The sequence below is a fragment of the Paenibacillus sp. J22FR21 genome (genome assembly GCF_056269135.1).
Genome location: NZ_JBWDNJ010000014.1, coordinates 1 through 57,671 on the forward strand (window position 1 = coordinate 1; position 57,671 = coordinate 57,671).

At 51.6% G+C, this 57,671-nt stretch carries 57 protein-coding genes, 1 rRNA gene and 1 riboswitch (1 of these 59 running past the window's edge); of the genes, 1 reads left to right on the forward strand and 57 read right to left on the reverse strand.

Annotated elements, in window-relative coordinates; translation table 11 throughout:
- The 51 genes from AC0YNS_RS29935 to pth form a co-directional block, all read right to left on the reverse strand.
- Positions 1–105, reverse strand: a 16S ribosomal RNA gene (locus tag AC0YNS_RS29935); the annotation flags it as partial.
- Between the two features lie 324 nt (positions 106–429).
- On the reverse strand, positions 430–1,938 hold the full coding sequence (gene lysS / locus AC0YNS_RS29940) for a lysine--tRNA ligase (protein WP_177186844.1): 1,509 nt from the start codon (positions 1,936–1,938) through the stop codon (positions 430–432).
- Between the two features lie 139 nt (positions 1,939–2,077).
- The gene (gene greA / locus AC0YNS_RS29945) at positions 2,078–2,554 is read right to left on the reverse strand and encodes a transcription elongation factor GreA (RefSeq protein ID WP_091225471.1); all 477 of its coding nucleotides are present in this window, start codon (positions 2,552–2,554) and stop codon (positions 2,078–2,080) included.
- A 253-nt stretch (positions 2,555–2,807) separates the two neighbouring features.
- Positions 2,808–3,845 (reverse strand): tRNA dihydrouridine synthase DusB, encoded by a 1,038-nt coding sequence (gene dusB / locus AC0YNS_RS29950; RefSeq protein ID WP_475784585.1) that lies wholly within the window; start codon positions 3,843–3,845, stop codon positions 2,808–2,810.
- Between the two features lie 64 nt (positions 3,846–3,909).
- Positions 3,910–4,119 (reverse strand): helix-turn-helix domain-containing protein, encoded by a 210-nt coding sequence (locus AC0YNS_RS29955; RefSeq protein WP_475784586.1) that lies wholly within the window; start codon positions 4,117–4,119, stop codon positions 3,910–3,912.
- Positions 4,071–4,652: a 2-amino-4-hydroxy-6-hydroxymethyldihydropteridine diphosphokinase gene (folK, locus tag AC0YNS_RS29960; protein WP_475784642.1), complete on the reverse strand. Its 582-nt coding sequence runs from the start codon at positions 4,650–4,652 to the stop codon at positions 4,071–4,073. The genes AC0YNS_RS29955 and folK overlap by 49 nt, the downstream gene beginning before the upstream one ends.
- Positions 4,624–5,016, reverse strand: a complete 393-nt coding sequence (folB, locus tag AC0YNS_RS29965) for a dihydroneopterin aldolase (RefSeq protein WP_475784587.1) — start codon at positions 5,014–5,016, stop codon at positions 4,624–4,626. Before folB ends, folK begins: the two co-directional genes overlap by 29 nt.
- A gap of 32 nt (positions 5,017–5,048) precedes the next feature.
- On the reverse strand, positions 5,049–5,930 hold the full coding sequence (gene folP / locus AC0YNS_RS29970) for a dihydropteroate synthase (protein ID WP_475784588.1): 882 nt from the start codon (positions 5,928–5,930) through the stop codon (positions 5,049–5,051).
- Complete coding sequence (locus AC0YNS_RS29975; protein ID WP_475784589.1) at positions 5,927–6,802, reverse strand: aminotransferase class IV; 876 nt, start codon at positions 6,800–6,802, stop codon at positions 5,927–5,929. Before AC0YNS_RS29975 ends, folP begins: the two co-directional genes overlap by 4 nt.
- Entirely contained in the window at positions 6,799–7,380 is a 582-nt protein-coding gene (pabA, locus tag AC0YNS_RS29980) for an aminodeoxychorismate/anthranilate synthase component II (protein ID WP_475784590.1), read from the reverse strand. The genes AC0YNS_RS29975 and pabA overlap by 4 nt, the downstream gene beginning before the upstream one ends.
- A gap of 19 nt (positions 7,381–7,399) precedes the next feature.
- Entirely contained in the window at positions 7,400–8,965 is a 1,566-nt protein-coding gene (locus AC0YNS_RS29985; protein WP_475784591.1) for an anthranilate synthase component I family protein, read from the reverse strand.
- Positions 8,966–9,071: 106 nt separating this feature from the next.
- The gene (locus tag AC0YNS_RS29990; protein ID WP_475784592.1) at positions 9,072–10,154 is read right to left on the reverse strand and encodes a Ger(x)C family spore germination protein; all 1,083 of its coding nucleotides are present in this window, start codon (positions 10,152–10,154) and stop codon (positions 9,072–9,074) included.
- 5 nt (positions 10,155–10,159) lie between these two features.
- Complete coding sequence (locus AC0YNS_RS29995) at positions 10,160–11,275, reverse strand: GerAB/ArcD/ProY family transporter (RefSeq protein WP_475784593.1); 1,116 nt, start codon at positions 11,273–11,275, stop codon at positions 10,160–10,162.
- 3 nt (positions 11,276–11,278) lie between these two features.
- Positions 11,279–12,610 carry a spore germination protein gene (locus tag AC0YNS_RS30000; RefSeq protein WP_475784594.1) on the reverse strand — a complete coding sequence of 444 codons (1,332 nt, stop codon included), beginning with the start codon at positions 12,608–12,610 and terminating at the stop codon, positions 11,279–11,281.
- A 124-nt stretch (positions 12,611–12,734) separates the two neighbouring features.
- Positions 12,735–13,673: a cysteine synthase A gene (gene cysK / locus AC0YNS_RS30005; protein WP_475784595.1), complete on the reverse strand. Its 939-nt coding sequence runs from the start codon at positions 13,671–13,673 to the stop codon at positions 12,735–12,737.
- Positions 13,674–13,781: 108 nt separating this feature from the next.
- A complete protein-coding gene (locus AC0YNS_RS30010) occupies positions 13,782–14,750 on the reverse strand; it encodes a peptidylprolyl isomerase (protein ID WP_475784596.1) in 969 nt (322 codons plus the stop codon).
- 17 nt (positions 14,751–14,767) lie between these two features.
- Positions 14,768–15,670, reverse strand: a complete 903-nt coding sequence (gene hslO / locus AC0YNS_RS30015) for an Hsp33 family molecular chaperone HslO (protein ID WP_475784597.1) — start codon at positions 15,668–15,670, stop codon at positions 14,768–14,770.
- 16 nt (positions 15,671–15,686) lie between these two features.
- The gene (locus AC0YNS_RS30020; RefSeq protein ID WP_475784598.1) at positions 15,687–16,454 is read right to left on the reverse strand and encodes a type III pantothenate kinase; all 768 of its coding nucleotides are present in this window, start codon (positions 16,452–16,454) and stop codon (positions 15,687–15,689) included.
- Positions 16,451–17,302, reverse strand: a complete 852-nt coding sequence (gene nadC, locus AC0YNS_RS30025; protein ID WP_475784643.1) for a carboxylating nicotinate-nucleotide diphosphorylase — start codon at positions 17,300–17,302, stop codon at positions 16,451–16,453. The genes AC0YNS_RS30020 and nadC overlap by 4 nt, the downstream gene beginning before the upstream one ends.
- A 40-nt stretch (positions 17,303–17,342) precedes the next feature.
- On the reverse strand, positions 17,343–18,959 hold the full coding sequence (gene nadB / locus AC0YNS_RS30030; protein WP_475784599.1) for an L-aspartate oxidase: 1,617 nt from the start codon (positions 18,957–18,959) through the stop codon (positions 17,343–17,345).
- Positions 18,960–19,000: 41 nt separating this feature from the next.
- A complete protein-coding gene (gene nadA, locus AC0YNS_RS30035) occupies positions 19,001–19,939 on the reverse strand; it encodes a quinolinate synthase NadA (protein ID WP_091225489.1) in 939 nt (312 codons plus the stop codon).
- 375 nt (positions 19,940–20,314) lie between these two features.
- On the reverse strand, positions 20,315–22,327 hold the full coding sequence (gene ftsH / locus AC0YNS_RS30040; protein WP_475784600.1) for an ATP-dependent zinc metalloprotease FtsH: 2,013 nt from the start codon (positions 22,325–22,327) through the stop codon (positions 20,315–20,317).
- A 106-nt stretch (positions 22,328–22,433) separates the two neighbouring features.
- Complete coding sequence (hpt, locus tag AC0YNS_RS30045; RefSeq protein ID WP_090985860.1) at positions 22,434–22,973, reverse strand: hypoxanthine phosphoribosyltransferase; 540 nt, start codon at positions 22,971–22,973, stop codon at positions 22,434–22,436.
- 52 nt (positions 22,974–23,025) lie between these two features.
- Entirely contained in the window at positions 23,026–24,474 is a 1,449-nt protein-coding gene (gene tilS, locus AC0YNS_RS30050; RefSeq protein ID WP_475784601.1) for a tRNA lysidine(34) synthetase TilS, read from the reverse strand.
- 29 nt (positions 24,475–24,503) lie between these two features.
- The gene (locus AC0YNS_RS30055; RefSeq protein ID WP_475784602.1) at positions 24,504–25,442 is read right to left on the reverse strand and encodes a protein kinase domain-containing protein; all 939 of its coding nucleotides are present in this window, start codon (positions 25,440–25,442) and stop codon (positions 24,504–24,506) included.
- Positions 25,426–26,151, reverse strand: a complete 726-nt coding sequence (locus AC0YNS_RS30060) for a vWA domain-containing protein (protein ID WP_475784603.1) — start codon at positions 26,149–26,151, stop codon at positions 25,426–25,428. Before AC0YNS_RS30060 ends, AC0YNS_RS30055 begins: the two co-directional genes overlap by 17 nt.
- Positions 26,152–26,801: 650 nt before the next feature.
- Positions 26,802–29,300, reverse strand: a complete 2,499-nt coding sequence (spoIIE, locus tag AC0YNS_RS30065; RefSeq protein ID WP_475784604.1) for a stage II sporulation protein E — start codon at positions 29,298–29,300, stop codon at positions 26,802–26,804.
- Positions 29,301–29,719: 419 nt separating this feature from the next.
- Positions 29,720–30,307 carry a S1 domain-containing RNA-binding protein gene (locus AC0YNS_RS30070; protein ID WP_475784605.1) on the reverse strand — a complete coding sequence of 196 codons (588 nt, stop codon included), beginning with the start codon at positions 30,305–30,307 and terminating at the stop codon, positions 29,720–29,722.
- A 242-nt stretch (positions 30,308–30,549) separates the two neighbouring features.
- Positions 30,550–30,879 (reverse strand): FtsB family cell division protein, encoded by a 330-nt coding sequence (locus AC0YNS_RS30075; RefSeq protein WP_475784606.1) that lies wholly within the window; start codon positions 30,877–30,879, stop codon positions 30,550–30,552.
- A gap of 23 nt (positions 30,880–30,902) precedes the next feature.
- Positions 30,903–31,544 (reverse strand): spore cortex biosynthesis protein YabQ, encoded by a 642-nt coding sequence (yabQ, locus tag AC0YNS_RS30080; RefSeq protein ID WP_475784607.1) that lies wholly within the window; start codon positions 31,542–31,544, stop codon positions 30,903–30,905.
- Positions 31,541–31,825 (reverse strand): sporulation protein YabP, encoded by a 285-nt coding sequence (gene yabP / locus AC0YNS_RS30085; RefSeq protein ID WP_090985874.1) that lies wholly within the window; start codon positions 31,823–31,825, stop codon positions 31,541–31,543. Before yabP ends, yabQ begins: the two co-directional genes overlap by 4 nt.
- Positions 31,826–31,916: 91 nt before the next feature.
- Positions 31,917–32,150, reverse strand: a complete 234-nt coding sequence (locus tag AC0YNS_RS30090; protein ID WP_475784608.1) for a hypothetical protein — start codon at positions 32,148–32,150, stop codon at positions 31,917–31,919.
- A gap of 496 nt (positions 32,151–32,646) precedes the next feature.
- Positions 32,647–32,931, reverse strand: a complete 285-nt coding sequence (locus AC0YNS_RS30095) for an RNA-binding S4 domain-containing protein (protein ID WP_090985876.1) — start codon at positions 32,929–32,931, stop codon at positions 32,647–32,649.
- A gap of 2 nt (positions 32,932–32,933) precedes the next feature.
- Positions 32,934–33,206 (reverse strand): HU family DNA-binding protein, encoded by a 273-nt coding sequence (locus AC0YNS_RS30100; RefSeq protein ID WP_090985878.1) that lies wholly within the window; start codon positions 33,204–33,206, stop codon positions 32,934–32,936.
- 178 nt (positions 33,207–33,384) lie between these two features.
- A complete protein-coding gene (yabN, locus tag AC0YNS_RS30105) occupies positions 33,385–34,866 on the reverse strand; it encodes a bifunctional methyltransferase/pyrophosphohydrolase YabN (RefSeq protein WP_475784609.1) in 1,482 nt (493 codons plus the stop codon).
- A 58-nt stretch (positions 34,867–34,924) separates the two neighbouring features.
- Positions 34,925–36,787: a polysaccharide biosynthesis protein gene (locus AC0YNS_RS30110; RefSeq protein ID WP_475784610.1), complete on the reverse strand. Its 1,863-nt coding sequence runs from the start codon at positions 36,785–36,787 to the stop codon at positions 34,925–34,927.
- Between the two features lie 150 nt (positions 36,788–36,937).
- Positions 36,938–37,480 carry a stage V sporulation protein T gene (spoVT, locus tag AC0YNS_RS30115; RefSeq protein WP_475784611.1) on the reverse strand — a complete coding sequence of 181 codons (543 nt, stop codon included), beginning with the start codon at positions 37,478–37,480 and terminating at the stop codon, positions 36,938–36,940.
- A 243-nt stretch (positions 37,481–37,723) separates the two neighbouring features.
- A complete protein-coding gene (locus AC0YNS_RS30120; protein ID WP_475784612.1) occupies positions 37,724–37,879 on the reverse strand; it encodes a hypothetical protein in 156 nt (51 codons plus the stop codon).
- 32 nt (positions 37,880–37,911) lie between these two features.
- Complete coding sequence (locus AC0YNS_RS30125) at positions 37,912–38,760, reverse strand: ABC transporter ATP-binding protein (protein ID WP_475784613.1); 849 nt, start codon at positions 38,758–38,760, stop codon at positions 37,912–37,914.
- A gap of 61 nt (positions 38,761–38,821) precedes the next feature.
- Positions 38,822–39,637, reverse strand: a complete 816-nt coding sequence (locus AC0YNS_RS30130; protein WP_090985887.1) for an ABC transporter permease — start codon at positions 39,635–39,637, stop codon at positions 38,822–38,824.
- A 5-nt stretch (positions 39,638–39,642) separates the two neighbouring features.
- Complete coding sequence (locus AC0YNS_RS30135) at positions 39,643–40,656, reverse strand: ABC transporter substrate-binding protein (RefSeq protein ID WP_475784614.1); 1,014 nt, start codon at positions 40,654–40,656, stop codon at positions 39,643–39,645.
- Between the two features lie 52 nt (positions 40,657–40,708).
- Positions 40,709–40,834, reverse strand: a riboswitch (guanidine-I (ykkC/yxkD leader).
- A 118-nt stretch (positions 40,835–40,952) separates the two neighbouring features.
- The gene (gene urtE / locus AC0YNS_RS30140) at positions 40,953–41,648 is read right to left on the reverse strand and encodes an urea ABC transporter ATP-binding subunit UrtE (protein WP_475784615.1); all 696 of its coding nucleotides are present in this window, start codon (positions 41,646–41,648) and stop codon (positions 40,953–40,955) included.
- Complete coding sequence (gene urtD / locus AC0YNS_RS30145; protein WP_475784616.1) at positions 41,626–42,414, reverse strand: urea ABC transporter ATP-binding protein UrtD; 789 nt, start codon at positions 42,412–42,414, stop codon at positions 41,626–41,628. Before urtD ends, urtE begins: the two co-directional genes overlap by 23 nt.
- Positions 42,374–43,465, reverse strand: a complete 1,092-nt coding sequence (gene urtC / locus AC0YNS_RS30150) for an urea ABC transporter permease subunit UrtC (RefSeq protein WP_475784644.1) — start codon at positions 43,463–43,465, stop codon at positions 42,374–42,376. The genes urtD and urtC overlap by 41 nt, the downstream gene beginning before the upstream one ends.
- 35 nt (positions 43,466–43,500) lie before the next feature.
- Entirely contained in the window at positions 43,501–44,409 is a 909-nt protein-coding gene (urtB, locus tag AC0YNS_RS30155; RefSeq protein ID WP_475784617.1) for an urea ABC transporter permease subunit UrtB, read from the reverse strand.
- Positions 44,410–44,530: 121 nt separating this feature from the next.
- Complete coding sequence (gene urtA, locus AC0YNS_RS30160; RefSeq protein WP_475784618.1) at positions 44,531–45,778, reverse strand: urea ABC transporter substrate-binding protein; 1,248 nt, start codon at positions 45,776–45,778, stop codon at positions 44,531–44,533.
- Between the two features lie 360 nt (positions 45,779–46,138).
- Positions 46,139–47,188 (reverse strand): lactonase family protein, encoded by a 1,050-nt coding sequence (locus tag AC0YNS_RS30165; protein WP_475784619.1) that lies wholly within the window; start codon positions 47,186–47,188, stop codon positions 46,139–46,141.
- A gap of 74 nt (positions 47,189–47,262) precedes the next feature.
- Positions 47,263–48,357 (reverse strand): peptidylprolyl isomerase, encoded by a 1,095-nt coding sequence (locus AC0YNS_RS30170; protein WP_475784620.1) that lies wholly within the window; start codon positions 48,355–48,357, stop codon positions 47,263–47,265.
- The gene (gene mfd / locus AC0YNS_RS30175; protein ID WP_475784621.1) at positions 48,344–51,874 is read right to left on the reverse strand and encodes a transcription-repair coupling factor; all 3,531 of its coding nucleotides are present in this window, start codon (positions 51,872–51,874) and stop codon (positions 48,344–48,346) included. The genes AC0YNS_RS30170 and mfd overlap by 14 nt, the downstream gene beginning before the upstream one ends.
- Positions 51,875–52,033: 159 nt before the next feature.
- Positions 52,034–52,264 (reverse strand): anti-sigma-F factor Fin family protein, encoded by a 231-nt coding sequence (locus tag AC0YNS_RS30180; RefSeq protein ID WP_090985905.1) that lies wholly within the window; start codon positions 52,262–52,264, stop codon positions 52,034–52,036.
- 55 nt (positions 52,265–52,319) lie between these two features.
- The gene (gene pth / locus AC0YNS_RS30185; protein ID WP_475784622.1) at positions 52,320–52,880 is read right to left on the reverse strand and encodes an aminoacyl-tRNA hydrolase; all 561 of its coding nucleotides are present in this window, start codon (positions 52,878–52,880) and stop codon (positions 52,320–52,322) included.
- 129 nt (positions 52,881–53,009) lie between these two features.
- Between pth and AC0YNS_RS30190 the strand changes: the two genes are divergently transcribed.
- Positions 53,010–53,210, forward strand: a complete 201-nt coding sequence (locus AC0YNS_RS30190; protein ID WP_475784623.1) for a hypothetical protein — start codon at positions 53,010–53,012, stop codon at positions 53,208–53,210.
- Positions 53,211–53,255: 45 nt separating this feature from the next.
- Here AC0YNS_RS30190 and AC0YNS_RS30195 read toward each other — a convergent pair whose 3' ends face one another.
- The 6 genes from AC0YNS_RS30195 to ispE form a co-directional block, all read right to left on the reverse strand.
- A complete protein-coding gene (locus AC0YNS_RS30195; protein WP_475784624.1) occupies positions 53,256–53,906 on the reverse strand; it encodes a 50S ribosomal protein L25 in 651 nt (216 codons plus the stop codon).
- 83 nt (positions 53,907–53,989) lie between these two features.
- On the reverse strand, positions 53,990–55,381 hold the full coding sequence (glmU, locus tag AC0YNS_RS30200) for a bifunctional UDP-N-acetylglucosamine diphosphorylase/glucosamine-1-phosphate N-acetyltransferase GlmU (protein WP_475784645.1): 1,392 nt from the start codon (positions 55,379–55,381) through the stop codon (positions 53,990–53,992).
- Between the two features lie 230 nt (positions 55,382–55,611).
- Positions 55,612–55,899, reverse strand: a complete 288-nt coding sequence (gene spoVG / locus AC0YNS_RS30205; RefSeq protein ID WP_090985913.1) for a septation regulator SpoVG — start codon at positions 55,897–55,899, stop codon at positions 55,612–55,614.
- A 129-nt stretch (positions 55,900–56,028) separates the two neighbouring features.
- Complete coding sequence (locus tag AC0YNS_RS30210; protein ID WP_475784625.1) at positions 56,029–56,421, reverse strand: RidA family protein; 393 nt, start codon at positions 56,419–56,421, stop codon at positions 56,029–56,031.
- Between the two features lie 27 nt (positions 56,422–56,448).
- Positions 56,449–57,288 carry a pur operon repressor gene (purR, locus tag AC0YNS_RS30215; protein WP_475784626.1) on the reverse strand — a complete coding sequence of 280 codons (840 nt, stop codon included), beginning with the start codon at positions 57,286–57,288 and terminating at the stop codon, positions 56,449–56,451.
- A gap of 83 nt (positions 57,289–57,371) precedes the next feature.
- A protein-coding gene (gene ispE / locus AC0YNS_RS30220; protein WP_090985919.1) for a 4-(cytidine 5'-diphospho)-2-C-methyl-D-erythritol kinase crosses the window boundary here: on the reverse strand, positions 57,372–57,671 show its 3' portion. The gene runs 555 nt beyond the window's last position; only the last 300 of its 855 coding nucleotides appear in the window; its start codon lies off the right edge, out of view — the gene reads right to left on this strand; it ends in the stop codon at positions 57,372–57,374.

Below are 57,671 nucleotides of genomic sequence, written 5' to 3' on the forward strand. Positions count from 1 at the left end.
CCCGTCCGCCGCTAAGCTATCCCCGAAGGAATAACTCCGCTCGACTTGCATGTATTAGGCACGCCGCCAGCGTTCGTCCTGAGCCAGGATCAAACTCTCCATAAAAGTGGTCCGAAGACCGTTTATGAATTTGCTTGTTAGCTCATTCAAAAAAACTAGCTTGCGAAACGTTAGTTTCGCGATTTATGACCATTTGACTGGTCGCTCATTGTTCAGTTTTCAAAGAACAAATACTTCGTGTTTTTCTTGCTCATTCGCCCGTGTCTCAGCGGCGACTTGATTAATATATCATAGCCCACAACATGATTGCAACCCTTTTTTTAAACTTTTTTCAATTTCTTCTTGGAGCACTGTTTTTCGCTGTACGCTTCCATAAAGAAAACCGCCAGGGCTACTCGCTACTCACCCCGGCGGTTCTGTTTAATTTGATTATTCGCCTGCACGCTCACGCATAAGCGGGAACAACAGTACGTCTCTAATAGAAGGTGCATCTGTAAGCAGCATAACTAGACGGTCAATTCCGATGCCAAGTCCGCCTGTTGGCGGCATACCGTACTCCAGCGCACGGATGAAATCCTCATCCATTTCATGCGCTTCGTCATTGCCTTGTTCTTTCTCAAGCAGCTGCGACTCAAAACGTTGACGCTGATCGATTGGATCGTTCAGCTCCGTAAAGGCATTCGCGTGCTCACGCGCCACGATGAACAACTCGAACCGATCCGTAAAGCGCGGATCGAGATCGTTCTTCTTAGCAAGCGGCGAGATCGCAACCGGATGACCGGTCACAAACGTCGGTTGAATCAACGTATGCTCACAGAACTCCTCGAAGAATGCGTTAAGGATATGACCGAAAGTCATATGCGGCTCAACTTTCACATTATGCGCTTTAGCATGTGCATGCGCTTCTTCGTCTGTCATTTGCTGGCTGAAGTCGACGCCTTTCGCTTCTTTGACCAATTCAACCATCGACACACGGCGCCATGCCGGCGTTAGGTCAACTTCCGTACCTTGGTACATAATTTTCGTAGTTCCCAGCACTTCTTGCGCAATATGTGCAATAAGCGACTCAGTTAGAGCCATAATATCTTTATAATCCGCATAAGCCTCGTAGAGCTCAATCATCGTAAATTCAGGGTTATGACGTGTCGAAATGCCTTCGTTCCGATAAACGCGGCCGATTTCGTATACTTTCTCCATGCCGCCGACAATAAGGCGCTTCAAGTGAAGCTCAATTGCGATACGCATGTACAGCTGCATGTCGAGTGCATTGTGGTGGGTAATAAACGGACGAGCCGCAGCACCGCCAGCAATGGAATGCAGTGTTGGTGTTTCGACTTCCAGGTAACCCTGCGCATCCAGGTAACGACGCATCGTTTGGATAATACGGGAGCGCAAGATAAACGTTTGCTGTACTTCCGGGCTCACGATCAAATCTACATAACGCTGACGGTAACGCAGCTCTACGTCTTTGAGGCCGTGATATTTCTCGGGAAGCGGCAGAAGCGATTTGGACAACACTGTGATTTCTTTCGCCTTAATAGAGGTTTCGCCTGTGTTTGTTTTGAAGACAACGCCGCGCACGCCAATAATATCGCCAAGATCCAGAAGATCGAACGCTTGATACTGAGCTTCCTCGACGGTGTCCTTGCGCGCGTAGATCTGAATCTTGCCGCTCAAATCTTGAATATGAGCAAAGCTTGCTTTACCCATTCCGCGTTTCTGCATGATTCGGCCTGCAACGGTAACCTCAACAGCCTGAGCTTCGAGATCTTCCTTGCTTACCTCTTCATACGTATCTACGATGTTCTTAGCATGATGAGTCCGTTCAAATTTGCCGCCGAATGGGTCAATGCCCAGTCCGCGGAGCTCGTCCAGCTTGTCTCTGCGAATTTGCAGAAGCTCGCTTAATTCTTGTTCTTGCGTTCCTTGCTCCACCACGATTCATCTCCTTGTTGGTCCAGAAAGGCAGGGCGGTACAGCCGCTGCCCTATTACCCTTGCCAGAGCAGAACACATTCCTGCTCCACAATGTTGAAAAAAGCTTCCTCAAGGAAGCTTTCTCAAAAGGCATGCCTGGTTTATTTTTTGATATCAACGATTTTATATTGAATGATGCCGGCTGGTACGCTTACTTCTACGATCGTGCCTTTGTTCTTGCCAAGAATAGCTTTGCCAACCGGGCTTTCATTAGAGATTTTATTCTTAAGCGGATCCGACTCAGCCGAACCGACGATCGCATACTCCATCGTATCACCGAACTCCAAATCTTCAACCGTAACGATAGAACCGATGCTCACCGTTTCAATATTGATTTCATCGTTATTGATAATACGGGCGTTACGGAGCATTTTCTCAAGTGTAATAACCCGACCTTCGATAAACGCCTGTTCATTCTTAGCGTCTTCATACTCCGAGTTTTCACTGATATCGCCATAGCCGATAGCCACTTTGATCCGCTCAGCAACTTCACGACGTTTGACGGACTTCAAGTTTTCAAGCTCATCTTCCAACTTCTTCAGGCCGTCTTGTGTAAGGATAATCTCTTTATCACTCATGTTACAATTCTCCTGTCGTGTGGCATTTTTTCATACCGTGTATGAATCACTGTTACTTAATATATTACGCATCATGCCCTTGATGACACCGCGCAGGAATGAGAATTGCCAGTCATAAACCAGGCGGACGGTTTGTTATTGGAAGATTATATTTCAACTTCCCCTATATGTCAACGAAAGCCAACCAGCAAATGTAATCGCTTAACTCCACGAAACGCAAAGGCACTCGCTTATGAGCTCCTTTGCGCTTGGATTAGTGATATACGGCTTCTTCCGATGAAGTGGAAGGTGTGATCGAGGCTGTAGGCTCTTCGCTCAGCTCACCCAGTGACTCGACATACTGGCCTAGAATCTGCACTACGTTGTCGCGTGTCGTTTCTTCCATGATGACGTCTTTGACTCTTGCCGCACCTGGAATCCCTTTGAGATACCATGCCAAATGCTTGCGCATCTCGCGAACGGCCGTCGATTCGCCTTTCAAGTTAACAAGACGATCCATATGCAAAATAGCGACGTCCAGCTTCTCGCGAGGCGTTGGGTCCGGAAGCAGCTCTCCCGTCTGCAAATATTGGATTGTCCGATACAGCATCCACGGATTACCGAGTGCTCCACGGCCAATCATGACACCATCGCAGCCGGTATGGTCAAGCAGCCTGCGTGCGTCCTCTGGAGAGAACACATCACCATTACCAATAACGGGAATGGATACGGATTGCTTAACATCCTTTATAATATCCCAATTGGCAGTACCGGTATACAATTGCTCCCGCGTACGGCCATGAACACTGACAGCTTTGCCGCCCGCACGCTCAACGGCTTGCGCATTCTCAACGGCAAATACATGCTCGCTGTCCCATCCGATCCGCATCTTCACCGTGACCGGTTTATCGACAGCGTCGACAACAGCCGACACCATTTCGTAGATTTTGTTCGGATCGAGCAGCCATCTCGCACCTGCGTCGCATTTTGTGACTTTAGGCACAGGACAGCCCATATTGATGTCGATAATATCTGCGTTTGTTTGCTTATCGACGACTTTAGCAGCCTCCACCAACGATTCGCGGTCACCGCCAAAAATTTGCAAGCTAAGCGGCTTCTCGCGCTCATCTACAAACAGCATTTCCAGCGTGCGCTTGTTGCCGTGCAGGATAGCCTTATCGCTAACCATCTCGGCGCAAACCAGACCGGTGCCGAATTCTTTGGCTATCAGTCGAAAAGCCGGGTTGCACACACCTGCCATCGGCGCCAGCACGACTTGATTCTTCATCTTGATGTTTCCGATTTTGAGCATGAACGTCCAGACTCCCTTCTGAGTTAAAAACAATTTATAAACCATGATTAAACCAGCGTAATACTCATTTAAAGTCGGCGGTCAGTTCGCTGTAGCTGATACCGAGTGTGTCCGAAATGCGCTCCAACAGCTTAGGATCCGGCTTGCGCGTTCCCCGCTCTAGCGATCCGAGCACAGCAACAGAAACGCTTAGCTTGGCAGCGAGCTCTTGCTGCGTATAGCCCTTTAGCTTTCGGAATGCGCGGACGCGCCCGGCCAATTGATCGTATTCCATAGCGCGATTCCTTCCCCTCTGTCTTGTAGCGCTTGCTTTGCGATTTCTTTCACTTGCTTCTGCAGTGAATGCTCCTCCGCCAGTACATCGCTAAGAGGCACCAACACAAACGAACGCTCCATCATACGTGGATGCGGCAGTATAAGCTCCTCTTCCGCAAGCGTAACTCCTTCATATAAAAGCAAATCCAAATCAATGGTTCGCGGCCCCCAGCGGATATCTCGCTTTCTTCCAAGCTGCTGCTCCATCGCAAGCATCGCATGCAAGAGTTCATGTGGTTCAAGCGAGGTTCGCAGTGCAGCAGCCATATTAAGAAACGCCGGTTGATCGGTATAGCCCACAGGGTCGGTTTCGTAAATTGCCGATGCCCGTACAACCGTTATCGCTGGGTGGCTGTCCAGCAAATGAAGTGCGTTCCGAAGCTGCTGCTGTCGATCGCCCACATTAGCGCCGAGTGCTATATATGCGTTTGCCTCATCCGTGCGAAGGATGAGTTTCAGATCATTAATGCCTTGCGGGCCGCTCGGTTCCATAGTCATCCCGCTTTCTGCAGAGTTCCACCGTCACGCCGTCGAAAAAGATTTCAAATGGCGGATTCGGCTTCGTTACGGACACCGTCACTTCATTTACACTAGTATAAGCGTCGAGGACGGCCGATGCAACGTGACCTGCCAGCGCCTCAATCAGTTTAAATGGCGGTCCTTCAACAATTGACTTCACCCGGGCATGAATTTCGGCATAGTTGATCGTATGTTCAAGATCGTCGGTTCTGGCTGCCTGCGATAAGTCCATCTGAAGCGACAGATCGACATAGAATTGCTGGCCGAGTCTGTTTTCCTCCGGAAAAACGCCGTGATATCCGAAGAACCGCATCCCTTTTAGAGTCATTTTGTCCATGTTTTATTCCCCATTCTTCGACAAATTTCTTCCTATATCGACTTCACGCGCGGATATACAATGGCATCGCTCATTAATGCGGTCTGCTTGTTCTCGCGAATATCGTGTACGCGGATGATCTGACAGCCCTGCATGATGCCAAGCGCGGTCGTCGCCGCTGTGCCAAACGTGATTTCATTCGAATTTAATTGCAGCGCTTCGCGGATAAACTTCTTGCGAGAGGTGCCTAGCAGCACGGGAAACCCTTCTGCCACCAATTGATCAAGCTTGCCCATTAGCGCGAGATTATCCTCGTAGGTCTTAGCAAACCCAATCCCCGGGTCGAGCCAGATTAATTCGTCCGATACACCGGCGTTTCGCGCTATTGTGATACTTTCGCGCAAATCAACCAGGACGTCTTTGACCAAATCGGAATAGTCTCTAGCCTGCCTATTATGACTAATAATGACGGGACAGCGGTGTGCTGCAGCAACCTCGGCCATTCGCGGGTCACCTTTAAGTCCCCATATGTCATTGATAATGTGTGCTCCCGCATGCAAAGCCTGGTCGGCAGTTTCAGCTTTATAGGTATCAATAGAAATCGAAATGTTCGGCACTGCCTCGCGAATTGCGCGAATGACGGGGATGACCCGCTTCAGCTCTTCCTCAAGCGGAACAGGCTCGAATCCCGGACGTGTCGACTCCCCGCCGATATCGATGATGTCTGCGCCGTCTGCAACCATTTGCTTGGCATGACGAACGGCCGCTTCCACTTCGTTATACCGTCCTCCGTCAGAGAAGGAGTCCGGTGTCATATTCAAAATGCCCATGATCAGCGTCCGTGTTCCAAGCGCAAGCTGCACACCGTTCGGAAATACGTAGCCCCGCTCAAAGGGCCACTGTTTTACTTTATCTTCTGATATACATGCTTTCATGAATGGGTATCCTCCCGATATGCTGCCAGCAGCTTCCGTGTGATCGAGCCGGCTTGTCCACTCCCAATCACTGTTCGGCAGCCGTCATCATCCCTTAACACAGTAACAGGTACAAGCTCTTGAATCGAGTTCGTTACCCAAACTTCTTCAGCCTCCGACAGCTCTGCCCACGTATAGAATCCTTCTTCGACGGTTATTCCCGCTTCCCGAGCCAGCTCCATTACGCGCTGGCGTGTAATTCCCGGAAGAATACCTGTTTCAATGTCCGGCGTGAATACCTTACCTGCGTGAGCGAAGAAAAGATTGCTGACGATTCCTTCGGACAGCCACCCTTCCCGGGTCAGCATGAGCCCTTCTGCTCCCGAGGCAGCCCAGGCGGTCGCCGCCAATTCCCGCTTTGCTATAATATTATTCATATAGTGGAGCGATTTCAAACGCACCTCGCCCTCCGGCGTATTCCGCAAGGTCCGCAGCAACGCTAACTCACGGCCGTTAAGATAGAGGTCATCATTAGGTCCAGGCAGTGCTTTTACAAGCAGCAGCACATTCGGCTCTTCATAATCCCCGGTCGGAAGACCAAGTACACCTTCGCCTGCGGTAACCGTCAGTCGAACATACGCTTCTTCCAGCTCATTAGCAGCCATTAGCTCGCGAAGCCAGCTTCGCAGCTCAGCTGTATCAAGCTTGCACTTGATGCCAAGCGACTCACATCCGGCCGACAAACGCTCCAAGTGCCGCTCCAGTAAATACGGCTCACCGCCATAGGTGCGAAACGTCTCGAAGAGGCCCATTCCATACAAAAAACCGTGATCGTAAACCGAGATCACGGCCTCTTCCTGTAACTTGATGCTGCCATTCCATCCGATCTTCATCGTACCGCGCCTGCCCGCATGTTCAGGAAATTACGAAGCAGCTTCAGTCCGTTCTCGGTGATGATCGACTCCGGATGGAATTGAACGCCCTCAATGAGATACTCTTTGTGGCGCAGTCCCATAATTTCGCCTTCTTCCGTCTCTGCACTGATTTCCAGGCAATCCGGAAGTGTTTCTTTCTTCACAATTAGGGAATGGTAACGCGTCGCCGTATAAGGAGAAGGAATTCCTTCGAAAATCGTGCGGCCGTCATGATGAATCTGCGAGGTCTTGCCGTGCATCAGCTTCTCAGCGCGAACAACGTCGCCTCCGAAAGCTTGTCCGATCGCTTGATGGCCAAGACATACGCCGAATATCGGAATAATGCCTTTGAAACGTTCAATGAGGGCAAGGCTGATACCCGCTTCATTCGGGCTGCATGGTCCCGGCGAAATCAGAATATGATCCGGTGCAAGGGCCGCAATATCCTCAAGCCCAATCTCATCATTGCGTTTCACGACAATCTCCTCGCCCAGCTCTCCCAAGTACTGAACCAAATTGTACGTAAATGAGTCGTAGTTATCGATGACCAATATCATTTGCGTTTCCCCCTTTGGATTACAGCCGAGCGCGGCTTGCTTCTGCCCATTGCTCGCTGTACTCGATCGCCTTCCACAGTGCCTTGGCTTTGCTTAGTGATTCGCGGTATTCACGCTCCGGATCAGAATCAATGACGATTCCCGCTCCTGCCTGAATGTGGACGACTTCATCCTTCACCGACATCGTTCTTATAATAATATTAAATTCCATATCTCCGTTGTAGTCAATCCATCCGAGCGATCCGGTATAAGGCCCGCGCCGCGTCGGCTCCAACTCTTCGATGATTTCCATCGTACGGATCTTAGGCGCACCTGTAATTGTACCGCCCGGGAAGGTCGCTCCAATGACATCATAAGCGTCCTTGCCTGAGGCAATTCGGCCTTCAACTTGCGATACCAAATGCATCACATGGCTGTAATATTCGATAACCATGAGCTCCGATACGTGAACCGAGCCATATGCCGATATACGGCCAAGATCATTGCGCTCCAGATCGACAAGCATGATATGCTCTGCCCGTTCTTTCTCGTTGCTCCGAAGCTCCTCGGCCATCCGAAGGTCCTCTTCTTCGGTCAGTCCGCGACGACGCGTACCCGCAATGGGGCGCGTAGCCAGCTTGCCATCCGAGAGCTCCACCAGCAGCTCCGGCGAAGCCGATACGAGCTGGAAGTCCGGACAATTCAAGAATCCCATATAGGGCGAGGGGTTGAACAATCTAAGCCATTCATAGAGCTCTTCCGGACTCGACTGAATGTTACGGCTTTGACGCTGGGAGAGATTAACCTGAAACACGTCGCCTGCCGCGATATAGTCCCGAATTCGCTCCACCGCCGCTTTGAAGGCTTCCTTGGCAAAAGGGGACGTAATCCCGTTTACCGACTCCAAGTCGATTTGAAGGGAACCGTCTTCCATAAAGCGAGTCCGAGCACTCCGCAAAGCTTCTGCTGCTGCCGCTGCTTCTCCTCTGGCAAAAGCAGTCCACTGCTCAGCCATGCGCTGCACACGAATACAAGCTGCTTCGAACAAAACTTCGAGCTGTTCCTTCGTTTCTTGTCCCGTTAGTGCAGTATGTGCAGCGCAGTAAAGCTGCTCCTCTTGATGATCCACGATCCACAGCTCGTCCATCCGCATAAACAAATAATCAGGCAGGTCCAGGTCGTCTGCCGCCTGCACCGGAAGCCGCTCGATTGAGCGAATAACATCGTAGCTCCAGAAGCCTGCACAGCCGCCTGTCCATTTCGGTGCACCCGGCACTCGCGGCGCTCTAAGGCCGCCCATCCAGCTGCGCACCGCTTCGAGCGGTTTCTCCTTATATGTGGTTACACGACCATCAACAAGATCGACCGCCTCTGCTTCCATTCCTTTACCACGGATAACAGACGCAGGATTAAGCCCTAAATACGTATAGCGGCCATCCTTGCCACTCTCCAGCACGAACGCGTGCGGCGATGCCGTCTTCCACGCCGCTTCCCATGAGGCCGGACGCCCTTCACCACTGCCGAGCTCGCGCTTCATAAGCACTGGCAGCGAAGTGTAACCCTCTTCCCGCCAGTTCAACCAATCCTTAAAGGCTGTACGTTCCATTCTCAGCCCCTCACTTCCTATCCGTTCGAGAGAGCCGCGGCCGTCATGGCCTGCTCTCTTTGTTTGCAAGCTAGTATACCGAAATTGTGGGAAAAAGAAAAGAAGGTTATCTGCGTTCTGAATCAAAATCCACCTTTACCGCGATTTGAACCTTCAGCAGCGGATACATCGCATACCATGCTTCGGCCTTCCAATGCCGATCCTGAGATCTCGCGATTGCCCCTAAGCCGATTGGATCGATATTACTGCGCTGCAATCGCCCAATCAGCTTACTGATTTGTTGCTCCATATCCTGCTCAGCCTTCTTTTTCAATTGCTCAAACTCACTCCTTGAATACTTTTCCATCGGGGTTGCGAAGTTAGGAATAAGATAAGAATGAATCTTGATGCGAATCGTCATTACCTTACTGGATGCCTCCCAAACATACTTAGTACTTGAATGCTCGATTAACATGCGCAGCGGCTTCTCTTGCTCATCGGTATCATAATAGCCATTGGCCACTGGCTGCTGAAGCAAGGAGAACAGCAGCATGCTCCGATATCCTTTCAAAGGAAAGACGTAACGATCATCTTTGAACAATGCCAGCCCCACCAACTGAGCACGGGGACCTTCACCATCCTTACGTATAAGCGGCAGATAAGGATCTTGTCCTTTGTTTGCATGTTGACGAACAAAAGTTAATAAATTGGTTAGCGGTATGACGCCTTGCTTCTCGTTCTTAGCCAGGAGATTGTTTATGCTGGTGCCTGGGTCAATATCCTTCATAGGCATTTCAAGAAGACTTGAAGGCGAAGTCTCTGTCACAGTCAGTGACATATTACCGGGCAGATTTAGCCTGCTTGCATAATAAATTAATAAACGGTTGTAAACCCCCTGGCGTGCCAGCCCTTGATCAATCAGCACTACCTGCGTCTTCTCATCAACAAACTTGCCTCCGGTCTTGAGGGCAGCCAAATTCCGTGTCTCAATCGTAGATTGGGCTTGTGTCCGAACGATCTGACTTTCCACGCCGTCTTTCTTATACAGCGGGATCAAATACGAGGCCGCGACTAAATCCTTGGCATCCTTACTTGGCTCATAAGCAATACCATAAACAATACTTAATTTCTCAAGTAAGTCTCCTTGACACCCCGGAAGCAGCAGCAGAATCATCAACAGCGTTATACAGAACAATCCTTTACGCGGCATTACCTCTAGCTCCCCTCTTGAACTGCCGATGCTTTTCCGGACCCTTTGGCTTTACGGCTAAGCAGCCCGTAAAGAGGGATATAAGCTCCCACCATAAACACCGTTATGAGAGGCTGCCAATTTTGAATGAGAAGGGTATACCGTGAATACCAGAGGGTAACCGCCGTTGCAAGAAGCAGCAGAGCAGACAAACACAGATGAGCTGTTTCCGGCCATTTGCATAAAATTGTTTTCCTCAGCAAAGAAGAAATCACCCACAGCAGCAGAGATAGAATGGGCAGCAGACGAAACAGCTGAAAGCTTACCCCCGCTTGATCGATGCTCTCGAAGAAGGGAAAGGACATGATTTTATATAAATCGACGGTCGTTACCGTGCCCGTAGAAACAATCTCAATGCCAAACACGCCAAGCATCAGCCACAAGGATAGGATCGTAAACGCACTATTCACGCCAATCGCCGCCCATAACGCGTAACGTATTCGGGATGCCTTGAGGCCGCTTGTATTGAGCTTGAGAAATAGCAGCAGCTCAATTCCACTAAACAAAGCTGTCCCGCTAGAGACTCCCCCTCCCAGCTGCTGCAGTTGACCGCTCCAAAGCGGCAAGACGGATCTTATTTCAAAATAAGGCAGCGACCCCAGTATAATCAGCACATACTCCAGAACTCGCATACAAAGTGCAACGAAGAAGAGCCCCGCAAAGACGCGGACACCGCCTTTAGCCGCTACAACCGCACAGACCAAGAAGAGCGCGATCACCCAATAGGACTGGAAGTTAGGCGTCTGATAACGGTCTAGAAGCAGAACCATTTGATTCGTTGTTATCCCTCCAACCAGAAGCAAAGCTGCAAAAAAAAGCATCAGCAGCATAACGCCAATCGGTTTTCCAAATGCAGCGAGATGGCTGGCAACGAAATCTTGGTTTACGCTCCCCGTCATTGTTTTGCCTAAAGGCATACATAAAATGCCGATGGCGATGGCAATTGCAAGCACATACATAAAGCTCGAAGTACCCACATACCCGGTAAGTTTACTGGTAACGATATAATAATTTGCAGCTCCCTGAAGTCCACAAGCCATATAGAAGAATTGCCATGCCGTAATGCGATCTTGTCGCATCATTGCTCACCCCTTCCCCTTTATATAGCGGGATAGCGGATGAACGCCGAATAGCGCAAACGGCTTGTTCAAGGATCGAGCGGCAAACAGTCGTGACAGCAATAAAAACCAAAACATACAAATGCCCGGGAGCCCCAGGATAACCGCCAACAATAAGGCCGGCACTTTGAGGAAAAATAACATGCCTCGCAGTTGAACCGTTGCGGAGGCAAGCGTCAGCAAAGACGATATGGATACCAGGACCAGCATGACATTGCTCACGATTCCCGCTTCCACAGCTGCTGTCCCCAGAACAATGCCCGCTACAATGCCTGCGCTTTGCGAAAGCTTGGTTGGAAGACGAGTAACGGCTTCAAGCTGTATGAGAACCAGAATCTCCATAAACAGAGATTCTACGAATGGAGAGAAGGGAACGCGGTAACGTGAAACTAAGAGCGTTTCAATGATTTTACTCGGAAACATTTGAAAATTATAAGTGGCTACAGCTACATAAAGCGGCGTCAGCAATAGAGCCAGAATAAAGCAGATTACCCGAATGACTCGAATAAGAACGACGTAATAGCGAGGTGAGAACAGGTCAGAAGCGGTCATAAACGAATCCTCGATGGAAGTTGGGGCAATTAAGGCTTTGCGTGAGCCTTCCATGAGCATGACAACCTTCCCAGACTCCAGCGAATGCACCGTCTGCAGCGGCAATTCGGCAAAATCATACGGAGGGAAAAAGGGGCTTTTACCGTTCGGCAGCAGCATGGCAAAGCTGGAGATATCCATCAGCGCCTTCGGATGATCGATTGACGCTTGTTCGACTTGATAATTTAAACGGTCCGCCTCCATAACATGGTCGGCCAAATAGACAATGGAGACAGGCAGCTTGGCCGATCCGAGTACGAGATTCCGTACATGCAGCTCTTCGGACACTAGACGTCTGCGAATGAGATTCAAATTCATTTCCAGCGATTCCGAGAAGGCTTCCATGGGCCCAGATTCCGCAAACTCCTCTAGCGGTGTCTCAACACCCCGATAATTGCTTTTCTTACAAGGAAAGAAGAGGACGTCGGGATGAGCGACACCGGCTGTTTCAATCGTTACACTGATATACCCCTTCAGTAAATATTGATGCATATCGGCACGTGATTTAATTTCGATATTTTCAATCGGCAGGATCAGCTTCATCTCTTCGCTGGAATGGGGCTTATGCATCTGGAGCATCGGTAAGAAGCGTTCCCGCATAATTTGCTGGTCCGCCATGGAGGACAGCCATTCGATTCGGTAGGTACGCTCTTGAAGTGCAAGATGATAGATATTCCAATCGTCAGTCTTCGGGGTGGTCACTGTCACCGCTGCAACACCTCATTTTCTGCCAAGGATTTGTTTATCTTTTCCTTGGATGGGGTGTTTTATCAATATAAAAAAGGATCCCCTTGGAAAGGGGACCCTCTGTGAGTAAGCAAAACGCTTACGATTAGTTCTCGAAGTTGAACAGCGGTGTGGACAGGTAACGTTCGCCGTTGGATGGAACAATAGCAACGACACGTTTGCCTTTACCGAGTTCTTTGGCAACCTTCAATGCTGCGAAGATCGCTGCACCGGAGGAAATACCGCAGAGAATGCCTTCTTCTTTCGCTGCACGGCGAGCCGTTTCGAAAGCTTCTTCATTCTCAATTGTGATGACTTGGTCGTAAATCTCGCGGTTTAGGATCTCAGGGATAAAGTTAGCGCCAATCCCTTGGATTTTGTGACCGCCAGGGCCGCCACCGGAGAGCAGCGGAGAAGCAGCAGGCTCAACAGCTACTACTTTGATGCCCGGGAAGTTTTGTTTCAGTACTTCACCGGCACCGGAAATCGTACCGCCTGTACCGATACCCGCAACGAATGCATCCAGCTTGCCGTCAAGCGAGTTAATCGCTTCAACGATCTCAGGGCCGGTTGTTTCGCGGTGTACCTTCACGTTTGCTTGGTTCTTAAATTGTTGCGGAATGAAGTAAGAAGGATTCTCGGCTTGCAGCTCTTCCGCACGGCGAACTGCTCCGTTCATACCTTCAGATCCCGGTGTAAGCACAAGCTCAGCACCGTAAGCGCGAAGCAGGTTGCGACGCTCAACGCTCATTGTTTCAGGCATAACGAGAATCGCTTTATAACCTTTAGCGGCAGCTACCATTGCCAGACCGATCCCTGTGTTACCGCTAGTTGGTTCTACGATAGTATCACCCGGTTTAAGGATACCTTGCTGTTCAGCTACTTCGATCATGCTGATTGCAATACGGTCCTTAACGCTTGCGCCGGGATTCTGGTACTCAAGCTTCACGTAAATTTCTGCGCTGTCCTCCGGTACCAAACGGTTCAAGCGAACAAGCGGTGTATCCCCAATAAGATCGATCACGCTTTGTACAATTCTAGCCATGAATAGTGCTCCTCCTTATTCCGACTAAATCAGTTGGTTTTACTTACATATTATCAATGAAACCCAGTAGTTGTCAATAGTCAGTTTTCGAACAAAAGGCCTACAGCTCTACCCATTGGAAGACTTAGGAAGCACTTCCGCGTTATATTTCTGCAGCAGTGAATTCTCTACTTCACGCAGCCCGTTCAGCTTGGATAAAGCCAGCTCTCGCTTCACTTGATCACGTATACGGCTCTCGCTCAGCACTTCTTCCGTATGCGTTTCGAGCAGCTGAATAACGGCTTGACCTTGCTCCACTTCGATTGGCCCGGTAACCTCGCCAACTGACAGCCGATTGGCCGCTTCCAGAATGGCATCATCCGTAAACGGATCATCGGCTTCAATAAACCCCAGATCCCCGCCGCCATCTGCCGTATTGGTATCAATCGAGTAGGTCTTTGCCATTAGGGCAAAATCTTCTCCTGAATCGAGCTGCTGCAGCAGGTCGTCGGCTTCGTCCTCCGTTGCAAGCACAATCCATGCCAGATGCAGCTGCTTCCGGGGGGCGAACTGCTCCTTGTTGTCTGCTATGTAGGCATCAATCTCCGACTCGGTCACCTCAACAGATCGAACTGCGATTTTCTCAAGAAGCAGCCGGTACTCGGTGTCTTCCCGAATCCCCTCAGGCGTTAAGCCGAGCTGCTCTTTCATCGTGGCATAATATTGTTCCTTATTCTCATAGCCTGTCATCATGGCTTCAAGCTCATCGTTCATTTCCGTGTCCGAGATGCTCAGGCCGTAAGCCTCCGCCTCCTGCCGGGTAGCGGCTCGCACCATCAATGTACGAAGCAGCTGATCGCCGTACTGCAGCTGCAGCTCGTCGCTGAGCTGCTTGGCCGTAATCTGCTCATCGCCAACCTTGGCGGCAAGCGGCTCCTCCGTAGACGCAGGGCCTTCTTGGTCTTGTGAATTATCGACCGTCGCTTGCGGATCTGCCTTAGGCGGGAGCAGTACCCGGAACACCACCACGAGAGCTAAAATAATCATACAGATCGCCTGAATGAGCACAATGCTCTTCAGCACCCGGTCGTTCTTCATTATCGCTTGGCCTCCGATTATTGAATCGGCTTCGGCTTAGCCTGATCGAGCAGCATCTCAAGCTGCTGGCGGTCAAATGCATAGATCTCGTTGCAGAAATGGCACACGACTTCAGCTTGTCCGTCTTCATCAATTAACTGTTTCAACTCATGCTCACCCATACTGATGAGCGTACGCTCTACACGTTCCATGGAGCATTGGCATTTAAAGACGACGTCCACATGGTCCATCAGCTGAATTTCGTCACCAACGACAAAACGCAGCAGGCTTTCCGGTGTTTCTCCTTGTTCAAACAGAGAAGAGATCGGCGGCAGTACCGCAATCGCCTGCTCCAGCTTCGTAAGGTTCTCTTCGGTGATACCCGGTAACACTTGTACGATGAAACCTCCGGCGTTCATGACGGTGCCATATTCATCGACAAGCACGCTAAGCCCGACAACAGACGGCGTTTGCTCGGATGTAGCGAAATAGTAAGTGAAATCTTCCGCGAGCTCGCCTGATACGATCGGAACGCTGCCGCGATACGGCTCCTTCAGCCCCAGGTCCTTAATAATATGGATGTAGCCTGTACGGCCGACAGCGCCTGCTACATCCAGCTTCCCAAGCGCATTGCTGGGCAGCTGTACATCCGGGTTATCTACATAACCGCGAACTTCGCCATTGGCATTGGCGTCGACGACGATTTGGCCGACAGGGCCATCGCCTTTGACTTGAATCGTCAGTTTCTCGTTGCCCTTCAACATGGCGCCCATCATCGCACCTGCCGTAGCCGTGCGTCCAAGTGCTGCGGTTGTGGTCGGCATTGTGTTATGCCGCTTACGCAGCTCTTCTACCAGCCCGGTTGTCTTGACGGCAAATACGCGAAGCTGTCCGTTCCATGCTGTACCGCGTACTAAATAATCTTTATGCTCTTCAGTCATCTCTATGATACCTCTTTTATTCTTGGTTTCGTTCGTAAATAATGCGTAAACCTTCAAGGGTCAGCAGCGGGTCCACTTCTTCAATGGTTTCCGATTCGGCGGCAATTAAGTCTGCCAGGCCTCCTGTCGCAATAACACGCGGGGTTACACTGAATTCTTTGCGAATCCGATTCACGATACCGTCCACTTGACCGGCATAGCCGAAAATAATACCTGCTTGCATCGACATGACCGGGTTGCGACCAATCACACTTTTCGGTTTCACCAGTTCAATACGGGGCAGCTTAGCGGCACGCTGATATAGCGCTTCGGTTGAAATACCGATACCCGGTACGATCGCTCCGCCCAAGTAGTTATTGCCTGCGTCAATGTAATCAAATGTCGTTGCGGTGCCGAAATCGACAACGATCAGCGGCGCGCCATATTTCTCAATGCCTGCAATGGAGTTTACGATGCGATCTGCGCCGACCTCACGCGGATTCTCATAACGGATATTTAGTCCGGTCTTGATGCCGGGTCCAACAATGAGCGGAGATTGACGCATGTATTTCTGACAAAGCTGTTCCAACGTACGCATAAGCGGCGGCACAACGGAGGAGATGATTACCCCTTCGATCTGATCCAGCTTAACCCCTGCAATTTGAAACAAATTGTGAATCATAATGCCGTATTCATCCACGGTTGCCGAACGATTCGTGCTCAGGCGCCAGTGGTAAAGCAGCTTGCGAGCTTGGTAGATACCCAGCACAATGTTCGTATTGCCTACGTCCACAACGACGATCATGCTGCTGGGCCTCCTTTCTTCCCATTCAAATCCAGACTAATGTCGAGGGATTGGAACGAATACGTCAGCCCGCCAACGGAAATGACATCAACGCCTGTTTCCGCTATGCTGCGAATGGTCGACAAATTCACACCACCCGATGCTTCAACGATCACATGAGGTGAGCCAGCCTTGATGCGCCCCACCGCTTCACGCATAAGATCATTGGACATGTTATCGAGCATGATAATATCGCTGCCACACGCGAGAGCTTCATCCACTTGAGCAAGTGATTCCGTCTCCACTTCGATTTTCATTGTATGGGGAATAACATGACGAGCAGCCTTCACAGCGCCGGTAATCCCGCCTGAGCCTTTGATGTGATTATCTTTGATCATAACGGCGTCGTATAACCCGAAACGATGGTTGAATCCGCCGCCCACCCGCACGGCATACTTCTCGAGCAGACGATGACCCGGCGTTGTTTTGCGCGTATCGACCAGTCGTGTAGGAAGCCCTTCAATAGCCTGGACAAAAGCGCGGGTCTTGGTCGCGATGCCGGACAAACGCTGCATTAGATTCAGCGCCAGACGCTCGCCTGTCAGGATACTATGCGTGCTGCCTTCGACTTCAGCCAGTATCGTACCTTTCGTCACAGAATCACCGTCGGCTGCCAATGGACGGAATTCCAACGTGGAGTCAACCACCTCGAAAACAAGCCGAGCAACCGGCACACCTGCCAGTATGCCATCCTCCTTCACATGAATGACAGCCATCGAACGCGTTCCTGCCGGAATCGTCGCCCAGCTTGAAATATCCCCTGTCCCGATATCTTCAGCAAGCCACGCCTTTATTTGAGCCCGCAGCATATCAGTCGCACTGTTCCCGAATGCCGCCGCAAATTGTGCTTCATACATCTTCAATTCGCTCCTCTGTTATCCCGTTCTCCCGGTGGAGAACGGTATGCTTGCGCCAGAGCACATCATTACGCTCCGGAAAATCTTCCCGACTATGCGCGCCTCGGCTTTCTTCCCGTGTCAGGGCAGACTCTGCCGTGAGCATCGCGCAGGTCAGCAGATTCGCAAACTCATATTCTTCTCGTTTCGTAATAACGGAATGAAAAATCGAACGCAGCTTCTTCAACTCTTCAAGCCCTTTGTTCAGCCCGTTAGCATCACGATTCAACCCGACATACCGCACCATCGTCTTCTGCAGCTTCAATCGCTTCTCAACCACCGCCTGGATCGGCGCTTCGCTCCGTTTCAGTGAATCCATGTGAACATCCGTATGGCCTTCAAGCGGAGGCAGCGTGTTAATACGCTCTACAATTCGCCGTCCGAACACAATCGCTTCGGATAACGAATTGCTCGCCAATCGATTCGCACCATGAACGCCGGTCGACGAACATTCGCCGCAGGCGAACAACCGACGCAAATTAGTTTCGCCGTTCAAGTCGGTTTTTACGCCGCCCATCATATAATGCGCCGCAGGGGCAACGGGAATCCAATCCGATGTCAAATCAAGTCCGAAATTCAAACAGAACTCATAAATGTTCGGAAACCGGTGTCTCACCATATCCGCGGATTCATGTGTCACGTCAATATAAACGAAGGTGGATTTGGTCGCTTCCATCTCGCTGACGATCGCCCGCGCCACGACATCCCGGGGAGCCAGCTCAAGCTGCTCGTGGTATTTCTCCATAAACCGTTCGCCCCGGATGTTACGAAGCACCGCACCTTCACCACGCACCGCTTCCGAAATCAGAAAACGAGGCGCACCCGGGTAACAAAGCGATGTTGGATGAAATTGAATAAACTCTACATCTTTTATGTAAGCACCTGCACGATAAGCCATAGCAATGCCGTCTCCGGTAGCTACTTCGGGATTCGTCGTATAACGGTACAGCTGCCCTGCTCCGCCGGAGCAAAGAATCGTTGCTTTGCCACGTACGAACAATCGCTGTCCATCCGGTTTCTGTACCAAAGCACCGACGCAAACACCGTCATCGGTAATCAGATCGATCACGAAATGATCATCCCAAACCTCAATCCGCGGGTTCGCAATCGCTTTCTCCGACAACGCACGAACGATTTCGAAACCGGTCGCATCTCCATTGGCATGCAAAATACGACGCTGACTGTGCGCACCTTCCTTGGTGAGCGCAAACTCGCCGTTCTCTTGGTCAAACTGCGTACCCATGCGGACTAAGTCCTCTACGCCTTTCGTTCCCTCATGCACGAGCACATCGACAGCTTTATGCGAGCAAAGTCCGGCTCCGGCAATAAGCGTATCCTGACGATGATAAGCCGGGGAGTCGTCCTCGGAGATAACAGCTGCAATGCCGCCTTGGGCATAACGCGTATTGCTGTCCATCAGCGACTTCTTCGTAATCATGAGCACATCATTCGTTTCACTGGCTTTAATTGCGGTAAAAAGACCGGCAATGCCGGCCCCGATTACAATGACATCTTTATATATGACTGGAAGCCCTTCGAGTTCAACATCTACGAGATAACGTGGAATCATAAGTGCAACTTTCCTTTCTCATGGAAAGAGAGTAGCGCATGCTACTTCACTTGTAACATGCGCTCCAGGGATAGACGGGCTTGATTGGCAACCTGCTCCGGTACGTAAATTTGCGGCTGCATCGTTTCCAGACATTTCACAAGCTTCTTCAGGTTGTTTACTTTCATGTTCGGGCAAACCAAGTATTTCGTAGCAAAATGGAAGGTCTTATTCGGGCTGTCCAGACGAAGCTGATACCCTGTGCCATCTTCCGTTCCGACGATAAACTCCTGGCAATCCGATTCTTTACAATATTTTATAATAGCGGTTGTACTGCCGACGAAATCGCCAAGCGCTACTACTTCAGGACGGCATTCAGGGTGAACGACGAACTGCGCATTTGGATATTTGGCTTTCATTTCTTCTACATCTTTGACGGTCAGCATGTCATGCGTGTTGCAATAGCCTTCCCAGATAATCATCTTCTTGTCTGTTTTCTGCTGCACGTAATGGCCAAGGTTCTTATCCGGCACCCAAATAATTTCGTCTGAATCGACCGAATTCACGACACGCACGGCATTAGCAGAGGTACAGCAAATATCCGTTTCCGCTTTGATTTCGGCGGAGGAGTTGATATAGGTGACTACTTTCGCATTCGGATGCTGTGCTTTCAGCTTCCGCAAGCCATCGACGTTGACCATGTCAGCCATCGGACAGCCGGCGCGCTCATCGGGAATGATAACAGTCTTGTTCGGAGCCAGGATCTTCGCACTTTCGCCCATAAAATGAACGCCGCAGAACACGATTACATCTGCATCCGTTTCCGCTGCCTTCTGCGCAAGCAGGAAGGAGTCGCCACGGAAATCGGCCACTTCTTGAATTTCATCACGCTGATAATAATGCGCAAGTATAATGGCGTTACGCTCTTTCTTCAATTGCAACAATCGTTCCCGTAGTTCGCGGTTTTGTTCCGCTTTCCTTTCGAGAGCTAATGCTTCCATAGCTAAATTCCCCTCTTTTCACTAACTTTGTGAACTGATGCACAAACTTGGCTGTTCGTTCACCATGATTTATCGAAAATGCTGTTATTCCGCTGTGTATTCATCATCTATCATGCCCACGTCATAAGCCGCTTGATTCGCAAGAGCCTTTACAAGGGATTAACCTTAAATTTACACAAGGTAGTGTGCGCTGTCAACAGACAAAAGAGGCCGTTTTAACCGATCTACGGAAGGTTTACGCAAGTAAAGAAGTTACCAAGCCTCTATGCTTACTCGTCCTTCCACTATAGCGCTAAAGCGCCTTCCTGCACAAAAGGCTGCCCGTGCAGTTGCCTGCAATCGGACAGCCTTTGAGGACTATCAACTTCTATTTCATTAGGACTTCGGCGTACCGTCGTCGTCTTCGTTACCGCTGTCTGGATCAACCGGAGGTGTTAATTCGCCTGGCTCCTTCGAACCAATACGAACCTTCACGCCGCCAATCGTATCGATAATCGGCTCTGCTTTCGGCTCTGCGGAAACGATGTTCGAACTGCCTTCGCCGCCTTCTGCCGATCCGCCTTCGATCAAACGTTTGATTTGTTCAATCTCCAACGTTTCTTCGGTAAGGAGCGTTTGAGCAATAAGATGCATCTCTTTGCTCTTCTCCGTAAGAAGCTGTTTCGCACGGGCATAGCAGTCTTGAATGAAGCTCTGCATCTCTTGGTCAATTTCATAAGCGATGGCATCGGAGTAGTTCTGCTCATGTCCAATGTCACGGCCTAAGAATACTTGGCCTTGCGAGCTGCTGCCGAATTGCATCGGTCCAAGCTTGTCGCTCATTCCGTATTCCATAATCATCGCACGAACAATGCTCGTCGCCGATTTGAAGTCACTGTATGCGCCAGTGCCGATTTCGCCGATGTAGATCTCTTCGGCTACCCGGCCGGCAAGCAAACCCGTCACTTTATCAAGCAATTCCTGCTTGGTCGTCAGCATGCGATCGCCATCTTTAGGAAGCATGATGACATAGCCGCCTGCGCGTCCGCGCGGGATAATCGTTACTTTATGAACCTGATCCGCATGCTCCAGGAAGTAGCCTGCAATTGTATGGCCCGCTTCATGGTAAGCAACAATGCGTTTCTCACGGTCACTGATAACGCGGCTGCGTTTCTCCGTACCGACGATAACACGGTCAATCGCTTCGTCCACTTCTGTCATCGCGATGTCTTTCTTGTTGCGGCGAGCGGCTAGAAGGGCTGCTTCGTTAAGCAGGTTCTCCAGATCCGCACCGGTAAAGCCCGTTGTCCGCTTCGCGATTACATCAAGTTTCACGTCTTTGGCAAGCGGCTTATTGCGAGCATGTACTTTCAGTACAGCTTCGCGGCCTTTCACATCCGGACGGTCAACCGTAATTTGACGGTCGAAACGACCCGGACGAAGAAGTGCAGGATCGAGAATATCCGGACGGTTGGTAGCCGCCACGATAATGATACCTTCGTTCGCACCGAAGCCGTCCATTTCAACGAGGAGCTGATTGAGCGTTTGTTCGCGCTCATCATGTCCGCCGCCGAGACCGGCGCCGCGCTGACGTCCAACGGCATCGATTTCATCGATAAAGATGATACATGGTGCGTTCTTCTTCGCATTCTCGAACAAGTCACGAACACGGGAAGCACCGACACCGACGAACATTTCAACAAAGTCCGAACCGGAAATGCTGAAGAACGGCGTGCCCGCTTCGCCTGCAACAGCACGAGCAAGCAACGTTTTACCAGTACCCGGAGGGCCTACAAGCAGTACCCCTTTCGGAATACGAGCGCCTACGGCTGCGAATTTACGCGGATCCTTCAAGAACTCGACAACCTCGACAAGCTCTTGCTTCTCCTCGTCTGCGCCTGCCACATCCTCGAATGTGACACGTTTCTTCTCTTCGTTGTACAATCTGGCACGGCTCTTGCCAAAGTTCATCACTTTGCCGCCGCCGCCTTGCGCCTGATTGATTAGGAAGAAGAACAAAATAAAGATGATCACGAATGGAATGATTGAGGTCAAGAAGGTGAGCCAGATGCTCTGTCCTTCCATCGGCTTAACTTCCATTGCGAATTTGTTTTTTAGCTGCGCATCGGTCACTTCTTTAACGACGTATTCCTCAACGCTGGTATGGGTGTAGAATTGGGCTGAATCCGAACTTTCCGGTTTGTTCTTGTACTCACCGGTGATCAAGTAAGAGTAGCCGTCGAACTGAAGCTCAACTTGCTTCACATTGTCATTAGCTAGTTCCTGCCTAAATTGATCGTAACGGATTTCAGTGGTGGAGTCATTTTGGCTGCTGATAAATTGGAAGATCCCGACGGTCACCAAAAAAATAATCAAATAAAAGCCAGTGTTACGGATGATCCGGTTCATCCCCTACCTCCTCTCAAGACGCAAAAAATAAGATGACCTTGCTCGGTAAGCTCCCGTGTGCGGGAGCCCTCGATACATGGCTGATTGCATGGACTGTCTTACAACCTTACTTCTCGTAAACCTCGGGCTTCAGAATGCCGATAAACGGCAGGTTGCGGTATTGCTCCGCATAATCAAGCCCGTACCCGACGACAAATGCGTCCGGCAATACAAATCCTTTATAGTCCGCTTCCAATTCCACCTTGCGGCCTGTCGGCTTATCAAACAGCGTAACAAGCGTGATGGACTTGGCGTTGCGGCGCTCCAGCACATCGATGAGGTAGCTGAGCGTAAGACCACTGTCGATAATATCTTCAACAATGAGTACGTCTCGGCCTTGCACCGATGTGTCAAGGTCCTTGATAATTTTCACAACACCGCTTGTTTTGGTCGATTGTCCGTAGCTGGACACCGCCATAAAGTCGAGTTCGACCGGAATTGTGATGGTCTTAACCAAGTCAGCCATAAAAATAAAAGCGCCTTTAAGAACGCAGATAACGAGTGGATTACGCCCCTCGAATTCGCGGCTAATGGTATCGCCCAGCTCTTTCACTTTCTGCTGAATTTGGTCTGCGTCGTAAAGTACTTCTTGAATGTCGTTCAGCAACACGGGCCCTCCTAAATGGTTCTTGCCTATACTATGAATGGATCAGTGCATCTTATTCAAGTTGGTTCAGTGCGGAAGCATCAAGGTTTACCCGCATCATCATTCTGATAACACGGCTCGTCGTTTCCATCACCTGAGCATGTCTTGATCTTCGAATGCCCGGGATCCAAAGCACGGTTCCGTTAGCGTCGACAACGATCGGCAGCATCTCACGACGTGAGGGTGCGACACGTTCATCAACGAACATATCTTGTACCTTTTTGGTGCCATTTAAACCAAGCACTTGCATTCGGTCACCTGGACGGCGATTTCGGACCGTGAGCGGGAATTCGAGCGAGTCGGCATCAAACAGTGCTTCATGTCGATTATTCGGTCTGAGCGCATGATCTGCAGCCCGTTCCTCAAGCGACAATTCCGCTTCCGCCTCCGGCAAAGCCAGGCGTACCGCACCTCGGTTCACTATATAAGCATATCCGCTGTGCTCGGGGGTCATTCTCCCCTTATTCGCACGGGTGAACACTAAATTGTCGTACTCACGCAGAAATCGAACTCCGCTGCCAACATCGAAGCTCCACGTTGCAGCTGCGCCATCAGAGGCCGCAATCCTTATCGTTTCTATGCTTTCGAATGAAGTGGTTTCCGTTTCCAAGCCAATATAACTCAATATTAGTTTAATCAATCTCCTTTGTAAAGCGACATGCAGGCCAAGCAGCGCTTTGCGGGTCAATTGGCATCCTTCGCTGTGAGGCGCGATATGGCGCTCAAAAATTGCCTTAGTTTCTTGCTCCAGCCAATCGTCTTCAGCCGATGCAAGCTCCGCCAATCGGACTAGCGACTGGGAAAACTGCGGGTTAAACGAAGCCAAGTAAGGCAGAACGTCCAAACGGACCACATTGCGAAAATAATACTTCTGCCCATTGCTGCTATCTTGACTGAACGGGATCGCCCACTGTTCACAGTAACGCAGGATGTCTGCCTTGTATGTACGCAGAAGCGGCCGAATAAGTTCCACGTTTTTTTCTTTTCGCCGAATTGCTATTCCTGCAAGCCCTCCGGGTCCTGTTCCGCGAACCACTCGCATCAATACCGTTTCGGCTTGATCATCGGCATGGTGGGCGAGCGCAATGCGCGCAGCGCCGTATGTATGAGCGACCTGATGCAAGAATGCATACCGCTTCTGGCGGGCCGCCGCCTGCGCGTTCATTCTTGTTTCTTCTATATAAGCAGGCAAATTAAAAAGCGCCGTTTCGCAAGGGATGCCGAGCAGCGCCGCGTATTGTCTCACAGATTCAGCTTCACGCGCCGATTCCTCGCCGCGAAAGCCATGGTCCACGTGAGCGGCAACCAAAGTAAGCCGCTCTTGCCCGGACAGCCGGTGAAGCAGATGGAGTAAAGCCATGGAATCCGGTCCGCCGGATACTGCAACGACGATCGTCTCTCCCGGCAGCCACAGCTGCTCATCCCGGGCTAGTGCGGACAGCTCGCTTAGCCAATCATCCACTTCCCTCATCCTTCCCAAGTTGCGTATTCTTATGATGCGCCGCGCAGCAGCCAATAGATTGTGGTGGCCAGCACGGCCGCCGAAGCGGCGAACAATCCCTTCATCCAGCGAGGTGCCGGCGCGGAAACGGACTTACCCGCTCCTGAGCGGTGCATCCACTGCTGCCAAGCAGCAGCCGCTTCGCGGGCGCTTGCAAACTCGCCGTAGAGCGCCTTGCGCAGCCAACCGCTGAGCGGCTTGAGCACGGCACTGGTCGCGGCGAGCTTCGCCAGCTCGTCCGGCGTTCGCGTTTGCGGCAGCAGTCCGGCACAAAGCTGCGCAAGTCTGCGGCTTTCGTGCAGTTGGATGCAAAGGACCGCAAACGAGAACAAGTCATATCGTGCATCCGCCGTTCGCGTGCCCGCATTCCAGTAGCCGCGGTCGTAGACTTCCGTAAACTGCCGTACGCCTTTGCCGAAAGCAGTAGCGCCGCCGTAGTCTACGAGCTCCGGTCGACCGTAATCGCCGACAAGGACGTTCTCTACCTTCAAGTCGCCAAACGTCCACCCGGCTTCATTGAGCTCTGCTAGTTTGCCTAATAGATTAAAAGCAACAACAGGAAACCATTCCTTCCCTTGTTTACCCAAATAATCGGCAAGCGTCATCCCTTTAATATATCGCATGACATAGAACGGATGCTCTTTGCCATCTACTCCGCGGAAATCATCCACATCGACAAGGAATAGTCCTCCCTTAGCGCCTCGCTTCTGTTTCTGCTTCGAAATCGTTTGCAATACATTCACTTCCGACTGCAAATCTACGGTATCCGAACCGATCTTAAGCGCGTACAGCTCACGCTGCCGCTCGACCAGAAATACTTTGCCATTGGCGCCTTCACCAAGCATTCGTTCCACACGATAACTGCCCTGCTTCCACTTGCCGCGAATGATCGTACCACGCGGAAGCGTCCATTCAAACGACGTAGTCACTCATCATCCCGTCCGTTTCATCATTCTTCCTACTACCATAATCGGCTTTCTGATAAAAATCAATGACATGCACGATCGCAGGACCTGTCGGCGTCGTCCCTCGCATCTGCAGCCGCGGGAATAAGGAATGAACGCCGCTTATATTGCTCGTCCAATCAAGGTCAAGCTTGCAGTCCTCTCCGTAGGCGGAGCCGGGAAAATGAAACACCGCAAGCTCGCTGCCTCCCTGCCTCGATTGCAAGCTGATCGCCAGATCGCGAATGGCCTCTTCTACCGCTTGCAGCTTCGGTTTCATACTGGCACTGGCATCAATTAACAGAGCAACGCGCAGCTTACTCGTCTCGCTTAACTCATCAATGACGCGTACGACTTCACCCCGCTTCTCCGGCGGAAGCTCTTCGATGGACGACGTGCCAAGCACCTGCTTCAGCTCCCGTTGAACGGCTTGCTGTATCGTCTGCACGACGGTCTTGCGCGTCAGCATTTGAACCGTTTGCGAGAGCTGCCGTGTATGCGATAACCGGCTCAGACCGCCGCCCGCCCGTGCAATCTCTTCAATTTCGGTTGTTCCAAATTCGGCGAGATCGCCTTGATCCACCACACCGACAACATTCACTGTGATCCCAACTGCGTGCGCCTGAGCAGCCGCAATAACCGGGCTCACTCCAACATTGGAGCAGCCGTCCGTTACTAATAGAATCTGCCTCATCGTTCATTCCCCCAAAACCTTGGAATCTGAATCTACTGCTCGAGGAAACTAGCCTGCAACTATCGTCCAAGCAGGTTTCCTCCCTAGTACTAGCTCTATCAGCATTGCCAATTATGAGAGGGGATAACCCTGTTTGGCTCAGGCGCGGGGTTGGGCAGGCGGCGTGGAGCGTGCGAATACAGAGAGAACGGGCGGAGGAGATCGGATGGGAGTTTGCAAGATACGAGTAAATTGCAGGGGAATGGGTACACACGAAAAAGAAGCCTGCCGGCCGGACAGGCTTCCATTCCTCTTCTTCTATATAAAGCTATGGATCTTTAATAATCGCCGTCCCACGTTTATGCTGCCTCAATGCCAGTACGCGTTTCTGCCGTTGCCGCCCTCGGGTAAACTGTCCGTTTCGTATGCTGATGTTCATCAAATCGGCTCACCGTCCCTATTGTGCTCAACCCGGCTATACCGGATTGGCGGAGTGCAGCCCGCCTAGGCTGATGTCTGCTCATTCTAGTGATGACAATCCATCTAAGGCTATCGACCCTCTTATTGATCATTAATAAATGCCGGTGCACGCTTCATTAAAGAAGGGTGCCGAATGCGTTTCCGCTGCTTGCGCCTTTGGAGTAGTTGCTGGATCCATTTCATGTTCATGGTTAGCTCACCGTCCTTGGTCGCTCGACCTTGGTCACGCCAGGCCAGCGGAATGTAGCCCACTCGGGCTGATGTTTGTCTACTCTCGCAACGACAACCGTCATATCATCCACAATGTCGCCTTTGTGGTACCTCACGACTGTGTCCAGCAGTCCATCGGCAATTTCCTGTGGATCATCGGATCGAATTTCTTGGATGACCCGTTTCATCCACATTTCCTTATTCACGGCATGCCCCGGCGCGTCATAGATGCCGTCGGTCATCATAATGAGCGTATCTCCGGGCTGCAGCTGCACGCGAATAAGATCTATGTCAATGTCCTGCAAAATCCCTACCGGCAAATTGTTGGCCGAGATCGGAATCACTTCGTTCCCGCGCTTAATGAAGCTGGGCGTTGATCCGATTTTCATAAAAGTCGTCTTCGCGGAGTACATGTCGATGAGTGCGACATCGACGGTTGCAAATATCTCATCCGAAGAACGCAGCAGCAGAATGGAGTTAACCGACTTGATCGCAAGCTTCTCATCCATGCCGGATTGCAGAAGCTGCTGTAAAATCGTCAAAGCAGTGCTGCTCTCCTGCTTTGCACGCTCCCCATTCCCCATACCATCGCTGATGGCGACAGCAAATTTGCCATTGCCGAGCTCCACCGTACTAAAGCTGTCTCCCGACAGCAGATCGCCTCCCTTGGCGAGTCCGGCGACACCCGTTTCAATCTCATACGCTTTGGCCGTCCCGAAAACAACCTGCGCAGCACTTCCCTTCTTCTCCGGATAAGTCTCCGACATAACGGCAATTGGCTCGCCTAGGATATCGGATAACAGCGGCGCGATGATTTTGCGGCATTCATCATAACCGCGGCCAAACGTATGATACACCTCAATCTCTACGTTTCCCTCCTCCAAGTTAATAATTTCAATGCCTTGTATCGATAAACCGAGCCCTTCCAGCGCCTCCCGGATTTGTTCTTCCTGCAAATGCAGCTGCTGCCCTTCTCGCTGAATTTCGCGAGCCAAGTCTTCCATGACCTGGGAAACGCCGGACAACTGTTCTGCGACAAGCTGCCGAGAATCGTTCAGCTGCTTCCGCCAATGCCGATCATGCTGATATAACTCATGCTGCTGCTGCATGACGTTAAGCACTTGATGCGGCTTCACGCAATGCACGCTCCACTCCCTCGGCACCTCCTTCGGCCCCAAACGGCGCCCTTCCTCTACGGTTATCATCATGCTCGTCATCATCTTGTACGTATCATAGAATCGCCCCTCCCAGCAAAGTTCCCGCTTGTGGCAGGCATTGCATGTTCGCTCTGCGGCCGCATTCATGAAGTGGCCGGCAGCTTCTTCTCGCCTTTCTTTCTCCGTGGCCTCATGGCCAAGCTGACCAAAACTCCGGGAAAGCTGGCGAAACACTTCGGAGAACTGGGTTACGCGCTGTGCCGTGACGTCTCGGACGCGCCTTGCGTATTCATGCTGCGATTTCACATGCTCCTGCGTGCCGGGCACATATTTCGAAATGATACGAATTATCGATTTTGGGGTAAGCATAAGCATAGAGGCAGCGATCACCGACTCCCACGTCGACGCCATCACATCGGCTTGATTACCGACATAGATGGAAAGTATGGACGAACCGAGCAGCATCCCGAAGGCTACGGCCATTTTGCCGCCTTCACGAAGCAGTCCGGCAAGCAAGCCGGCGAAAGCTAACAAGCTCATCTGCACAATCGCATTGGTATCTGCCAAACTAAGTATGAGACCGGCGACAACACCCACAGAAGCGCCAAGGGGTGCGCCGCCTACAAGCGCAAAGAGCAGAAGCATAAACCTCGACATGATATGCTCAACGGACAAGCCATATATCGTCCAGCCCACAGCCCCCGTCATAATGGAGGCAAGCATGATCATTAAACAGATAATCTCTTCGTTCTTAAGTGCCGAAGATTTCTTCGTCAACGTCAGCACCGGTATCGCTTGGACGAATACCAAGGTCAGGACAAAGGCAAGTGATGCCTCCACGCCAACCATCATCAGCTGATACCAGTTCAACGTGTCTGTCGTCACTACGCCGAACAGTCGGACCAGCATGGTAGCCAGGAATACAAGCAGCGGCGCGTAGGACAGTTCCGCTCGTTCATATGCTTCAAGGCCCCTCAGCAATAAGTAAACGACGGCCAGCTCCATCGCGATCCACATCGGTTCCGGCGCTATAGCAAGCCAACTCCCAGCTACAATGGCAGCCGCAACCGGAAGCAGCAGGTCTCGGCGCAGAAAGAAGATTACTGTAAAGTAAGCAACTGCAAACGGAGTCAATGACTCCAAGATGACAGCTCGTCCGAGCAGAAACCCGACGGCCATCAGCGCAAACGTCCATTTTCGCGAGGTCAGCATCCCTGCTATGCGAAGCAACCCGGTTCGTTCCATTCCTTTCCTAAAGGTTGATTGGACGAAGCTAGTTTTCTGTACACCTGGGAACATGACAACTTTAGGTTTGTCCACCATGCCTGATGACACCGCCTTATTCCAAATTTGTATCCCCATTATAGGATTACGAATATAGAAATGTTTGTCAGAAAGCGTTGTCATGCAAAAGTTTTTTCCGACATTTTCACGCGCCGTGGGCGACCCCCTGTCGGGATTGCGGCATCCTAGCGCTATCAAGGGGTCGACATCCTTATGCGCCTTCCCGTCACCCATCGTTTCAACAAAAAATGTTCCTTCCGCCAAGCCGGCGCGTGGCGAACCGCCGTCCGAACCTGTCGGGATAACGTGAGAACAAGAGAAAAGTTTTTGAGGTGGGCGGGTATATTTGTTAAATATGCTGCATATCAAGCCGTTGACAGCCCCTTCACGCCTTAAAAAAGCATCAAAAAAAGGCAGCGCCTCAAGGGGCACTGCCTTCTTCTCCTACTACTATGCTATTAATCGCGCTTAGCACCACGGCCACCGCGTTTGGATTCCGTGTTCTTCTTGAGCGAAGACATACGCTCTTCGCTATCTTTCAGGAAACGTGACATTTTGTCCTCGAAGGACGGTTTGCCGTAAGCAGGTTTGCCGCCGCCAGCTTTGTTGAATGGACGTCCGCCACCACCGCCGCCGCCTTGACGATTAAAACCGCCTCCGCCACCGCTTGGTCCGCGATCTCCACCGCCGCTCGGTCCGCCTGTACGATTGAAGCCTCCACCGCCACCACCGGCACCTGCCCGGTTGAAGCTGCCGCCTGGTCCGCGATCTCCACTGCGTTCACGCTGAGGAGGTGCAGAGCCTTCTGGCCGGTCGATTGCTTGCTTAATGGAAAGCCCGATTTTCCCGTCTTTATCTACATTAATGACCTTGACTGTAACGACATCTTCCAGTTTCAAATGGTCTTTAACATCTTTGACGTAGTTATCGGCAATCTCTGAGATGTGAACTAGCCCTGTGACACCTCCCGACAAATCGACGAATGCTCCGAAATGCGTAATGCCTGTCACCTTGCCCTCTAACTTGGCGCCCACTTCAATTGCCATAGGTAAAAATGTTCCTCCCTAACCGTTATGCGAAGCCATTAGCTTCGAGTTCTCTCAGCCTGAGGCTGCGAGCATAAAAATAAAATATGACTACGGTAAGCCGTTTTAAAAATATGGTTACTAAGCTGATTATACTCCAATGGGAGAAGCAAGGCAACAGGACGGACACCCGTTGTTACGCCCATCCTTGATGGATGCTAGAGGAATGCCGAACAGACCGGAGGTCCGTTCAAACCAATCATCTACGGCTGAGTAACGACCTCAATCCGCTTCTCACCTTTGCGAACCATACCTTGTTCCTTCGTTGCCAGCTGTCCAATGTACTCCTTATCGCTCAATCGCGCGACTGCAAGCTTCAGCTCTTCGACTTGCTTAGCTGCCGCGTCGATTTTCTGGGAGGCATTCGCCAGCTTGATCTCCGCTTGTCCTTGTCGATCAAGCTGAGAGATCAGCGTATATAGCGCCCAGCCCATGAAAAGAACGATAAAAACAACCCAGATCTTCAACCGACGTTTCGTTCCTGCATATTGCGCCGCAGCGGATGAATGAGAGCTTGTTGTAGATGTCGCCATATCACGGACCTCCTGACGTTAGATTAATCGTCTTTCTTCTCTTGCTTCCGATTCTTCCAGCGCTGCCATAGCTTATTCAATCCGGTACGAAGTGCAGTGACTCGTTCCGGTATTCGCCACTTGGTTATAATGGGATTTACCCACCGTTTCCAAGAACGAAGCAGCGGCTTCCAAATCGGCTTGGTCATCCATCTAGACAATAACCAAAATGGACGTACCAATTGTACCACAATTTTGAAAAGGAACATAGCAAATGCTCTCAAAAACGCAAAGAGCAGTTTCCCAATTCGATAGAGCAGCAGCAGAGGACGAATAATCAACAGATAAAAAGCACGGATGATGAATCTCGTAACCGCGCGGACGGTGCGTATCAGAATATGCACGAGCTGCATCGTGATTTTGCTAAACAGCCAGTAGTAACAGCCGATGCCAAGCAGCAGCCCGATGAACACATATGCCCGCACTTCCCCTTCATTGCTCGCAGAGAGCACCTGAAAGACAACCAATGTAGCCGCAATCCAGTAGAGCAAGTCGAAGATCGGAATCCATAACCGGCTGATCCGCAGTTCGTCCGATACGACACGATACCCATCGAAAACGACACCCATCCCGATCCCAGAGAGCAGCATCGTTATCATGGTCCACCACTGAACGGTCAGACTCACTTGAATATCTTCCCGAACAAGCCCTTCGACTTGCTGCCCGTATTGCCATCCAGGTAAGTGAGCGAATGAACCAGCCCTTCAATGGCGACCAGTCCCTGCTCCAGACTGAGATGCTTCATATGCAGGTTCTGCCCGCGGATCGCCAGAAAGCCCAGCTCCGTCTCCAACAGAAACTCTTCATTGTCGAAGCTCTCTACATTCATCACGCCGGTAATCTCAAGGATCTTACGGTTAAGCATTTTGATTTCCTGGCGCTTCTGTCCCTTAGCTTGCTCGATCATTGCTCGTCCCCCTCCTTCAGCACATCTTTCACTGAGACTAGCCTATGGGGCAGGGACAGGTTTTAGAACTGCAAACTGCGAGATTAGAGGGTTAGGGTTTTGGCAGGATCATAGATTTGATGACTTGGACGAGTAAGGCGAAGGCAAAGAACAAGACACAAATCCCGCCGATGGCACTGATGATTCGCATAGCCGTTCGGATGAATAGGTAGCAGCCCGAAGACTCTGCCAGTGTCAACAAGACGGAACCAAACATCGAATCATTCATGCAAAGCAGAGCCAGCCCGGCCAGAATACCAAATACATAGTTTTGATGTACCCTCATCGTTCTGTTCACCTCGCTACTGCAACAGAAATCGCCGCTTGTGAGATTATAGCACTTTTATGAAAAATATGGATACGGGGTGTTTTTATTTTATAGGGGCGGGATTGCTAGACCGGGCGAGCCTACACTTCCTCTCACTGATTATAATGCTGACATTTGTGCAACACTTTCGGAGTTTTGGAGTCTCGTAGGCGTTAATGTTGCTTTTTATGCAGCATTCCTGCGCCAACAGACTGGTTTTGGGCCAATTCGTTTAGCAATGTTGCATATTATGCATCATTTCGCTTTATTTGATCATTGGGAGGTTGAAATGTTGCTTATTCGGCATCATTAACTACTTGGCCAAAAAAACTGCCCCATAAGTCGCTCCCCTCACTTGAGGGACAGCGTCGTTCATGCCAAACGGGGACTCATGTGAGAATGGAGCGGAATGAGCGCATAAGAAAAACAGCCTCCCCCAGGTATGACCCCGGTTGAGGCTGTCGCTTCAAACTGCTTATGCTTGCCAGTCGAGTTTGTTCTCTTGCTGGCGCGCTTCTTCTTTCAACAAAGTATACATCCCGCTAGCCTCGTCCTTCTTGGTCGTCTCCAAGATCCGCTCGACGCGGACGGTGACGATCTTCTGGCCGTATTGAATCTTGAGCTCGTCGCCGGCTTTGACGGTGCTGCTCGCTTTGGCTTCACGATCGTTAATCCAGACGCGGCCTTGTTCGGACACGTCCTTTGCGACAGTACGCCGCTTGATTAAACGCGATACTTTGAGGAACTTATCCAGACGCATGATTACTTGATCGCGTCTTTCAATTTATTGCCGGCTTTAAACGCTGGAACTTTGGATTCTGCAATTGTGATCGGGTTGCCCGTTTGCGGGTTGCGACCTGTACGGCCGGAACGCTTACGCGTTTCGAATGTACCGAAGCCGATCAATTGTACTTTGTCTCCGCCTGCCAGGGCATCTGTTACTTCGCCCAGAAAGCCGTTCAATACGGATTCTACATCACGCTTGGTCAAACCGCTTTTTGCCGAGATGTTGTTGATCAAGTCTGTTTTGTTCATGGTAAATGGCCTCCTAAAAGTTCAATTATACTTGTAGGCAGTGTTTAGACTGCCGCATAGCTTAGGTTCCTCAGCTACTACTTCTGCCTATTAGCAAATAAATCCTGCTGATTGGAAAATTATTTTCACGTTTTGTGAGGAAACAAGCCGAATTTTGACGAATCTACAATCCTTTTTACTAGGGAAGCTTCTTCGCATCCTCCCAGTAACGATCCATCTCTGTTAAATCAGTTTGGTCAAAGGTTCGGCCGCTTATACGAAGCTGCTCCTCAATATATGAAAATCGTTTCTTAAATTTCGAATTGGTGCGAGAAAGCGACTCTTCCGGATCGGCATGGATGAAACGCGATACGTTGACCGCCGCGAACAACAAATCTCCCAGCTCGTCCGCTTGCTGCTCCGCATCCTTCGATTGGATCGCTTCGCGAAGCTCACCAAGCTCCTCGCCTACCTTGTCGAGCGCCGGGCCGATATGATCCCAGTCGAAGCCGACTTTGGCCGCTTTCTTCTGAATCTTGTAAGCTTTCATCAGAGCGGGCAGATCCGGCGGAATGCCATCGAGCTGCGAGGCTGCGGCAGGATCGATGCCTTTGCGGCGTTTCTCCTCGGCTTTCATCTGCTCCCAATTGCGCAGCGCCTCTTCGGAATTGCCGGCACTCGTATCGCCAAATACATGCGGATGACGGAACAGCAGCTTCTCGTTAAGAGATTGAATGACATCATAGACGGAGAACGTGCCAACCTCTTCTTCCATCTGGCTATGCAGCATCACTTGCAAAATGACATCCCCGAACTCTTCGCGCATGCCGTCCGGATCATCGTTATCCAGTGCTTCAATCGCTTCATAAGTTTCCTCGATGAAATTATTACGAATCGATTGATGCGTTTGTTCCCGATCCCACGGGCAGCCTTCAGGGCTTCGTAATATAGCAACGATTTCATGCAGACGCTCGAAGGAGCGGTTGCGCAGCATATCGTCCGTGGAACGCGGCAGCCAAATCAGCGAGAGGTTGCCGTAGCCAGGCGTCCGGTCCAACTCATAGAGCGGAACGGTAATGATCTGCTCCTCGCCGGGTACACCGAGTGCATGACCGATCGTGATCGGGTAGTCATCAGGCAGCAGCTCCATAAGCGTCAGCTTCACATCCGAAGCCGTAAACTCGTCATAGACTTGGCCGATAACGGTATGCAGCTCCGTGCGGATCAAGGACGGCTTCAATTCCGCTGCATCCAGCAGCTGGAAGCCTTCAATAGGATCGAAGCCGAGCCGCGTAAAAGCTTGATCCAGGAAGCTCTCGCCGCCAAGGATGCTCAGCTCAATGCCCCGCTCCGGGCAGCGCTCGCGCAGCAGCTGTACGGTCCGCTCCGCCACCATGGGATGGCCGGGAACGGCGAAAATTAAGCTGCCTTTGGTGCCGGCGTTCGCAATGAGCTGTTCTGCAATTGCTTCATATACATCCGGGAACGATTCCATCTCCTCGTATAGAAAATCGAAGGACTCGTATGCTAACTGATGATCGCTGAATACCTTCATCATGGGGTGCTTGTCCGTCCGGACATAGCGATTGGACGCTTCTTGCAGTCTGCGCCAAACGCCAAGCGTAAGCTGGTCTTCGTCGCCGGAGCCTAGTCCGACCACGGTTATTGTTGGTTGTGACATGTATGTATGTTCCTCCTTTGGGAATGCAATTGTCGGCGAAGTGTTCCGCCGAGGCGAGTTAGTTGGCGGCGGGTAGCAGCCGCCAACGCTGTAATCGGGCGGCAAGCGCATCGCCGCCCGGAAGCGCGCGCAGCTCGCGCGCGGTCACGCCGCCGAAGCGCAGCACGGCGGCGGCGAAGAGCGCTCCGCCGAGGGCGGTTCCCCCGAGCGCGAGCGCGCAAGCTGCCGCCCTCGGCGGCAGCGCAAGGTCGAGCAGCGGGGCACCGCCGCGCTCGACCAGGACGAGCACCGCGGCCATGACCGCGAGTGCGAGTCCGATGCCCGCGGCGCGCCGCGCGGGCATAGCCGCGCCGGAGGCGCGGCGGACGGCGCCCGTGCCGAGCAGGGCGGCCGCCGTGAGCGCAGCGATGCCGGCGCAGGCTGCGCCGGCCGTGCCGAACGCCGGCACGAGGGCGGCGTTGAACGCCGCCTTCAGCGCGGCCGCGGCCAGCATGAACAGCGCAGGAGCACGGACGGCCCCCAGCCCCTGCAGCGTCGCAGCCGCGATGGCGCTAACGGTGCCCGCGAGCGCCGTGCACCCGACAAGGGCAAACGTACGCGATCCGGCATCGTCCGCGTACAACATCACATTAACAGGCTCGGCCAGCAGCGCGAGCCCTAAAGCCGCGGCTGCGCCGATGCCCCACGCAGCCCGCAACACGAGAGCCGCCTGCTGACGCACGGCGGCTTCGTCTCCGCGCACGCGCGCGGCCGCAAGCGCGGGAACCAGCGCGGCTCCCATCGCGCCCGCAACCATGACGACCAGCTGCACAAGCGGCTGGCCCCGGCTGTACAGGCCGAAGAGCGACATCGCTTCGGCCTGCGACACACCGGTTCCGCGAAGCAAGCGCGGAACCGTGAATGCATCCACAACGCCAAGCGCCGGTACGGCAAGCGCCCCTAGCGTAACCGGAATCGCAAGCAGAGCCAGTTTGCGCATCAACGTCACTATTCTTTCTTTACCCGCTTCCTGCGAAAAGTTACGTTCAACCGTAACGCCCAGCTTCCACTTCACTTTCCGGTCTTGCTCCCGCTCTTGCTCTTGCTCCTGCTCCTGCTCTTGCTCCCGCCATCCCCGCTCCCGCAGCCAGAACGCCGCAATTACCGCAAGACCCGCCGCGCCGCCGATGGCTGAACCGGCAGTTGCGCCGGCAGCAAGCTTAGCATCAGACCAATTGTAATGCCAGCCGACCGCGAGCAGAATCAACATACCCGCCACGCGGACCGTCTGTTCCGATAGCTGGGACACGGCCGAAGGCAGCATCTGTCCCCGCCCTTGATAGTAACCGCGAAGCGCCGCCATGACAGGCGCGAACCAAAGCGCGAGCGAGACGGTTCGCACCGCAGATGCAGTGGCCGCGTCGCCTATCCAGACGGCGATTCTATCGGCCCCGAGCCATAGCAGTACAAATCCCACAGCGCCGCTCATAAACAATAACCAAGCGCTGGCGCCAAGCACACGCCTTGCACCGCCTGAATCCCCGCGTGCCTCGCGCTCGGCTACGAGCAGCGAAACCGCAACAGGGAATCCTGCCGTTACCATCACCAGCAGCAGTTGATACAGGGGATATACCGCGTTATAGATCCCGAATACGCGATCACCGGCTATATTTTGCAGCGGAATTTTCTGCATCGTGCCAAGCGTCTTACTGATAAGCATGGCAACGCCCATTAGAGCCGCACCGCGCAGCAGTAGAGGCTTATACCCCGTGCCTGTACTCTTCACCGTTCCGCCTGTGCGCGTATTTTTTTCCGTTTCCCCCATGCTCGTACTCTTCTCCGTTATCTCTGTGCCTGCACGCTCCATCTTCCCCGTGCCCGCGCGTTTCTCCGTTGTCCCCACGCCCTGCTCCACACGCTGCCCATCCACATCCGCAGTCACAGCATGCTCCTCTTGCCCTATTTTCAAAACCTGTGCACCTGCCCTACTCTCTTCTCCTGCTCCCATTATACCCCAAACGGCCGCGCAGAATGGACCTCTACAGAAAAAAGCTCCCATGAAGACATGCTCTTCAAGGAAGCTTCTACGCTGCTATTGCTCCATTTGCTTGGCGAGGAACCCCGCTGCGGTTTCTGCCATTTTGGTCTCCATTTGCGCCATCTTGACGCTTTCGTCCTTACTTAGCAGCACAACGGTGCCGATAGGATCGCCGCCGGCTACAATCGGAGCCGCCACGAAAGAACTGAATGCCTCTCCAATATCTTTGACGACCTCGTAAGAGCCGCCGCCGGCTTCCACAACGGTTTTGCGGTTCTCCATACAGCTCTCCAGCATGGAGCCGATCTGCTTCTCCAAATAATCTTTCTTGGATGCTCCCGCGACCGCAATAATATTGTCCCTATCCGTGATCAACGTAATATGGCCTGTGCTTTCAGCTAAAGATTCCGCATACTCTTTGGCGAAATCGCCAAGCTCACCAATCGGGGAATACTTCTTCAAAATAACTTCGCCATCGCGATCAACGAATATTTCCAGCGGGTCGCCCTCGCGTATGCGCAGTGTTCGGCGGATTTCCTTAGGGATGACGACCCGGCCGAGATCATCGATACGACGGACAATTCCAGTTGCTTTCATGTTCTAGTTGCCCCACTTTCCTTGAAGGTTTTGAATTGGACTGGACGCAAGCTGCAAATTGCAATTTTTCTATCGTTCAAGAGGAGAGGATCCTTGAAAAAGGTGATTATCGATCTGACCATAGTATTCATCCCCTCCCATTTTCTTATGCACGTGGAAAAGGGACAAAAGCCTTGAATCACCGCTGTTGGAGGTATCTTCCACAAAGATCCCCAGAACATAGAAAAAAAGCACCCCGCAGCTCTAACGAAGAGCTTCGGGATGCCGAAAGAACATCATTCTAACGATAAAACCAAGTGCCGCCAGCAGCTTTCTATTGAAGCGCTTCGCATCAGCACCGCCTGCACTGCCCGCCTTGCCGCTTCCCGCGGAAGGGTCATTCGAATCACGCCTCACCATGCCGGATCACTCCTCGTCCAAGATTGCCTTGCTTAATGCTTCAGCAGCTGTCCAAGCTCTCGCTTGAGCGCCAGAAATTCCGGCAGCTCGCGTACTTCAGGAGTCCGTTTATCCGGCAGTCCCACATCGAAGGTTTTCAGAATGCGGCCCGGGCCTGCACCCATCACTACGATGCGCTGCGACAGGAAAATCGCTTCGTCGATATCATGCGTGATGAAGAGAACAGTCGTCTTCTCCTTCTCCCACACCTCAAGCAGCATCTCTTGCATCTCCAGCTTCGTCTGCGCATCAAGTGCTCCGAACGGTTCATCCATGAGCAGTACCTTCGGACGGTTCGCAAGCGCCCTCGCAATCGCCACCCGCTGCTTCATCCCGCCCGAGAGCTGCTTTGGATAGGCGCTAGCAAACGCTTCGAGCTTAATCACTTTCAGAAAATGATTGCTGATCGCACGGCGCTCCAGCGTCGAAATCCCTTTCAGCTTCGGGCCGTACTCAATATTCTCACGCACCGTGAGCCACGGAAACAGCGTATATCCTTGGAAGACCATGCCTCGCTCAGCACCCGGCCCGATCACTTCTTCGCCATCCAACGTAACCGATCCGTCCGTCAGCTCATCAAGTCCCGCAACGATACGAAGCAGCGTCGATTTCCCGCAGCCGGAAGGGCCTACGATGGTGACAAACTCATTGGTGCCAATGCTCATATCGATATTTTTGAGGGCTTCGAATTGGCTTTTCTTCGTCTCGTACACCTTCTGCAGGCCTCGAATTACGATCTCACCGCGCTGCACCACCGCTAAATCCTTCGCACTGGCTCGAGTATTTCCTTTCGCGTTTGCCGATTGCTCTTCATAGTTAGCTTCACGTTTAACGGCTTCCATCGCGATCAACTCCCTGTACTGATTTCATTGCAATGTCTACTGCCTGCGAACCATCCAATCATCACGCCCAAGGGAACAACCTGCGGTTTAAGAAAGCGAAGATCCGATCGCTAATGAGTCCAAGAAGACCGATGACGATAATGCCGACAAAAATTTGATCCGTATTCAGGAACCGCTGTGCCTTCATAATGGCGTAACCGAGTCCGCTGTTGACCGCTACGAGCTCGGCAACGACGAGGTACGTCCATGCCCAGCCTAGAATGAGGCGAAGTGTGTTCATCAATTGCGGCTGAATGGCTGGAATAAGCACCGTCTCGATCGCCTTCCAGCGGCCTGCCCCAAGCGTGAAGGACGCTTGAAGCAGATCATGAGAGACGCGGCGCGTATTGTCCGCCACCATTAAGACGAGCTGGAAGAAGCAGCCGAGGAAGATAAGCAGGATTTTCGCCCATTCCCCAATGCCGGCCCACACCATAATGAGTGGAATAAAGGCAACTGCCGGCATGTAGCGGATGAATTCCATCGGCGGTTCTACGAAGGCTTCACCGTACTTGAATGTACCTGCGAAGATGCCGAGCGGAATGCCAACGATACAGGCGAGCAAGAACCCTGCCGATACACGGAACACGCTAATCCCGATATGATGCCAGTACTCACCGGTGCCCAGCATCTTGAACATCTCGACAAATACTTTATCCGGCGTTGGCAGGAAGACCGGATTTACCGATTCCGTGTAACTAAGCGCCGACCAGACGATGAACAAGAGTGCAAAAGAGAATCCTGCGGTGAAGGCAAACGGCCTCCCGCCGATATCCTTAAAGATTTGAAACCGATTCGGCCGCTTCTTATGCCCGGGTTTAAGCTCGTTTGCCTTCATCGTGATCACTCCTTAGCTGCTTTTTCTACAAACGATGAGTCGAAGAGGACGTCGAAGTCTTTGATTTCATCCACCATATCGAGCTTTTTCAAGAAGTCGGCCGTTTTCTGAGCGGTATAAGGCAACGACGTGTAATCATCGCGTTTACCGAATGCGTTCACGTTATCCGACGGTGTGAACAGCTTAATGCTGTCAAGACCAAGCTTGAAATCCTCCGGCGTCGTTTCTGCTTTCTCCGCCATAAGCTTAATGGCTTCATCCTGATGGGATTTAAAATAATTCAGCGCATCGAACCATGCATCTACGATCTTCTGAATATCATCCGGACGGTTCTTCACGACATCATCGCGGAAGACGAGCAGATCGGGAATGAGGCCCGGTGTATCTTTGGAAGAGAAGAGCACCTTGCCCTTGCCTTCTTTAACTGCTTTCGTTTGGAACGGCTCCCATAGCACGGATGCATCTGTTTTGCCGGATATAAATGCAGGTCCTGCATCGTTGACCGTCATATTGACGTAATTGACATCCTTCTCTGTCAGTCCGTTCTGATCCAGCGCGGTCAGCAGCAGCAGATGATCGACGGTTCCGAGCTCCGTTGCAACGGTTTTGCCTTTCAACTCGGCAATGGAGCCGATGTTCGACTTGCTGACAATCGCGTCACCGCCATAGGAGTTGTCATTGACAAGAACGGCTTTCAAGCCGATTCCTTTGGATGCGGGAGCAAGTGTATCGCTGAGCGTTTGGCTATTGGCATCCACTTTGCCCGTAGCGAGTGCTTGAAGAGAATCACTGTAAACCGGGAACCATTTCAGATCGACTTTGACGTCATGTTTCTCGAAGAAGCCCTTCTCGTCGACGAGGTACCAGAAGAACCAGCCCGGCCAAGGACTAAGCGCAATTGTAATCGGCGAATCGTCCGAACTGGATGAAGCTTCCTTGGAACCTCCGCAGCCGGTGAGCGCCGTCAGCATTGCAGCTAGCAGTAACAGTGTAACCGTCGTCCGTTTCGTTCTCTTCATTTCTCCCCACTCCTATCGATTCTCTATAAGAATAGAAAAAGCCTCAGGAGAGATCTCCCAGGCTTTTGTCCTTCCGTGTTATACGGAGATCGCGGCCCAAGTTCATGTGAGCCATTCTCCATACGCCGCCTCTCGGACCAGCTGGTTGTGACACCACGGAACCCTAGACAGCTTTTTCGTTCCCGTAAATTGCCGAGAACCGATATTCTATTGTTAACCAACCTTACATTTATCTGTATTGTAAGAGTGAAATAGCTAATGTGTCAATGTCTATGTTAGGTTTTATTACATGAATGCTAGACGGTCAAATAATGACGGATGACTTCATCGTTCAAATCGGACAAGCCGCCTTCCCATGCGATCGAGCCTTTCTCGAGGATGTAGAAGTAGTCTCCGACACTCTTCACAAACTCCAAACTTTGCTCCGCCAGCAGAATAGCGGTCTCGCCTCCTGCCTTAATCGATCGAATCACATCGCGGATATCATCGACAATCGATGGCTGAATGCCTTCACACGGTTCATCGAGCAGCAGCAATTCCGGCTCGGAGGCAAGCGCTCTGGCAAAAGCCAGTTGCTGCTGCTGTCCGCCGCTCAAATCACCGCCTCTGCGACCATACATCGAAGGCAATACGGGAAATTTGGCAACGGCCGACTCCGGAATGGCGCGTTTTTTCTCTTTGCACGCTTCCAATCCGAGCAGCACATTCTCAAATACGGTCAGCTGCGGGAAGATTTCGCGCCCTTGCGGCACGTATCCGATCCCCTTCTTCGCACGCTCGCCGGGCGCCCGCTTCGTCAGATCGGTTCCTTTGTAGGTCACCGTACCTTTTCGCGCCTTCAGCACCCCCATAATGCTCTTCATCAGCGTCGTCTTGCCGACCCCGTTACGCCCTAGCAAACAGACGACCTGCCCCGGCCGCACCTGAAGCGTAACCTGCCGCAAAATAACGCTCTCCCCATAACCCGCTTCAAGCTGTTGAACGGCTAGCATCGACATCCCGCCTTTTCCCCAGATACACTTCCGCTACGCGGTCATCGCGCTGCACTTCTTCCATGGATCCTTCCTTCAGCAGCTTCCCCTCATGCATCACCGTCACCTTGCTCGCGAAGCTGCGCACAAATTCCATGTCATGCTCCACGACGACAATCGACTGCGTCTTGCGAATATGCTGCAGCAGCTCGCCGGTTTTCTCGGTCTCCCCATCGGTCATCCCGGCAACAGGCTCATCCAGCAGCAGAATCTCCGGCTCCTGCAGCAGCATCATCCCGATTTCGAGCCACTGCTTCTCCCCGTGCGAGAGTCCGCCAGCTCGCCAGTCCGCTTTTCCCGACAGTCCAACCAGCTCAAGCTGAGCATGAATTCGCTCTCGATCCTCAGCTCGCATCTTCGCTCGCATCGCGGCAAATACGCCCCGTTTCTGCTTCATCGCAATTTCAAAGTTCTCCATCACGGTAAGGGACGCGAATATGGACGGCGTTTGAAATTTGCGACCGATGCCAAGCTCCGCGATCTGATGCTCCTTCTTCCGCGTAATATCAACGCTTCCGCTGAACAGCACCTTTCCGTCAGCCGGCTTCACCTTGCCGCATATGACATCAAGCATCGTCGTCTTCCCCGCTCCGTTGGGGCCGATCAGAAATCGCAGCTCCCCCCGGGCAAGGGAGAAATTCATCCCCTGTACCGCTTTAAACCCATCAAAGTCGACCGTTACCTCGTCACACTGCAGGACTACTAGGGACTCCTTTTGCTCCTTCATCAGCTGCCTTCCTCCTTCTAAACCACTTGAATTGCCCAAACAGGCCCGCCGCTCCTTTCGGTAAGAAGACCACGACAACGACGAACAATGCGCCCATGAACAGAATCCATATATCCGGGTAAGATTCGCTGAAAGCACTCTTAGCAGAATTCAGCAGCACTGCGCCAAGCACCGCGCCGACCAATGTTCCACGGCCTCCGATTGCTACCCAGAGCACCATCTCGATGGAAGGTACAATGCCCATCATAGAGGGAGAAATAATGCCGACATGCAGTACGAACAGCATGCCTGCGAGTCCGGCAAGCCCTGCCGAGATGCTGAAGGCGACCATCTGATAGACAGCAGGGTTATACCCGATGAACCGTACCCGATTCTCGCCATCCCTTATTGCTCGCAGCACCTTACCGAAGCGGCTTTTCACTATAAATCGGCAGAGTATAAAGGCCCCGATTAGCAGCACGACTGTCAACCAGTATAGGTAGCGTTTCGTGTCCGGCGACGCCAGCGAGAAGCCGAGCAGCTTACTGTAGCCGGTCACTCCGTTCGTGCCGCCGGTATACGCCTGCTGCCCAATGAACAGCGTGACGGTAATGATGACGAGCGCCTGCGTTAGAATCGTGAAGTACACGCCGCGAATTCGATTGCGGAACGTGAAGTACCCTAGTATCAGAGCCAGTAGTGCCGGTATTAATATACCCGCCAGCAAGGCAAAGGGCAGCGATCCGAACGGCTTCCAGAACCAAGGAAGCGCCGTTAGGCCGCTCCAATCCATAAAGTCGGGAAGTTTACCTCCATTCGCATCAAGCTTCAGATACATTGCCATCGCATAGCCGCCTAAGCCGAAGAACACACCGTGTCCCAGGCTGAGAATGCCGGTATACCCCCATATCAAATCAAGCCCCAGCGCTACAATGGCATAGGCTAGAAACTTCGCCAGCAAATTTAAACGAAAATCACTCAACACAAGCGGTGCACAGAATAACACAGCAGCGGCAACCGCATAACCCGCCAAAAGCCATATCCGCTCAGGCGTCATCGTTCGAAGCTGCATCATGACTCCACCTTTCAAGGGCAACTCTATCCCGTCTAGTTATCAAGCGAACGTGAGCGCATCGCCACAAGCCCCATCGGCTTCCACTGCAGGAAAGCAACGATACACAGGAACACAAGCACTTTGCCAAGCGAAGCCGTCGTCCAATATTCAAAGATCGTATTCGACATCCCGATGCCAAGCGCACCGAACACCGTGCCTACCAGCTTCCCTACACCACCGAGTACAACGACCATAAACGCATCCACGATGTAGTACGTCCCAATCGAAGGACCAATCGGACCAATGAGCGTAAGCGCACACCCCGCGATACCCGCAATGCCAGAGCCAATCGCGAAAGTCATCGCATCTACTCTGCGCGTTGAAATGCCGAGGCAGGCAGCCATTTCACGATTTTGCATAACGGCTCTCATTCTGCGTCCGGAGTGACTCCGATAGATGTACAGATACATGACGAACAAACAGACCAACACCAGACCGATGATGAATAGTCGCTTGTACGGGAATACAACGCCGCCCAGTGCAGTTACACCGCCATTGAGCCATTCGGGACTTGTTACGCCGACATTTGGTGCACCGAAGATGCTCCGGGCGATCTGCTGCAGCATGAGTCCGACACCCCAGGTGGCAAGCAGACTATCGAGCGGCCGCCCATAGAGAAATCGGATAAGCGTCATCTCCAGCACCATGCCAAACGCGAAAGCAACGCAGAAGCTTACCGGTATGGCAAGCACGAAATACCAGCCGAATGCCGATTCAGGCATATAAGTAGTAAAGAGATTTTGCACGACGTATGCGGTGTAGGCACCGATCATAATAAGCTCGCCATGCGCCATATTAATGACTTTCATTAGGCCGAAGGTAATCGCCAGACCAAGCGCGATAAGCAGCAGAATCGAGCTTACGCTGATCCCGTTAAACAACTGCACTATGATAACATCCATCGATCGCATTCACCCCTTATGCAAACTGCGCCGTCCTAAACACATCAAGCGCTGCCCAATTGCTGGGCCTTGCTGTGTCTGGCGGCGGCGCAGTTCACGTTAGTACCGGACTATTGATTTATTATTTGCTTTCGCTCAAGCTGGCAGCCCATGAGTAGCCTTTGAGGTAAGGATCTGGCTTAACGGGCTCTCCGGAGTTCCATACTTCCTTGAACTGGCCATCCGTTTGAACCTCTCCGATTCGAACCGTTTTGTACAGATGCTGTGTTTCGCCGTCGATTTTCACTTTGCCTTCCGGCGCATCCCACTCCAGCTCTTTGGCCGCTTCTTTCACTTTCTCTACGTCCGCGGAGCCTGCTTTCTCAACTGCTGCCGCCCAGAGGTAAACAGCGTCATAGCCCGCTTCAATCGGGTCGGCCGTAACACGGTCTTCGCCGTATTTTTTCTTATAGTTTTCAACGAAGGTTTTGTTCGCCGGGGTATCTGTTGTTTGGTAGTAATTCCAAGCGGCATATGTACCAGCCAGTACATCGACGCCAATACCGCGAATTTCTTCTTCTGCTACGGATACGGATAAGGTCGTCAGGTCTTTTGAGGAGATGCCTGCATCCTTCAATTGTTTGAAGAACGCCACGTTGCTGTCGCCATTAAGCGTATTGAACACCACATCCGGCTTCGCTTCTTTGATTTTGGCAATGACTGTTGCATAGTCGGTATGTCCAAGAGGGGTGTATTCTTCACCGGCGAGCTCGCCGCCTTCAACTTTCAGCTGTTCTTTGATGATTTTGTTAGCGGTGCGCGGGAATACGTAGTCAGAGCCTAGGAGGAAGAATTTCTTGCCGTGGTTTTCAAGCAGCCAAGTGACGGCCGGAACGATTTGTTGGTTGGTCGTAGCGCCGGTGTACATGATGTTCGGGGATTGCTCTAAGCCTTCATACTGAACCGGATACCAGAGTAAGCCTTTCAGCTCCTCGAACACCGGAAGCATCGCTTTACGGCTGGAAGATGTCCATCCGCCAAAAACAGTCGCTACCTCATCCTCCGAAATCAGCTTCCGCGCTTTCTCCGCGAATGTCGGCCAGTCGGACGCGCCATCCTCGACGACAGGAACGATCTTCTTCCCTAATACACCGCCTTTAGCGTTTATTTCGTCAATCGCCATCATTTCCGAATCTTTAACCGATACTTCGCTGATTGCCATCGTGCCGCTAAGAGAATGAAGAATGCCGACTTTAATTTCGCTTGCACTGTCGCCGGAACCGGCTGCATTCGTCGATGCGGCCTTATTGTCGTTCTTGCTGCAGCCTGCCAGCACCAAACAACAGGCAAACAGGATGAAAACCCCACTTTTCCAAACGTTCTTCCTCATTCTCCCACTCCCTATCCACTTTTTATCTCTAATCCGAACGTTTTACTGGATTGAACTTCCATCGTTCGTGGTTTCATTATAAGATCAGCCCAAGTTTGATGTCAACAAAGATTACATAAATGATGGAAATATTTATATGGTAGCGCATACACTCCGAAATTGATCGAATTTATGTTATATTTACTCACTCTTGTGATTGAATTATTCAAAAACTACGTTTGTATGTGCCATATATATTACATTTACTTAACACGTAAACTTCACCCCAGTCCCTTTCACTAATCCCACGAGCCATCCCTGAATACAACAAAAAAAGCCGGACAGGCACCAAGTGCCCATCCGACTTTCTACCTCGCCTACTTATGCAAAAGAAATACAAACCGGCTTGCTCGTCTCGATGACGTTGCCCGTAGGCGTCAGTCCGCCTGTCGCTTCATCGATTCGGAAAGTTACGATGTTATCCGAATCTTGGTTAGCTGCCAGCAGGTACTGTCCATCCGGCGAGATCGCAAAATTTCGCGGTGTTCTGCCGCCGCTCGGCGTAATCTCGACAAGCTCCAGCTTCCCTTCCGCAACTACGCGATAAACCGCAATACTATCATGCCCTCTGTTGGAGGCATACAAGAAGCGGCCATCCGCCGTCACATGAATGTCGGCACATGTCGTCGCTCCGTCGTATCCTTCCGGCAGTGTGGAGATAATTTGCTTCAACGAGAGCTGAGACTGTTCGGCCTCATAATCGTAAACGCCTACTGTGCTGTCCAGCTCATTAATCACATACAATACAGGCGACTGCGGGTGGAATGCCATGTGACGCGGACCCGCGCCGGCCGGCATCTCCGTCTCCTTTAGTCTAACCAGCTTCTGCGCGGCATGATCGATTTCATAATGAACGAGTTGATCAATACCGAGGTCTGCAATCAGCACGTAACGGTTGGCCGGATCAATAATGGCGGAATGCGGATGCGGCGCTTCCTGGCGATCCTTTCGCGGCCCGCTTCCCTCGTGAACAGCGGAATCCGCCGGCACGAGCGCACCATCCTCACTCTCGATTCCGTATACAGCCAAATTGCCTCCTGTATAGTTCGTCACCACAAGCAGCTTCCCAGTAGCATCGAATTCAATATGGCAAGGTGAACCGCCCTGAGTGGTTACTTCATTGATCGCCTTCAGTTCCCCGTTATCGGCATGGATGGCAAAGCTGTGCACACTACCCGGCTCTGCCCCTGTCTCACTGACCACATAGAGTCTTGTGCCTGCTTCATTGCTTCTTAGAAAGGATGGATTAAGAATGCCTGCTTGACCTGAAAGTCGCGTAATTGCGCCGTCCTCCGTATGTAAGACCATGCCAGAGATGCCTTCTTGCTCTTTCGCTGAATAAGATCCCACAAAAAATAGCTGCTGTCCCATTGAAACGCCTCCCATTTTTCGCTGATATGTTCAAAACAAGCCCAGCCATGAGGCTGAGCTTGTTGTGTTGCTTCTTACTTCTTGTCGTTTGTTGCTTTATCGTCTGTTGCTTTGTCCGTGTTGTCTGTTTTCGAATCATTCGTCTTCGAATCATCCGTCTTGGAATCATCTGCAGCAGGCGTTTCCGCTTTAGGCAGATCAATCTTCGTAATCAGCTTCGGAAGCTCGTCCGTCATAAATTTATTCAGGTTTGCCGAGGCAACAGCTTGCTTCAGCAGCGTCTTGTCTTCTGCGGTTAATTTATCGAATGCTGTAGCTTCGCGTTTCTCAACCTTCATGACATGGTAACCGAATTGGGATTTAACCGGTTCGCCGACTTTGCCGATTTCTTGCTTGTTGGCTGCGTCTTTAAATTCCGCAACCCAGCCTTTCGCTTGCTGCGCTTCGTACAGACCGCCGTTTTCTTTGGAGCCTGTATCGTCGGAGTACTTCTTCGCAAGCTCTTTCCAGTCGCCGCCTGCATCCAGCTTCGCTTTTACTTCTTTCGCGATTTTTAGCGCTTCTTCGTCTTTACGCTTCTCTTCGCCTGTCGCAGGATCTACAGTGCCAATGAGAATGTGACGAACGCTAATCACGTTATAATCGGCTTTTGTCGTTTCGAATTCTTTCTTTACTTGATCGTCGGTTACTTTCTTCTCTTGCTCCTTCATAATCGTAGAGATCATGGAGTAGAAGTATTTAATATCGTCTTCAGTCAAACCAGCGTCATCGGCTTTCTTCTTGATTTCCGGTGTACCGTCGATTTGCTGCTTCATTTGCGTGTAGAAATTGTCGACTTCTTTCTTCGTGGCATCATCTTGCTTAACGTCGCCTAGACGCTTGTACAACACTTTGTAGCCGATATATTCACGCAGAAATTGTTCCTGCAGCTGTGGAATGCTGAGGTACATCTCTGTTTGAGGCTGTACGATGCCAAAGAATGTCGAGTACTTCTTAAATTCCTTATCCGTTACCGTGCCGTCTGTATACGTAGCGATCGTCTTGCCTTCGCCCGTACCCGGAGCCGCGCCCTCCTCTTTCTTCTTGCCGCAGCCTGCTGCCAATACAACAACCAGCACAGCAGCCAGTGCGAGCAGAGTCGCTTTTCTCCAATAGTTAGTGCGTAACATTCTGTAGTTCCCCTTTCGATTGAATGGTGTCTTTATAGTGCATCAAAAAACGTTCCAGCAGCTCAAGCTTCTGCTCCACCGACAATCCTTTGCCCCTTAATTGCATAAGCGGATAAGGCTCTTGTCCGGCCGAACGCTTGAATCGGTTTTCCAGCTGCAGGCATAACATGTCAACCTTCTTCGTGTCGAACCGCTGCTTCTCACGTTCCGCGAAACGCAAGGCGATATCCTCGCCTTTTCCGCCGATTTGCTCAATGCCGCAGATCGCGCCGTACACCTTCAAACGAGCTACAGAAAGCAGGTTGTCGACCGCTTGCGGCAGATCGCCAAACCGGTCAATCAACTCCTCACGCAAATCTTCCACTTCCTCGAAGGTGCGAACCGAGGCCACTTTCTTATAAATCTCTATCTTCTGTATGCTATCGTAAATATAGGAAGACGGCAAGTAGGCATCGATGCTCATATCTATGATCGTGCTGACTTCTTTCACAGGCTCCTCGACTTCGCCGCCGCCCATGTCTGCTTTACGCTTCTTAATCTCATCAGCCAGCATTTGCGAATACAGATCAAAGCCAACAGAGGCAATGAACCCGTGCTGCTCCGCACCAAGCAGGTTCCCCGCTCCGCGGATCGACAAGTCGCGCATCGCAATCTTGAATCCGGAGCCGAGCTCCGTAAATTCTTTGATCGACTGCAGCCGTTTCTCGGCCACTTCTGTCAGTACTTTATCACGTTGGTAGGTGAAGTATGCATAAGCGATCCGGTTGGAACGTCCTACCCTGCCGCGCAGCTGATACAGCTGAGAAAGCCCCATCTTGTCCGCGTCGTGGACGATAAGTGTATTGACGTTCGGAATATCAACGCCTGTCTCAATGATGCTGGTGCTGACAAGCACGTCGGATTCCCCGTCAAGGAAGTCCAGAATCGTCTTCTCCAGCTCCTGCTCCGACATTTGGCCATGACCGACCGCCACCCGTGCATCCGGCACAAGCGCATGGATTTGCTCTGCCATCTGGTGGATTCCCTGTACGCGATTATATAGATAGTACACTTGGCCGCCGCGCGCAAGCTCCCGCTCGATGGACTCCCGCACAAGCGATGGACTGTATTCCACCACATAGGTTTGAACCGGGAAACGATTCTCCGGCGGCGTCTCAATGACGGACAAGTCCCGCACACCGAGCATCGACATATGAAGCGTGCGCGGAATCGGCGTTGCCGTCAGCGTCAGCACGTCGACGTTTGTTTTGAGCCGCTTCAGCTTCTCTTTATGCGACACGCCGAAACGCTGCTCCTCATCCACGATAAGCAGTCCCAGGTCTTTGAAAATAATATCCTGCGAAAGCAGACGATGTGTGCCGATGACGACATCGACCGTGCCCGCCTTCAGCCCTTTCATTGTGGCTGTTTGATCCTTCTTCGAACGGAAACGGCTGAGCACCTGCACATTGAATGGGAATCCCGAGAAACGCTCCCGGAAGGTTTCATAGTGCTGCTGCGCCAGAATCGTTGTTGGTACCAGAATAGCGACCTGCTTACCCTCAATAGCGGACTTGAATGCTGCCCTTACTGCTACCTCGGTTTTACCGTAGCCGACATCTCCGCAGAGCAGGCGATCCATCGGACGCGCGATTTGCATATCCTTCTTGATTTCGGCTATGGCCCGCAGCTGATCGACTGTTTCGTCATAAGGGAACATCGCCTCGAAATCCTGCTGATACGAAGTATCTGCGCCGAATGCGAAGCCGGTCGTGGACTGCCGCTCGGCATACAGCTTAATGAGCTCATCGGCAATGTCTTTGACCGACGATTGCGCTTTGCTCTTCACCCGCGTCCATTCGCTGCCGCCAAGTTTATACACCTTCGGCTCTTTCTCTTCGGAGCCGACATATTTCTGAATCAGGTCAATCTGCTCGATCGGTACAGACAGCTTGTCGCCGCCCGCGTACAAAATATGCATATAGTCCTTATGGATACCGGCAATTTCAAGCGTACCGATCCCCATGTACTTGCCGATACCATGATTCTGATGGACGACGTAATCGCCTACCTTCAGCTCCGTATAGCTCTTAATCCGCTCCGCATTGTCCATCTTCTTATCGAGGCGGCGCGCCTTGCGCTGCTTCTGCGAGAACATCTCGCCTTCGGTAATTACGATGAGATGAATCGAAGGCAGCTCGAAGCCCGTTTGCAGATTGCCTTCCATGATAACAGGCGGTTCAATGCCATAGTCATGCAGCACCCGGCGCATGCGGTCCATCCGCTCCGCGTTTCCGGCCAGCATCATAACCGTGGCGCCTGTCTTGCGCCAACGTTCCATCTCCGCTTTCAGCACGTTCATTTGACCGTGGAAGTTCTGCATGGAGCGGCACACTACGTTCAAAATATTTTGCGGCTGCGTATGCGGAATTTGCCTTAAGAAAAGGGAAAGAAACAGCGTCGGGAACGGACGATGGAAGAGCACGTCGTCAGAAGGACGCGCAAGGGCCAGCGAAGGCAGCGCTTTGCCGTTCGTTAAGAGATGCAGCGCCCACTCCGATTCATCCCGCTCCAGCTGGCGACCGGTTTCAATCAGCCTTGTCGGCTCGTCATAAATAAGCAGCGTATCCTTAGGTACATAGTCAAATAACGTATGCCGCTCCGGATAGAGCAGCGAAATATATTTATAGATTTCCGGAAAATACACATGCTCCCGCAGCTTCTCAAGCTCCGAACCGATCTCCGAACGCAGACGATCCTTCGCTGTGCGGTCTGTCATCTTCAGCAGCTGCTGCTCCAGCAGCTCTGCGGCATGCTGAGCCGCATTCTCAAACCTTCTCGCATCAGCCAGAATTTCCTGACAAGGCGGTACGGTATACGTCTCCATCTTCTCAATGGAGCGTTGATCGGACTGATCAAAGGAACGAATCGAATCGATCTCGTCGTCGAACCATTCCACCCGATATGGATGCGCTGAAGTAAGCGGGAAGAAGTCGACGATTCCGCCCCTCACACTCATTTCACCTTTGCCCTCTACCTTATCGACGCGCACAAAGCCAAGCTCTACCATTTGGCGTAAGAACGCTTCCAACGATAGCGTCTCGCCTACACGCAGCTCGATGCGAGCACCGGCCATCACGCTGCTTATCGGCAGGAAACGCCGTACGCCGGAGAACGGCACGACAACAATCCCGCGAAACCCTTGCGACAGTCGGATAAGCACATCCATCCGTTGCGCCAGCGTTTCCGGGCTCGATATTGCTGCTTCTGCAGCGACTAATTCATTGGCGGGATACAGCAGGACCTCGTTCTCGGACAAGCACTCCACCAGATCCTCCGCAATCTTCTGCGCGGCGAACATATTGTGAGTGACCACCAGCATCGGTCTGTCAAACTCCTGTTTCAGAGCAGCGATCATGACCTGCCTCGAAGAACCGGCGAGCCCCGATATCAGCTGCTCCTGCATCCCTTTCTTGATTCCGGATACGATAGATTGAAAATCCGTATCCGCAGCGTAAGCTTCCAGTAATGCTTTCAACGTTAGCGGCACCTCGTTTCTTTCCACACCAGACAATCTATAAGAACCGGCACCTGCCGTCCTCTAGCAAAGGTACAATTCACATTTTCCATTCGAGATCACTACAAAAAGAAGCCTCAGCCGTACGCCAAGGCTCTTCATTCATTTCCTGCAGCCCGCTTATTGCAGCGGGTTCGAAACAAGCAGCAGCTCAGGGTTGCTGTCGATTGCCTCGCGGCAATAGTCGCAAACCACGTTAACCGTAACGTCGCCGTTCGGATTATACGCTATTATATCGCTGCGCTCTTCGGGGGTCAAGAAATGGAAACCGAGCTGTGTTTCTGAAATTTGGGCGTTGTCGATCGACCCAATCTGCGATTTGCAATGCCGGCAAATATAATTTACAGCCATATGTATGCCTCCTGAGTATTCGTTATACCCTCAGTATGCCCGCATCGGCTGAAATTTAACGGTTATATTTGGCCATCGTGCGTTCAAATGGATTCGTTAGGGCGAACTCGGCCGCATCGCAGCTATCTTCCACCATCACCTTCAGCAGATCCTGCTCGCTCTTCGGGAAATTCGAGAGCACATAGTCCGAAATGCTCATGCCCGGCTGCGGACGAGAGATACCAATTCGAATCCGGTCGAACGTCTGGGTCCCTGTATGCTGAATAATGGACTTAATCCCATTATGACCGCCGGCGCTGCCTTGATAACGCAGACGGATTTTGCCCGTTTCCGTATCCATATCATCGTAAACGATAATGGCATCTTCCAAATTCGCTTTAAAATAATCCATGAAGCCTCTTACCGTTTCACCGGATAAATTCATAAAGGTCATCGGTTTAATGAGTGCAACTTTCGTTCCCGCCACATTGCCTTCGCCAATAAGTCCCTTGCATTTGCTCTGCGTAACGCTAATCCCCCAACGCTTAGCCAGCGCATCGACGACCATAAAGCCCACATTATGCCGCGTCCCTTGATACGCGGTGCCGGGGTTGCCTAATCCGACTATCCATTTCATGCTGAATCCTCAACTCCTGCTACAACCAAATTTCTTTTTTCTTTATGCAACGAATCTTCGCCTTCAATTGTCATACATATAGATTCGGCAGAAAAGCCGAACTTCGTTCATAAAGGAGCGTATCTTTCGATGTATGTAAACGGCCAGCCTATCTTCGACGATTATCATTTCCAGGATCACCATGAGCATCAAGTTCCTGTCCAAGTCTATTGGGGCCAAGAACATCATGATATTGGCTACGTCGAATATTTCAGCCCATCGTACATCAAGATGAATAATATTTTCTACAGCCGCAAGCAGTTTACCTTTGTTTCCAGACCCGGCTATTGAAAAAAAGTAAAGGGCTGCCTCTTACCCGCAGCCCTGATCGTTCTTTTATTCGAACTTAACCGCATGCATCTCCGCTTCATGTGCACGCTGCTCCGCTTCCTTCGTTTCTACCGCCGCATCCTCTGCTTCTTCCGCCGTCAGATCTTTCTGAGGAGTCAGAATCGTTACAATGACTTGGTCTGCGTCCAGCTTGGTCGTTACACCGGATGGAAGCTTCAAATCACTGACTAACAGGTTCTCCCCGATGCCGAGTGAGGACACATCCACCTCAATGACCTCCGGTATACGATCCGGCAAACAATGCACCTCAAGCTCATGCAGCATCGCCTGCAGAATTCCGCCTTCGCGCACCCCGGTAGAGTCACCGACCATCTCCAGCCGAACCGGCGTTTTGATGGTTTCATTCATGTTCACCTGATGGAAATCAATATGGAGCAGCTCGCGTGTCAGCGGCTCGCGCTGCACTTGCGTCAGCATGACGGGCTGCTTGCCTTCTCCCGGAATATCAAGTTCAAGCAAGGCATGGGGATGGGAGCGCAGCAAATGCGTCAGCTCCTTCTCATTGACCGAGATCGAAATCGATTTGCTTAGCTTCGTGCCGTATACGACGCCGGGTATGTTGCCCTGCTGTCTCATTTGTCTCAATTGGCCTTGCGTGGCTGTCGTCCGTGCTTCTGCTCGAAATGGTATCGCCATAGTCGGAAACCTCCTGAGAGTGTAGTGATTTCCATATATTCATACCCATTCCGCCCCGGAAATAAACGAACAACTTCTCACAATCAGCCTTTCGCCTTGCTATCCTTCTTCGCTTTGGCGCGTCCGCGCAGCTTCTCCGCATAACCCGGTTTGTTGACCTGGCGTTCGCGAGCGATCGCTACATCATTGTCCGGCACGTCCTGCGTAATGGTAGATCCTGCAACGACATAAGCACCGTCACCGATCTTAACAGGCGCAATCAAATTCACGTTGCTGCCTACGAAAGCACGGTCGCCGATTTCGGTCAGTGACTTGTTATAGCCGTCATAATTAACGGTAATCGCGCCGCAGCCGATATTCACGTCTTTACCTACTTTCGCGTCCCCAACATAGCTCAGGTGGGAAACCTTCGTGCCTTCGCCTAGCTCAGCGTTCTTGATCTCGACGAAATCGCCGATTTTGCAGCCTGCACCAAGCTTCGCACCCGGACGCAAGTAGGCATATGGTCCTACTGCACATTCGTCGCCAATAACCGACTCCACAGCGTTGGAATGCTTCACTGTTACACCGTTTCCGATCTCCGTATCCGTAATATCCGCATGAGGACCAATCACGCAGTCTTCTCCGATCACAGTACGACCGCGCAATACGGTGCCTGGGTAAACAATCGTATCCGAGCCGATAACCACATCTGCTTCAATGTAAGTCGCAGCAGGATCGATAATCGTCACGCCGTTAATTTGATGCTTCCGGTTAATTCGGGCACGCATGAGCGCTTCCGCTTCTCCAAGGCCGACACGGTCGTTAACGCCAATGCCTTCGGCATAATCCGGCGTGCAATACGCGCCGACGGTCTCGCCTGCGTTCTTCAATATTTCCATCACGTCAGTGAGGTAGAACTCACCTTGTGCATTGTTATTCGTTACCTTCTTCAGCGCCTGGAACAGCTTCTTATTGTCGAAACAATACATGCCTGTATTGATCTCCGTAATCGTCGCTTGCTCAGGCGCACAGTCCTTCTGCTCCACGATCCGCAGTACATTGCCGGCTTCATCGCGGATGATACGACCAAGTCCTTGTGGATTAGGCACAATGGCCGTCAGCACGGTAGCCGCTGATTCTGTCTTCGTGTGAAGCGCAAGCAGCGCTGCAATCGTTTCTGAAGTCACCAGAGGCGTATCTCCGTACAGAATGACCGTCGTTCCCGCTTCCTCGCCAAGCAGCGGCTCTGCTTGCTGTACGGCATGGCCCGTACCAAGCTGCTGCTCCTGCAGAACAAACTCCACGCCATCTCCGAGATACGTGCGGACCGTTTCCGCGCCATGACCAAGAACGACGACTGTGCGCTCACAAGCCGCATCTTGTACCGTCTGCAGCACATGCGCCACCATTGGCTTCCCACAAACCGGATGCAACACTTTATATAGTTTGGACTTCATTCGTTTTCCTTGTCCAGCTGCCAATACGATCGCCATTACTTTCTTCAAAGGATGTCCCTCCCAGCTTCTATATCCCTATGTTATTCAAAATATAAACCATAGACACAGCTTATATTTCTCCGAAATGAACCTCGCCGGCGCCACCATATCGGATAGCTGCAGCCGATTCACCTTGCTTAAATGCTCTACTGAATATAGCGTATCTGTGGGCAAAAGAAAAGAGAGCCCGGTTGGGCTCTCTTTGCTAGACGTCTTAACACCTTGATTTAGGCGCCTTCTTCGATTGCTACATCTTCTTCCGTCGCTGCACGTTCGTATTCTGCTAGGACGGCAGCTTGGATTTTCTCCCGTGTCGTCGAAGAAATAGGGTGTGCGATATCGCGGAATTCTCCATCAGGAGTACGCTTGCTTGGCATTGCCACAAACATTCCATTGTTACCGTCAATCACGCGAATATCGTGAACGACAAACTCATTGTCAATGGTAATTGAGGCGATTGCCTTCATCCGGCCTTCGGAATTTACTCGGCGGAGTCTAACATCGGTAATTTGCATCTGTGTTCACCACCTTTGCCTATCAAGGACTTGGTGTATACTTCCACGTTTCAATGCGAATTCCTTCATGATTCTGGAAAATATCTGTATAGTTTGAAAATATTTTTTAAATCGGAATATTATCCGTTTCTATTCGACTTCAATCGCCACGATCAGCTCAATTTCGACAAGAACGTCTTTGGGCAGGCGCGCAACCTCAACGGTAGAGCGAGCCGGCTTATGGTCGCCGAAGTAGGATGCATAAATGGCATTGAGCGCTGCGAACTGATTCATATCTTTAATGAACACCGTCGCCTTCGCCACGTCAGCGAACGTTGCTCCCGCTTCAGCCAGGACAGCTTGTAGATTACGGAATACTTGATGCGTCTGCTCTTCAATTCCACCTTCAATAAGAACGCCTTCCGCTGTCAGCGGAATTTGACCGGAGGTAAACAGCAGGTTGCCAATCTTTATAGCTTGGGAGTAAGGTCCGATTGCAGCTGGCGCTTGTGTTGTCGCCACGATTTGAGGTTGTGCTTTCATGAACAAGTAATCCTCCTCGATTAGATGCTAAACAGATGTCCGGGACGTGAAATAGTTGCCCGGTACAACGGTTGTGTGTTTGGTCTTCATATCTACAGCCGTCAGCTTCGCCAACGACACATAATCCTCTAGCAATCGATCCTCGGTTTCCAATTCCCCGGATTCCACGAATACGCCGACACCGGCTACCTTTGCGTTGAACTCGAACAGCAAATCCATCATGCCTTGAATCGTTCCGCCGGCCTTCATAAAATCATCAATGATTAATACGCGTGCATGTTCCTTCAATGCACGACGTGCAAGCGACATCGTCTGAATACGCTTATTGGAGCCCGATACGTAATTGATGCTCACAGCAGAGCCTTCCGTCACTTTATTGTCGCGACGCACAATGACAACAGGCAAATTCATGCAAGCTGCCGTTGCATAAGCAAGAGGGATCCCTTTCGTCTCGACCGTCATGATGACATCGATATCCGAAGCTGCGAATGCGGTTGCAAACATTCGTCCAACATCTGCGAGCAGCCCTGGCTGTCCCAGCATATCCGTCATGTACAAGTAGCCCCCGGCAAGTACCCGCTCCGATTGCTCCAATTGACGGCAAATGCCGTTCATGATGCCAAGTGCCTCGGCCTGACCCATCTTCGGCGTATATTTCACGCCTCCGGCGGCTCCTGCCAACGTATGCAGCTCACCGAGTCCTTCTTCTTCGAAGACCTCTTTAATAATCGCCAGATCCTCACTAATAGATGACTTGGCAGATTGGTAGCGATCAGCGAATGCTGTCAGAGAAATTAACGTATGGGGGCGTGTAAGTAAGTACTGCGTCATTTCTACTAACCTTGCACTCCGTTTTAACTTCTTCAACGTGTACTCCCCCCAGCCAAATCCGAATATTATAATGACATAATACCATTTTCATACGGATTTAATCAAGACGCACGTAGGGTTCATGTCAGCATTCTTACCACATAGACTTCTTTGCAAAATCCGCGGAGTCCATTGTAGATGCGCGAGACCTTCGCTTCCTTGCTTACAAGGCCAAAAACCGTCGGTCCGCTGCCTGACATTAACACGCCATCTGCGCCCAGTCGCTGCATAATTTCCTTAAGCTGCAGCACCTCGGGATGAAGCTGAAGCGTTACCGATTCCAGCACGTTGCCCAGATACGTGCAGACGCCGCCGAATGAACCGCTTGAGATCGCGGACAGCATGTCCGCTGTTGATGGATGCTGCTTCAGCTCGGAAGC

Coding starts and splice junctions, on each gene's coding strand:
- spoVT (WP_475784611.1), bottom strand. CDS start 37,480: ATGAAAGCAACTGGAATTGTCCGTCGTATCGATGATCTCGGCCGGGTC.
- nadC (WP_475784643.1), bottom strand. CDS start 17,302: ATGCTGCGGGCTCAAATAAAGGCGTGGCTTGCTGAAGATATCGGGACA.
- AC0YNS_RS30010 (WP_475784596.1), bottom strand. CDS start 14,750: ATGAAGAACGACCGGGTGCTGAAGAGCATTGTGCTCATTCAGGCGATC.
- AC0YNS_RS30100 (WP_090985878.1), bottom strand. CDS start 33,206: ATGAACAAAACAGACTTGATCAACAACATCTCGGCAAAAAGCGGTTTG.
- pth (WP_475784622.1), bottom strand. CDS start 52,880: ATGAAATGGATAGTCGGATTAGGCAACCCCGGCACCGCGTATCAAGGG.
- AC0YNS_RS29975 (WP_475784589.1), bottom strand. CDS start 6,802: ATGAAGATCGGATGGAATGGCAGCATCAAGTTACAGGAAGAGGCCGTG.
- nadA (WP_091225489.1), bottom strand. CDS start 19,939: ATGGAAGCATTAGCTCTCGAAAGGAAAGCGGAACAAAACCGCGAACTA.
- AC0YNS_RS29995 (WP_475784593.1), bottom strand. CDS start 11,275: ATGATGCGACAAGATCGCATTACGGCATGGCAATTCTTCTATATGGCT.
- AC0YNS_RS29990 (WP_475784592.1), bottom strand. CDS start 10,154: ATGCCGCGTAAAGGATTGTTCTGTATAACGCTGTTGATGATTCTGCTG.
- AC0YNS_RS29955 (WP_475784586.1), bottom strand. CDS start 4,119: ATGGAATACGATCAATTGGCCGGGCGCGTCCGCGCATTCCGAAAGCTA.
- ftsH (WP_475784600.1), bottom strand. CDS start 22,327: ATGAACCGGATCATCCGTAACACTGGCTTTTATTTGATTATTTTTTTG.
- AC0YNS_RS30180 (WP_090985905.1), bottom strand. CDS start 52,264: ATGGCTGTAAATTATATTTGCCGGCATTGCAAATCGCAGATTGGGTCG.
- AC0YNS_RS29985 (WP_475784591.1), bottom strand. CDS start 8,965: ATGGAACGTACAGCCTTTAAGGATTGGTTGAACTGGCGGGAAGAGGGT.
- dusB (WP_475784585.1), bottom strand. CDS start 3,845: ATGCTCAAAATCGGAAACATCAAGATGAAGAATCAAGTCGTGCTGGCG.
- urtC (WP_475784644.1), bottom strand. CDS start 43,465: ATGCAGCTTCGAACGATGACGCCTGAGCGGATATGGCTTTTGGCGGGT.
- AC0YNS_RS30090 (WP_475784608.1), bottom strand. CDS start 32,150: ATGAGGGTACATCAAAACTATGTATTTGGTATTCTGGCCGGGCTGGCT.
- AC0YNS_RS30135 (WP_475784614.1), bottom strand. CDS start 40,656: ATGAAGAGAACGAAACGGACGACGGTTACACTGTTACTGCTAGCTGCA.
- cysK (WP_475784595.1), bottom strand. CDS start 13,673: ATGGCTAGAATTGTACAAAGCGTGATCGATCTTATTGGGGATACACCG.
- AC0YNS_RS30075 (WP_475784606.1), bottom strand. CDS start 30,879: ATGGCGACATCTACAACAAGCTCTCATTCATCCGCTGCGGCGCAATAT.
- AC0YNS_RS30070 (WP_475784605.1), bottom strand. CDS start 30,307: ATGGCAATTGAAGTGGGCGCCAAGTTAGAGGGCAAGGTGACAGGCATT.
- AC0YNS_RS30020 (WP_475784598.1), bottom strand. CDS start 16,454: ATGATCGTCGTTGTGGACGTAGGCAATACGAACATTGTGCTGGGTATC.
- AC0YNS_RS30060 (WP_475784603.1), bottom strand. CDS start 26,151: ATGAGGCAGATTCTATTAGTAACGGACGGCTGCTCCAATGTTGGAGTG.
- AC0YNS_RS30165 (WP_475784619.1), bottom strand. CDS start 47,188: ATGGGACAGCAGCTATTTTTTGTGGGATCTTATTCAGCGAAAGAGCAA.
- urtD (WP_475784616.1), bottom strand. CDS start 42,414: ATGAAGGAGCAAAAGGAGTCCCTAGTAGTCCTGCAGTGTGACGAGGTA.
- AC0YNS_RS30120 (WP_475784612.1), bottom strand. CDS start 37,879: ATGGTGAGGCGTGATTCGAATGACCCTTCCGCGGGAAGCGGCAAGGCG.
- AC0YNS_RS30190 (WP_475784623.1), top strand. CDS start 53,010: ATGTATGTAAACGGCCAGCCTATCTTCGACGATTATCATTTCCAGGAT.
- urtE (WP_475784615.1), bottom strand. CDS start 41,648: ATGCTAGCCGTTCAACAGCTTGAAGCGGGTTATGGGGAGAGCGTTATT.
- greA (WP_091225471.1), bottom strand. CDS start 2,554: ATGAGTGATAAAGAGATTATCCTTACACAAGACGGCCTGAAGAAGTTG.
- yabN (WP_475784609.1), bottom strand. CDS start 34,866: ATGTCACAACCAACAATAACCGTGGTCGGACTAGGCTCCGGCGACGAA.
- AC0YNS_RS30210 (WP_475784625.1), bottom strand. CDS start 56,421: ATGAAAGCACAACCTCAAATCGTGGCGACAACACAAGCGCCAGCTGCA.
- urtB (WP_475784617.1), bottom strand. CDS start 44,409: ATGGATGTTATCATAGTGCAGTTGTTTAACGGGATCAGCGTAAGCTCG.
- spoIIE (WP_475784604.1), bottom strand. CDS start 29,300: ATGGTGGACAAACCTAAAGTTGTCATGTTCCCAGGTGTACAGAAAACT.
- folB (WP_475784587.1), bottom strand. CDS start 5,016: ATGGACAAAATGACTCTAAAAGGGATGCGGTTCTTCGGATATCACGGC.
- AC0YNS_RS30195 (WP_475784624.1), bottom strand. CDS start 53,906: ATGGCGATACCATTTCGAGCAGAAGCACGGACGACAGCCACGCAAGGC.
- pabA (WP_475784590.1), bottom strand. CDS start 7,380: ATGATATTGGTCATCGATAACTACGACTCATTTACGTACAATTTGGTT.
- spoVG (WP_090985913.1), bottom strand. CDS start 55,899: ATGCAAATTACCGATGTTAGACTCCGCCGAGTAAATTCCGAAGGCCGG.
- AC0YNS_RS30130 (WP_090985887.1), bottom strand. CDS start 39,637: ATGAAGGCAAACGAGCTTAAACCCGGGCATAAGAAGCGGCCGAATCGG.
- urtA (WP_475784618.1), bottom strand. CDS start 45,778: ATGAGGAAGAACGTTTGGAAAAGTGGGGTTTTCATCCTGTTTGCCTGT.
- folP (WP_475784588.1), bottom strand. CDS start 5,930: ATGAAAGCATGTATATCAGAAGATAAAGTAAAACAGTGGCCCTTTGAG.
- AC0YNS_RS30125 (WP_475784613.1), bottom strand. CDS start 38,760: ATGGAAGCCGTTAAACGTGAAGCTAACTATGAAGAGCAATCGGCAAAC.
- nadB (WP_475784599.1), bottom strand. CDS start 18,959: ATGATTCCACGTTATCTCGTAGATGTTGAACTCGAAGGGCTTCCAGTC.
- yabP (WP_090985874.1), bottom strand. CDS start 31,825: ATGATCGAGCAAGCTAAGGGACAGAAGCGCCAGGAAATCAAAATGCTT.
- AC0YNS_RS30095 (WP_090985876.1), bottom strand. CDS start 32,931: ATGCGTCTGGATAAGTTCCTCAAAGTATCGCGTTTAATCAAGCGGCGT.
- hslO (WP_475784597.1), bottom strand. CDS start 15,670: ATGACTGAAGAGCATAAAGATTATTTAGTACGCGGTACAGCATGGAAC.
- glmU (WP_475784645.1), bottom strand. CDS start 55,381: ATGGCGATCGTATTGGCAGCTGGACAAGGAAAACGAATGAAGTCCAAA.
- AC0YNS_RS30170 (WP_475784620.1), bottom strand. CDS start 48,357: ATGTTACGCACTAACTATTGGAGAAAAGCGACTCTGCTCGCACTGGCT.
- folK (WP_475784642.1), bottom strand. CDS start 4,652: ATGGAACCGAGCGGCCCGCAAGGCATTAATGATCTGAAACTCATCCTT.